A 57,671-nucleotide genomic window follows, 5' to 3' on the forward strand; every position below is an offset into this window, starting at 1 on the left:
TGAATTTGACCGTTTGTTTTTTGAATTCTTCGTTATATCGTTGCCGCTGTTCTCCCATGTGGACACCTCCGTTAGTCTTATTATCCTTCCGTCCGTTAACGGGTGTCCACTTTTTATTCTAGCTCCAAGTATTCCTGCGGCGGGTTCAGAAACATGAAATACATACATAGTTTTCCTGTAACTTAATTTCGTTTGTTCAAATCTCTGAAGATGGATCCTTAAGTTTGCTAAATGTATTTAAGTTTTACATGACTCAATTGTGGTAATTATACTTACATATCATTTATACTTGTAAGTTTATTCTTGATATTTAGCTTTTTAATGTTACTTTTGTTAACGAAAAATATTGTTGTAAATGTATTTATATGTTAGTGTTTATTCATGTTAGAAAATATTACATAGTAAAGAGGGGAGCGTAATGTTTATTAACCGAACGATTAGGAGATTTGGAGTTTCAGTAGGGATTATAAGTATGTTTACATTTGCTCTACCTTCAGTGGGCTTTAGTATGCCGCTGCAACCAACAACCATCGATAAGGTAGAAGGTGATTATTATGTAACGTCTGCGATTGAGAACATTCGCTGGGGATCACTGCCTAATCGAGACAGCTCTCCGATTCTTACTGTACCATCAGGAAGTGCTGTAACATTTGATACGGTATCGCATGAGGGAATGATAGAGGATCAAGGGAGAAATCCAGTGGAGTACTTCGGCAAATTCGGTATCTCACCCGATGGAGTGTTGGATGATGCAAAGGCAATTGCGGCTTCTGCGATTAAGCATGATTATGTAAAAGACGGACCTCATATTATCACTGGGCCAGTAGCGGTTGAGGGAGCAGAGCCAGGAGATGTTCTTAAAGTAGAAGTCCTTTCGTTGCAAACTCGAGTTCCATATGGTGTCATTTCTAACCGCCATGGTAAAGGTGCCCTTCCTAACGAATTTCCAGAAAATACAGGCCCACAAGAGGGAGCTAGCGCAACAAAACCGGAATTATATAATAATGTATCTATATTTACGCCTATTGAAGAAATCAACGGCAATTGGTATGGGGTATTACCAACAAAAGCTGGCAAAAATGTACGTTTCCCAATTAACCCGTTTCTAGGTGTTATGGGGGTTGCACCAAATACCAGTGAAGTTGTGAGTTCTATCCCACCTATTGAAACAGGAGGGAATATGGATATTAATGAGTTGGGTGTTGGTGCAACTATTTATTATCCGATTCAAGTTAAAGGCGGACTATTCTATACTGGTGATCCACACTTTGCTCAAGGAGATGGAGAAGTAGCGTTAACTGCATTGGAAGCCTCCTTAAGGGGGACAGTTCGGTTAACGGTTTTAAAGAAAGGTGACCCATCACTGCCACATCGTGGAGAATTCACGCAACCTTTTGCTGAAACAGAGGATTATTGGATTCCAATTGGATTGGACCCTGATTTGGATGAAGCAATGAAAGAATCAGTACGTGAATCGATTCAATTCTTATCCGATAAGCTTGATATGGATAGAAGTGTAGCTTATGCGTACCTATCGGCCGCAACGGATTACGAAGTATCTCAGGTCGTGGACCGAACGAAAGGCGTTCATGGACTCATTCGAAAGACCGATTTCCTTGAATATGTTGACGTTGCAATGAATGTAGGTGGTACATTAATCAAACCGGTTGTTCATAACGATGAGTTCTACGTGCCGATTCGAACCATTTCGGAGCTATTGGGCGGCACAGTAGAATGGGATCATAAGACGCGTACAACGCAAATCAAATTAGGTACGAAAAATATAAGTGCTCAAATTGGTTCAGATGTGTATTCAATTAACGATAAACTAGTGTTCAATAGTAACGTACCAAAGCTTTTAAATGGCGAAACCGTAGTTCCGGTTGCTGTTATTAATGAAATACTAGGTGCTTATGTCAACTGGACGACGATCGACAAGACGTTAACAGCTAATGTATCGTTAAGTAAAAAGTAATAATAGATTTCATTATTCAACCGTGGTGGACAGATATCCATCACGGTTTTTTCCGTTATCATGAATCAAAAAAAGCTGCCACTTGATGTCTACTTCTGTGTGCTTTTAAATACTTACTGGGTTGTGTTGTTGAATTGATGTTGACTCCGAACATAGAAAAATACATCGCCGGGGCAGATAAGCCACCTGGCGATGTATTCAACATCGATACACTGCTATACGTCTTTGTGCACTTCCGCATCGCCTGTAGCCACCGGATTCTCCTCATAACTGATCCAATCCGACCAACTTCCGGAATACAATTTCACATTCGAGAATCCTGCTTCTTCCAGTGCAATCACGTTCGGGCAAGCCGAGACGCCGGAACCGCAGTACACGATAATCGCACCATCCTTGTCCAGCTTACTGAAACGCTCTTCTAACACCCCAGTATCTGTCCAACGTCCATCCCAATCCAACACATCTTTCCAAAAATAATTCACCGCACCTGGAATATGCCCAGCCTTGGCATCAATCGGTTCCTCCAGACCCGCATAACGGCGAGCATCACGGGAGTCAATTAGCACGGTACTGCCACTTGTCGAAGACTGCTGAACATCCTCAACACTTGCTAGCATGGCTGGCTGCACATTCACCTCAAAGGAAGATGGGATCTGAACCGGTACATCCGTAGTCACCGGGAATTTGGCGTTTTTCCAAGCGGAGAAACCTTCGTCCATGATATACACTTGTTCATGACCGATATAGCGAAGCAGCCACCATAGCCGAGATGCATTCATTCCGCCTTGATCGTCATAAGCAACAATACGACTATTGGAGCCGATGCCAGCTTTGGAGAGACGACTTGCGAGAACAGCCGGATCTGGAAGCGGGTGACGTCCTCCGTGCGCAGACACAGGAGAAGACAGATCTTTTTCCAAATCGAGATAGACAGCTCCTGGAAGATGTCCAGCTTCATAGGCTTGTCTTCCAGCCTCCGGCTGACCGAGCAAGAATCGGCAATCTGCAATAACTACATCCGGTTCATACATTCTGGCGAGCAGCCAGCGCATGGATACAATATTTTTCATCAAAATACACCGCCTTATGAGAGTGGTAGAGTCGTTTATTACTATGATTTACGAAAAAATACGTTATACCGTTGTAGGTTCAATAGGCCCTTTTCCCGCAACAGAGGCTTCTGCTGAAGCAATCTGAGGTTTGGTTTTGCCATATCGAATGAAAATCCATACCCCGAATATAATGACCACCCCGGCAGACATCTGTAATGCACTGAGGGATTCACCGAGCAGCATCCAGGCCAGTAATGAAGAGAATACGGGTTCCCCAAGTACGCCCATGGATACCGTCGTGGCATTCATATATTGAAGCAGCCAGTTGAAGAGATAATGTCCAAAGATCGTTGGCACAATGGCGAGCAGCAGGAAGATTCCCCACTCTGACGCAGCGTAACCTCCGAACGGATGGCCCATGATCAGATTATATACCGCCAGCGTGCAAGCAGCTACGAAGAAAACCCAGAAGTTATACGAAAATGCACTAAGTCCCGCTCGCAAAAATTGACCCAGCAGCATATGAACGGCGACTGCGATTGTGCCAAGTAAAGACAGGACATCACCTTGCAGGGCAGTACCTGCCAACTGGAAATCTCCTGCGCCAATGACGATTGATCCAAGCAGGGCGATGCCCATGCCGATGATCATCATGCGGTTAATTTTGGCTTTGAACAGCCATACCGAACCGGCAAGAATCAGTATTGGCTCCAGCGCGAGAATAACTGTGGAACTGGCAACACTGGTGAGCCGTAGCGAACCCATCCAGAGCAGAAAATGAAGGGCCAGCATCACACCGGATGCAAGCAGCAAGCCCCACTGCCGTAAGCTTAGACGCATCATCTCATGTCTGTATTTCCAGACAAACGGCAGCATTAGCAGGTTGGTGAGAAAAAGACGGTACATGGCAATGACCGCAACATCTGCGGTAGACCAGCGTACAAAGATCGAAGAAAAAGAAATGGCGATAATGCCGACAAAGAATAACAGATAGATGGATCTGCCGGCACGGTTCAAGCTTGTCATGGGTGTAGCTCCTTCTTGAAGTCTGATAGCGTAAATCACTTCATTATACAGGAGAAGACAACCGCAGGAAAGATAAAGAGAATGAAGAGATAAGTAGATTGTAACCGGGCTTGTAACTATTCTGTCATTCTCCCGATCCATTTTTCTATTAATCTTCTATATAGAGACATGAAACGAGATAATATACCAATAATCGGGAAAAAATGAAAGTAAGGAAGTGGCATGACAGTGAGAGTTCAACAAGAGAGAGCGGGAGAGCGTGGCAGTATTCCGCCTAGCACAAGTCGCACGAAAACACATAAACGAAGAAAAATCCGGTATGGAAGGGTAGTCATAGCTCTAATGCTCTTGGTACTGTTCGTTACCGGTATTACATATGTATTCTTTGGCATGACGCATTGGATCAAAAGCGTTGTGGCGCCGCCTCCGATTACTGTAATCGAACAGCCGGCCAAGCTCGGCATGATACAAGTTACTCCGGATGCGAAGGAGGAGCCGGCACGGTTTCAGGGCCAGGTTCGCAAATTGGCATACATAACGTTTGATGATGGGCCAACTGAATATACGGAACAACTGCTGGATATATTGAAGCAACATGAGGCGAAAGCTACCTTTTTTATGATCGGACGTCAGTTGAATCAACATCCGGAAGCGGTGAAACGGCTGTTGAAAGAAGGCAGTTATCCTGGACTTCACAGCATGACGCATAACTATAAAAAGCTGTATAAGAGCGGCAACTCGGCAAACTTTGTGAAAGAGTTCAAGAAAGAGCAGAAGATGGTGCAGGACCTGATTGGTTTTACACCTCATCTGATTCGTGCACCTTATGGCAGCAGTCCACAGATTGGTGAAAAGTTCAGAGGTGACATTGCAGCGGCCGGCTTCAAAATGTGGGACTGGACGACAGATTCACTCGATTGGAATCTTCCCGGTCAGCCGGACAAGATTGTGGCCCGGGTGAGCAAAAGTGTACATCGGGATAAGGAAGTGATTCTGATGCATGAGCGGGAGCAGACGGTTCAGGCTTTACCACGCATTCTGAAGTTACTCGAAGATCGGGGTTACGAGTTCGAAGTATACGATCCGGATGCACACTGGGTAGCCAATTTTAGCGGAGATACCCGCTTGTAATATAACAACAAGATGATGCAAGAGAGGAAGGACTTGGGTGCTAACGAGTAAAAAAGTGGCGCTTGCGGCAGTTAGTGTATTGCTAATTCTGCTGGTGAGTGGTTGTGGAGATCCGCAGGAGCCTGCGGCAAATCAGATAAACCAATTGGTGCTCAGCGGTCAGGAGATTGATCAGAGTTTGAAGACGCTGACCAGTCATGAGCAGGAAGATATGAAGTTATACAAGTCTATTTTAGACAAAGGCAAGAACAAAAACAGTGATCTCGAAGCACTGCTGGATCAGGCAGCAGATCATATTCATGAACGAAGAACGTTGTTGAAACAGGCGGAAGAGGCCATGAAACAGACCAACGAGAAGACGGTGGCCCTGCGCGGTTCATTGAAAGAACTATCATTTGAAAAAGAAGAAACGTTGGCACAGGCTGAAAAGGTGCTGGATCAATATGAAGCAAGAGCACGTGCATTGGAAAATTTTGTTGCTTCGTATCAGTTGAGTCTGAGTGCCGATGAGCAGTTGTATGATCTGATGAGAGAAAGTGCAGAACCTAATCTGGTTAAGATTAAGCGAGCCATTCGGGTACGGAATAGCGAATATGCGAAGCTTGCTGAATTCCGAAAGCAATTTAACCTCCAGACCAAAGCGTTTAACGGAGCCAATGCCAAACTGGTACAGATGGATCAGGCCAGCTGAGCAGAGGATCTGAGCAACGATTCAGATATTTTGCATGATTGAGTTGCCTGTCTCCCGTGTAAGTACTAGTATACAGCCAAGCCAATGGATGAGAAGCAACATGGACAAGCATCATTGCGTATAAGCTAACGGAGGTGTTCATATGCGAAAAGGAAATACAATGAAAGTCAGTGCATCACTCCTGGTTTTAATTATGGGATTCTCGCTTGTGGCATGTGGGAACAGTAATCCTGCTGCACAGCCAACAGTGAATAATACGGAAGAACAGTCACCAGCACCGGAGCAACAACCAAATGAAAGTGCTGCAATTGAAGCAGAAGGTATTCTGACTGGATGGGCTGATCCGCATACCGTTGAGATTCGAGTGAATGAGAAGCCGATGTCATTCCAGGTGAGCGAAGATCTGCAGAAGTCTCTGGATGATATCGATGACGAAGATTCCGTTCGTTTCAAATATGTAGAGAAAACGATTGATGCAACAACGAAACAGTTGGTACTTACAGAGATTGCAAAGATTGAATCTAGTGATGAAAATAACGGTTCCAATGCAGGCGGTACAGTAACGTCCGATCGTCCGAAGACATCAGAGCTGGAAGTGACGGTAGAAGGAATGACCGAGAAACGTCCAGTGACATTGGCACAAGCGAAAGGTTATTCACTTTATGTGTTTGAACCGATGGCTTTTGACGCCGAAGACCATGAATTAACAATGAAGATTGATCCGGATTATGAGGTAGAGATTGAGAAGCTGCCGGCGAATTACAATCTGGATGCGCTGAAGATGGATGCCAAGGAAGAGTTGTCCGAGACCGGAGAAGTGAAGCAGTTAACAGCTGAACAACTCAGCAACGGCCCGATGAAGGATGCAAGATTATACATGATGTCCCAGAATGATAAGAAAACAGAGTACTTTATTGTCAAAGAACTGGACGGAAATGGTTACATTTTCCACATCCAAGCACCTGTTGGTGAGCCTTCGGAAGGTTTCCTGCCCATGGCATATGCATCCCTCAATTCCATTATGAATGAGTAGAAAATTAAATTAAAAAGATTCCCTAAACAGCGTGTTTCCTTGAGAGAGGAGATGCGCTGTTTTATTAACGTTACTACAATATAGATAGATGTACCGTGCCGTGCCACGCCGTGCATAGACCAATAGCCGGAAGGAGCGATGCTGCTGCATAGGTTCCTCCCGGCTTCTTGGCCGTGCTTCTATTCAGTTTGCAGGATCGAACCCATTTGCAGGATCGAACCCATGCCCTGATCCGTTACTCAGGTTAGTATGGTCGATTCCTTGCGCCCTCTGAGTTCCTGATAACGGGCGATTACATTCTGATGAACGGGATGTTCGTCGGGAATTCCCATGCGCTCACGGATGAAGGCGGAGACGCCATCTTCGCGAATCATGTGTTGTAGTTTCATGGCTTCCTCGTCGCGCTTGTCATTAAACAGCATTGCGGCCGCCATAGCAGAAGTTAAATGAGGAATTTCAATTCCGAATTCACTGGCTTGCATCGCTGGGCGAACAAGCCGATCATGAGGTGAAAGCTTGCGAAGGGGGGAACGTCCGACCCGGGTAACCTGATCCGTCAGGTTGGGATTGGCGAAACGTTCCAGTATGGTGTCGATATATTTGTTATGCTTCTGAGCGTTGAATCCGTGCTTCTGGATGAGCATCTGACCGGTCTCTTCCATAACATGGCGCACTTTGGCCCGCAGGGTGGAATTACTCATCACCTGGCGGATCGTCTTGAATCCTTCGAGATAGCCGAAGTATGCAGCGACACAATGGCCTGTATTTACCGTAAACATTTTACGTTCAATGTAAGGTTCAAGCGAATCCACATAGTGGACGCCATCTATTTTCTTAAAACCATCCAGAAGTGCTGGACGATGAACGACCCATTCGTAAAAAGGTTCAACAGTGACCTGCAGCGGGTCTTTGTGGTTTTGAGCCGGAACAATCCGGTCCACAGCTGCGTTGGGGAAAGAAACATAACGTTCGGCTTTTTTGCGAGTTTGTTCATCCAGAAATGGATAGATGCGTTTCTTCAACCTGGTGCTACCACCGATGGCATTTTCGCAAGCGATAATATGCAGTGGAGCCTGATTATTGTTTTTCATGCGAAGTTGAATACCTTTGGCGATCGGTTCGGCGATATCTCCGAGTGCAGATACACCCACCGCGGTTGTGATCACATCGGCTGAAGCGATCTCTTCAGCAACCAGATTCTGCTCATTCACATTGATAGCCGTCACGTTGTTGACAATCGTAGTGTCCTGATCTCTATTGGCAAGTGTAATCGGATATTCCTGTCTCTCTTGAAGCATGGAGATTTTCTTCGGGTTACGTGCGACAAAGCAGACTTCGTAGTCGGAAGCGGACAACATATGACCGATAAAACCGCGGCCTATATTGCCCGCACCAAAATGTACAGCTTTCATGTGTGAACTCCCCCTTTAAGGATTAAATCGCGAAATTCGTGCAGACCTTAGACGGTAGTGACGAGTGGCTTCGAAATCAAATCGTTAAATGTAAGGTCAGTCAAGCAAGACAGCCGTTGGTGAGGCATATCGAATTCCAGTGTTCCTGTGATGGTATTCGATATGACTACGCAGTGCATACCAGCCGCAGCAGCTGCACGCGCGCCGTTAGGTGAATCCTCAATCGCTACGGCTTCGTCTGCAGTTACTCCAAGGGCTTCAAGTGCTTGAGTATAGAGTTCCGGGTCAGGCTTCACATTTGCAACATCATCTGCCGTACGAATGACTTCAAAATAATCTTTCAGTTTCAGTTGTTCCAGATGTTGTTCAACCCACTCCCGTTTGGAGCTGGATGCTACAGCGAGTTTCAGTCCGGCTTGACGTGCTTGTTCAAGATATTCCTGAATACCAGGACGCACCTTTTCTTTGTTCATCAATGCAGCGTGCTGCAACTGAACGGATTCCCTGAACTCTTTCCGATCGATGGGAAGATTCAAATCTGTGATGAGGTACTCATATGGATTAAATGTTTTCAGACTGGTACCGATGCATTGTGAATACATCTCCAGGGTTAAATCTACGCCGTGTTCCTTGTAAGCATCACGAAAAGCAATATACCATGCTGTCTCTGTATCAATAATCGTTCCGTCGAAATCAAACACCAGTGCCTTAATCATAAATTTGTTCCTCCTGTTTCAGAATTAGTTTGGGGATAAAAAGTGAAAATTTTCTGCAAATTCATTCCCTGTATTCATTAACCTGCGGGATATTAGTTGACGCAATACACCGAAAACTAATATTAATTTGGGAAAAAATATGCGTTTGAAGCTAATAAAACCGTAACATAGGACAAACCGAAGGGTCAAGCGCGTCATGATTGTTTACATTGAAAATTTTCACATGTATGATTTGTTTTCAGAAAATGATGAACGTTGCAAACCGTTAACCCTTTTGCATGTAAGCGGTGTACTGAATAAACTGTTTTTACAGCTCAAAAAAATAAAACTTTTTTTATGAAAATTTGCTATTCTGGCCGTTCTACAGCTTTCGACACTTTTATAATAGAAGAAATGGAGCTTAATTTATTGGATTTTATTAGCTTTACGCCAGATCAGGCCCTGTGGGAGAATGGAAGAAAGATTGTAAAAGTATATGGAGTAAGGGAGGAAGACAAACATGCTGCAAAAGGACCGTTTCAATGGCTGCTTCATCGGGCTTGCAGCGGGTGATGCGTTGGGAACTACCGTGGAATTCAGTAGCCCGGGCGCATTTGAACCCGTAACGGATATCGTGGGTGGCGGCGTATTCGGGCTGGAGGCAGGGCAGTGGACAGATGATACATCCATGGCTCTGTGTCTGGCAGAAAGTCTGGTACGTAAGGCAGACTTTGATCCTGCGGATCAGATGCGCAGATACACCAATTGGTACAAGGTCGGGTATATGAGCAGCACAGGCGATTGCTTTGATATCGGCGGGGCCACGCGAAGTGCCTTGGAGAGGTTTGAGATAACTGGAGAAGCTTACAGCGGATCAACCGACCCGATGACGGCGGGCAATGGTTCTATCATGAGGCTTGCACCTGTCGTGATGGCTTACGCTAATCAACCAAACGAGGCGGTCCACTATGCTGGGCTGAGCTCCCGGACAACACATGCTGCAACGGAAAGCGTGGAAGCATGTGAAGTGCTGGCCGCCATAATTGTTGCCGGTCTGCGCGGAGCGGACAAGAGCGTCATGCTGATGCCGGAGACATGCAGACAGTGGAGGGAAGAACCTACTTTTTCGCCTGCTATTGAAGAGGTTGTTATGGGTTCCTATCAGAGCAAAGAACCGCCGGAAATTAAGGGCAGTGGTTATGTGGTTCGTTCACTTGAAGCAGCACTATGGGCGTTTCATAAGTCATCAAGCTTTGAAGAAGGCGCGTTGTTAGCTGTTAATCTGGGTGATGATGCGGACACTACAGGTGCGGTGTATGGGCAGATCGCAGGTGCTTATTATGGATTGAGTGGTATTCCGGCACACTGGCGGGACAAGCTGGCTATGCGTGGAGCGTTCGAACAACTAACCGATGCCTTGTGGTTGAAGGCGACAGAAAATCGTTGATTAAGAGACAGGAGAAGAGAACATCTATGAGCACGACTGGACACACAGTACAACCACAGGTTTCACCGTCAGGTAAACGAGGGGCGTTTCCATTATCCCTGTTATGTCTGACGATAGGAGCTTTTGCGATTGGTATGACTGAATTTATTATTATGGGTCTGCTGCCCAATGTGGCAACAGACCTGAATGTAAGCATTCCGCAGGCTGGGCAACTCATTACGGGATATGCGCTTGGTGTAGCGGTAGGTGCGCCGATATTGACCGTATTTACACACAAGATTCCGCAGAAAAAACTGCTGGTGCTGCTGATGTGCATTTTCATTATCGGGAACGCATTGTCTGTCATTGCTCCTACTTACGGGTTGCTAATCTCAGCACGGATCTTAACGGCATTTGCTCATGGTACGTTCCTTGGTGTAGGTTCAATCATGGCGACGCGGCTTGTTGCGCCCGAGAGAAGGGCAGGAGCGGTATCGGTTGTTCTCGCAGGGCTAACGATTGCCAACATTATTGGCGTTCCGTTTGGTACATTTATCGGGCAACAGCTCGGATGGCGGTCATCTTTCGGGGCGATTACGATCTTGGGCATCGTTTCTTTGATTGGTATCATTCGTTTCATTCCCATCCTCCCGCAAGGAGCACCAGCGAACCTCGGACAGCAATTTCGGAATCTGGTTCGTCCACAAGTGTTGCTGGTTCTGCTTATTGGGGCGTTGGGGTGCGGAAGTTTGTTTACAGTCTTCACCTATATTACGCCGATGCTTGTGGATATCAGCGGCTTTGCAGAGCAAAGTGTGACCTGGATTCTGGTGTTGTTTGGCTTCGGTGTAACCTTGGGCAATTTGGTTGGCGGCCGTCTGGCAGACTGGAAGCTGATGCCTTCGTTAATCGTCAACTTTGGGATCTTAGCTGTTCTGTTAGCTGCACTTACGATTACACTAGAGAATCCTTATCTCGCGGTAATCACCATATTCTTCTGGGGTGTAGCCGCGTTTGGTATTATGCCGGGACTTCAGATTCGGATTATGAATATGACCCGCGAAGCGCCGCTACTGGCGACAACCTCAAGTCATTCGGCATTTAACCTGGGAAATGCCGCTGGTGCCTATATGGGTGGGTATGCAATTACGCATACAGGACTTATCTCAGTGCCTTTGTATGCCGCAGTAATTGCTGCACTGGGTTTGTTGGGTTTGTTCATCAGTCTGTTGATGAAAGACAGACTGGCTTCACCCGAGGGTGCAGAGGTAGTTAATCCAGTATCCGTACACTAAACAGATGTCAAGAAAGCCTCAGCCATCCTGTGTAACCAGGGGCTGAGGCTTTTTGGGCATGATGTTTTAATAGATTTCAAGCTCATTGATTCGCACATAGGTTGGCTGATGCGAAGGACCTTTACTCGCTACGACACGGATCTTGGAGGTACTGACTGCTGAAAATGTGTGTGAACGCGTTAACTCTTGATTGCCTGTAATCTGTACAAGATTCACCCAATTTGAGCCATTCCAGTATTGCAGATCATAATTGGCAAGCGGGTATCCCTGTGTGGTATACAGATCAATTCGCTGGATTGAACTCGATGCCGGCAAATCAATGACGACATATTGGGGAAGTGAGGAATTACGGTTATTGGCCCAGCTATAACTTTCCCCCAAGGCCGTGTTACGATCCCCGTCATTGATTCGGGCTGCTGAATACCCGGGATAGGTGGAAGTTACCGTTATGGCAGCATTTCGTGCCAGGTTCTGTCCGGTTCCCGGATTGGTAGGGGTTTTCACCAGATTCACCAAATTCCAGCGCAACTCGAAGAGTTTGAAGGACTTATTAAATACAGCTCCTTCTCCTTTGACGAGAGCATCAATCTTTAGAGACATGGTACTGGGCACATTATTGCTGCTTGTCCATTTCCCTGTGCCTTCAATGCCGGCAAAAACACTTACCTCAAGTATTTTTTTGCCGACAATTTTCAGACCGACTTCCGCTTTGGCTCCTGCCCAAGCAGTGATCTGTCCTTCAATTTTATGGGTTACCGTAAGATATCTGTTCACACTGCTGTAAGGCTGGATCTTCACGGGAATAAAGACACGTGTTTTCCCTTTGACTCCCGCGGTAACCGTGTATCCCTGATCGACCTGAAATTCAAAGGTGACGTTGCCGTCAATACCAATGACCAGAAAAACGCCGACAGATACGGCTCCGAGATTGCCAGCACCAATGTTGAAGCCCATGATTGGAACTTTGACTTCTTTTTTGAACTTGGCATCACCTTTAATATAGATGTTGGCTTTCTCACCAGCAGTAAATTTCAGATCATATTTTCCCCAAAATCCGTATTTCCCCGTAACTTTGGGTGCAATCAAGGTGAGCTTGCCACCTGCTTCAACGAACACTTTGTTACCGTTTGCATTTTGTTGATTTACAAGTACCTTCTTGAAATCACAGACAAACTCATTGCCGGATTTTTTGCAATTGGCAAAATCACCTGCTCCAGCAGCACGAATCACATCATTCAGATCCGTTGAATTAATATCAGTTAATTCCGTGGAGTTTATTTCATTCAGATCCATATCATTTGTATCATTCATGTCCATGGGTGCGATATCCGTGGAAGCGATATCCATTGTTTCTGCATCCGCAACCATGTCCGTATTTGCATCCAAATCATTTTGAATCGTGTTGTCGATGTTGAACTGTCGCATTTCAGCATCATCAGCTATATCGGTCTCTAACAAGGAAGGGGTTTCCTGAACAAGCCATTCCTTGCTATCCAATACCATCTCAGGATCAGGCATGACGATATTGCGCTCTTCGAACGAGACCTCCTGCTCGGGAATATCATAGTAATCGAACAATTCCTCCACACCCGGAGTGGTGTAATCTACCCGCATACCACCAGAGCTTCTATTGACGCTTGTAACTTTGATAGCCCGGGCAGAGGACTGATCGAGAAAGATCTGACCAGGAGCTAGGTTATTACCGATCTGGGCAGCCTCTTGGGTGCTAAGTTCTATAGAACCTTTCTCTTCCACCGTTTCAAAGACGGCATTTACCACGGGAAGTCTCTTCACCATGGAAGCAGGCATGGGTTGGGTTGGTTTTAACTGATAATCGACTTGCTCGAATTGACCTGAAGAAGAAATGGGGTTGCTAATAGCCAGTCCATCTTCGGAGACGTTAAATGAGATTCGAAAATATGCTTCTGAAACTGGAGCATTCACATTGGTCTTGCCTGCCCAGATCCAGCGTGCACTGGTCTCCTCAGGCATGCCACTAATCTGTTTCCAAGGATCACTGCCATACCGTCCGAAGTCAGTAGCACGTGACCATGACGAATCATCGAATTTGGGTTGCTCCCAACCTTCGATATATCGTTCAGATACTTTCCAGTTGAAATCCGTAACCAGATTCTCATCTCCGTAGCTAAGGTCTGCCAGCAGTCCCGCATAGAGGCCTATATCCTTCGCTTGAACTGCAATCACATTGATGCCAGATTGAATCGGCACAGGGAACGTATAGGCTTTGGCCCAGTCGGTGCCTTTTCCCGTCTGTCTGCCGTTTATAAAAAGTGTGAACTCATCATCTGCGGTTATGGATATTTTTCCTTCATTGTTAGATGCAGCATAGACATTGGATGGCCATAACCCCACAAGTAAAGGCAGCAATAATGTAATAACCAGGAATGAAGCCCATGCTTTTTTGATCGAAAAGCGTACATTGAACATCATCATTTTCCTCCCAGAAAATAAAGTAGTTGCAAAAGATATTGGTAGCCGAAACGTTGAAACTTTTGCGTAAGCATATCTCAGAAGAAAAATATTATGAATCTATTGAAATTGTTCATAGACACCCCCTATGGAAGCTATAATAAGGTAAAATATTCAATTTAACAACAGTATTTTACAATTTTAAATTATGATTCGAAAATAAAGAAGAAAGAAGAAAAACTCTGATGCTCTAAGACCATTGAATTGAATCGCTAGAAATGAAAATATTGTTGCAAAAAATGGATAAATAAGTTTAAATATACTATATAAGTAATTCTATGTCGGGAAAACAGAGTGAAATCTACATGTTTCAGTGTTTTCTGAAGGGAAGGGAGGTGATCTAACCTGTTTATTGTAAGGGCTTTCAATTTTGGGTTGAGAGGAAGCTTACTTCACCGCGTTAGAAAAAGTTGAACTTCAGCATCAAGCGTAATCCAGTGAAACTTCGAGAAACGCATACTTAAGTTTGACAAAATTGAGAGGAGAAATTGAGATGAAAAAACGTATTACAATCCTTTTAAGTCTTTCGATGATCGTTGCCATGATTGCCCCAACAATGGCTTTTGCTACGGATTCCAGCGAGGTTGGTGCTCAGAACACAGCGTATGAATCTATGAATGTATCCGGCAATGACGCAAACAATGCGCTTGCTAATACTCCGGTGGTGCCGGCACCACCGGGTTTTGATGGCTATCGAAACAATATTCCGCACGGAAATACCAATCTGATATCCTATTACTCCACAACGGTGGGCAATACACGGAAAGCGACCGTGTATACACCGCCAGGATATTCTCCGAATAAAAAGTATAACGTCTTGTATCTCCTGCACGGCATCGGCGGGGATGAGCATGAGTGGGTCAATGCAATGAAACCCAAGAACATTTTGGACAACCTGTATTCGGAAGGCAAGCTGTCCCAGATGATCGTTGTCATGCCGAATGGCCGTGCCATGAAGGACGACCGTCCAGTCGGTGACATTTTTGCTCCGGACAAAGTGGCTGCGTTTGAACGGTTTGAGCAAGACCTGCTCAAGGATCTGATTCCTCATATCGAGGCCAATTATCCGGTATACAAAGACAAGAATAGCCGTGCGTTGGCCGGTCTGTCCATGGGTGGTGGGCAATCGCTTAACTTCGGATTGAAAAATCTGAATACCTTCGCTTGGGTAGGGGCCTTCTCGGCTGCACCGAATACGCAATCTGTATCACAGCTGGTTTCCAACCCGGGACAAGTAGCCAGCCAACTCAAATTGTTGTGGATCTCCTGTGGATCAAGTGACGGTCTGTTATGGGTCAGCCAGAACTTCAAAAACGGCTTGAGCAGCATGAATATTCCGCATACCTTTTATCTGGATGTAGGTGGACATGAACCATCTGTCTGGAACAGCGGCCTGTATCAGTTCTCACAACGAATCTTCAAATAATTTAATTTGAATTAGCTTCTTGAAGCAATCGACAGGAGAAACAGGAATTCATATCGATATGTAGCCTCAGTTCTGTTCTGCACAGGGCTGGGGCTTTATGTTGGTTAGTGTGCGAATATGACATGATGAATGAGAGAGAATATGTTAGCATGAAGGAAGCAGATCCACATGGAGCGGGTAGTTAATTACATAGGTAGATACATGAAGGAGAGAAATAGGATGTTCTATTACAAAGGTGCATTCCGGGAAACGGACAATGTAATCTATTTTAAAAGCGATGTTTCATTAGCCCAGAATGATGTTGTCCTATTTGGTGAAAAGAAGTATTTTATCGAAAGTGTGGAAAAAGAATTTCTCCTGCTTCAGCGGGTGGGCTCCATTGTTTCTGTGAGTCTGTGAAATCTTCGCAAGATCATCCCCTTTTTCAAGTGTACGTGCACTTCTGGGCCTCTGCCTACATACAATAGATCGACCCTGTTCCCACATGTGCTCAGGCCAGATCGTTGTAAAACTGCAGGAGGTGTCATCTGTGCCCGGATTGTTTACCGCAATTGCTCTATTCATTAAAGAGTTAACGTTACTCGTCTCGTATGTCAAAAATAATGCGTTCCCCCAGCCACTGGCTGAGGGTGATGAAGCCAAACATTTGCGCCTTATGGCTGAAGGCAATGCTCACTCTCGCAATCTGCTCATTGAACACAATCTGCGCCTCGTCGCGCATATCGTCAAGAAGTTCGACAATACGGGTGAAGATCAGGAAGACCTGATTTCCATCGGAACCATTGGTTTGATCAAAGCCATCGAAAGTTTTCAACAAGGCAAAGGCACGAAGCTTGCCACATTTGCGGCGAGATGTATTGAAAACGAGATACTTATGCATCTGCGTTCCCTGAAGAAAACACGCAAAGATGTATCCCTGCACGACCCTATCGGTACGGATAAAGAAGGCAATGAAATTACATTAATCGATATCCTTGGCACAGAAGCTGATGATGTTGTAGATCGGGTACAGCTCAAGATTGAAAAAAGCAAAATTTATCGCAATCTAGACATCCTGGATGATCGGGAGAAGGAAGTTGTAATCGGTCGATTTGGCCTGGAGGCAGGCGGGGAGGAACGAACTCAACGCGAAATTGCGAAGGAACTGGGCATCTCACGTTCTTATGTATCAAGGATTGAGAAGCGAGCGTTAATGAAGCTGTACCACGAGTTTTATAAGCAAAAGTAGTTGTTGGATAGATAGCGCTTTTCGTTAAAAAGATGGTGCTTTCTGAACCTTCCGCATTTGTAGGGAGATGCATTAAGATCGAAAATTTGATACACTGCGCTCTCTGAAAATGGCACGGACAAAGAGGGCAATGAAATTACACTAATTGATATCCTCAAAACAGATTGGAAAAGAAAAAGGAATAGATTAACAGACCAGAGGGCGCCTTTATCGGGAGCCCTTTTTACTGTGAAGATACTTAAAACTGGATCTAAATAGTATTAATTATTTGGGATTATGACCTAAATAAAGGAATTTCCATTCCCGTTGAAGAATATCTTGTACACAGACCAATTTAATATATAAGGAGTACATCATAATGAAGCAGCTTTTTCAGAAGATTCCAGTGTGGTATTTGTTAATCTGTATCATGGGGATGATTATGATCGTTTATAACATGTTCCAATCGTATTCAAGTGTTCTTAACTATATTGCGCTATCGATGATTAGTGTTGCAAATGCTATTCGAATTTGGAAAAACGAACGTTCATTAGCGATTACCTTTTTAGTTGTTGCCGCTCTATGCTTGGCTTTTATTTTAAAATACTTCTATAGATATGTATTATCAGCATGACATGGCATGAGAATAACAAAGGAATGTACATAGGCTGATGAATAGTATGGATCGGATGCAACTTAAGTTTTAAAAGCCAGGGGCATGAAATAGGAGCATATGAAGAGGCCACCTTTTACAAAGGTGGCCTCTTTGCTGTGCAAAAAAAATATAAATGAGGGATATGTATTCTGAGCAGATTATTATATGATGAGTAATAATATTTTGCATCGTAGAGAGCATTTGCAGAAAGAGAGTGGTGGTTGATCATGCAGCAAGAAACGTTAACAAGGGGATTAAAGAACAGGCATGTACAGTTGATGGCGATCGGAGGTGCGATCGGTACAGGTCTGTTTCTCGGGGCAGGCAAAACGATTCAGCTGACAGGGCCATCCATCTTGCTGGCCTACATCATTACGGGTGTTGTGTTGTTCCTGATCATGCGTGCATTGGGGGAACTGCTGTTAAGCAACTTGCAGTATCATTCCTTTATCGATTTTGTGCGTGATTACCTGGGAAATATGGCGGCATTTATTACAGGCTGGACCTATTGGTTCTGCTGGATATCCATTGCCATGGCTGATATTACGGCCGTTGGTTTGTATACGCAGTTTTGGTTTCCGAATGTACCTCAGTGGATGCCAGGGTTAATTGCGTTAGTCATTTTACTAATCATGAACTTGGCAACGGTCAAGTTGTTTGGTGAGATGGAATTCTGGTTTGCCCTGATTAAAGTCGTGGCCATTCTGGCACTCATTGTTGTTGGTTTATATATGATATTCAAAGGTTTTACCACGGATCAGGGTCCAGCAAGTTTCACCAATCTGTGGAGTCATGGGGGATGGTTCCCGAATGGACTGCATGGGTTCATCATATCGTTCCAGATGGTGGTGTTCGCCTTTGTAGGCATGGAACTGGTGGGACTCACAGCGGGGGAAACGGAGAATCCGGAGAAGGTTATTCCTAGAGCGATTAACCAGATTCCGATCCGGGTACTGCTCTTCTATGTTGGCGCACTGCTGATTATTATGAGCATCTACCCGTGGAACGCCATTGTGCCTACTGAAAGTCCGTTTGTACAAGTGTTTGCCGCTGTGGGTATTGCAGCTGCAGCCGGCATTGTGAATTTCGTGGTACTGACTTCCGCAGCGTCAGCGTGTAACAGTGCCATTTTCAGTACAAGCCGTATGGTGTTCTCCATGGCAAAGGATCACAACGCACCCGAATCGTTTGCACGATTGAATAACAGGAAGGTTCCTTCCAACGCGCTGTTTTTCTCCACGATTGTTATTTTGATCGCGATTCTGCTGAACTATATCATGCCAGAAGGCGTATTTACGCTGATCACGAGCGTGTCGACCGTGTGTTTCATCTTTGTATGGGGCATCATGGTAATCTGTCATCTCAGATACCGCCGTACTCAGCCGGAACTGGCGAGTCGCAGCCGCTTCAAACTGCCACTATATCCGTTTTCGAACTACTTGATCCTGGCGTTTCTGGCATTTGTGTTGGTGGTATTGGCATTGGCCGAAGATACGCGTGTGGCACTGTTTGTCACGCCAGTGTGGTTTATTCTTGTTGCGGGGATCTACCTTCTCAAAAAGAAAAATTTGAGTAATAACAGACAGTAGTCTTACCATCGTTGCCAAATAAAGCCGCCCAATGATATTGGGCGGTTATTCGTATTTATATTCTTGCAGCCTCTTTGCCTTCACGAATACCTGTGTAGATGGCATCACAGATATCGGTAGTATACTGGCCTGACATTCCTTCAAGTGCTGTATTGGTGAATGCTACGACACTAAGTTCTTTTTGTGGATCAACGAACCACGAGTGACCATAGGTTCCACCCATCCGCCACGTACCCGGGGATTCCGGTGTATCAGCTGCAACAGGGTCTTTAAGTACTGTAAAACCAAGGCCAAACCCTCTTCCTGGCCAGTATGGCATCACGAGATCACCGATTTGATTGGTAGACATCTCAGCCGCAACGGCTTCTGTAAGGAGAGGCTGTCCTCCTTGTCGTAATGCTTCAAGTAAAGTAAGAAAATCTCCGGTAGTTCCAACCATACCCGCTCCGCCCGACAAGTAAGCAGAAGTACGATTCGCACGATTGGGTGACAGTCGGAAGCCAGCAGTACCCTCAATAAAAGGAATCTGCTCCAACTCCTGATGAAGGAGACGCGGTTCTTCAGAACCATTAGCATATGCGGCTGTCAATCGTTCCGAATCCACCGCAACAAAGTCAGTGTCGGTCATGTGGAGTGGATGAGTAACCAGCGTTTGGACAGCTTCTCGTAGTGACATCCCAGTTACCTTTTCGATAACGGCACCAAGTACATCAGTCGCAATGGAATATCTCCACATGTTGCCTGGCTCATACAGAAGAGGAGCAGAAGCCAGCCTCTGCAGATTCTCCTCCAGACTCATTTCAGACCAATCCATTCCATCCGATACTCCTGCAAGCTCATAGGTTCCCTGATCTTTTTGGAAGAAACGGTATGTCAAGCCTGCGGTGTGTGTCATCAACTGATGTACTAATATTAAAGCGTCCTGACCATTAGCAAGTTTGGGCCGGAATGCAGGAAGCCAGCGTGTCACCGGATCATGCAGACTCAGCTTTCCTTGTGAGATTAATGCCAGAGCCGCTGTCGAGACAATAGGTTTGGTTACGGAAGCAAGTCGAAATAGAGCGTTTTCCGACATGGTGCGTTTTTGCTCCCTGTCTGCGAAACCAGCAGCCCGGCTGTATACCAGTTCCCCTCTTAAAGCAACTTGTACAACTGTTCCTACGATTCTTTTTTCGCTTAGAGCGCGGTCAATGGCTTCATCCACATAATTATGCAATGTCGTCATGTCTTTTTTTCTCATGCTTATCTTCCTCTCACCAACTGATGTATTTGATTTCTCGTGATAACTGTGTTTTATTATATAAATGATTGATCTTGTATTATATGGTTTGTTAAAGGCATTATAATGAATTGGCGAATATACTTAAGGTAATTTCTGAATATATCTTATGTATTTAAAGGAGTGGATCACATGGACGAAATAGATCAGCATATTCTGTATCACTTGGAGAATCAGGCGAGATTATCCATGACCGAACTCGGCAAACTGGTGGGGTTATCTCAGCCCGCCGTTACTGAACGAGTCAAACGAATGGAAGAAAAGGGAATTATCGAGGAATATCGAACCGTAATCTCCCCATCCAAATTGGGCAAGCAGAGCACAGCCTATGTTCTTTTTCGTACGCGGGATTGTTATCCTTTCCTGGATTTCTGTCGTGCGTCACCTGAAGTTGTGGAATGTTATCGGATAAGCGGAGAGTACAATTACTTGCTGAAAATCCTCACAGATACCATTCAGGGACTCGAGGAGTTTCAGAACAAGTGTGATCCGTACGGTACTTACATGACTTTAATCACCATGTCTTCTCCAATTGCACATAAGAATCTAGTGGAAGGACCAAATCTGTTGGCACAGGCAGAATAAGATTCTGGTCTTTAAAATGAAAAACAGAAGAGGAGTCCACATCAAGTGAACTCCTCTTTCCTCCTGCGTGTAACTCATGCAAAATGCCTTCCTGTTATTTTACTTACTTAGGAAATCCATATTTATAAGCACGCATAGCTACAAGCAACGCAGGAATGAGCAAGATAAACAGTGCCCCAGAAAGGTATCCTGCTCCAAATAGCTCAAGAAGGATGCCCCCGATGATGCCTCCTCCGCCAATCGCCAGATTCCATGCTGTAACCAGCATCGATTGGGCGACATCTGTACTTTTGCCTCCGGCTTGAGCAATGGCAGTTTGTAGTAGCGTGGCCGCCCCACCAAACGTAATTCCCCAGATCATGATGCCAAGGATAATAATCATAGGTTGATGAGTAGCGATTCCCATCACGACAGAGGCCAGAGCGAATGATGCCAAGCTAATGATAACCAATCTCCTTAAAAATCGGTCAATGAGCATGCCGGTTAACCAAATTCCAACAATGGAAGTAAAACCGAAAATGAGCAAAATCAAGTCGACTCTGTTAGCAAATACGGTCTGGGCAAGGTAGGGAGAAATATAGGTATATAGGATGTTATGGGCAAGCATCCAGGCCAGAACAACAAACAGAATAGGCCTAACTCCCGGAATTAAAAACACCTTATGCAGTGGAAGACGTTCACCAGCTGGCTCTCCGGCAAAATCCGGCATTCTCCAGAGAACCCATACGATTAAAGCTACGGTAAGAAGAGATACCATCCCGAAGATGAGGCGCCAGCCGACATAAGAACTGAGAAAACTACCGATTGGGACACCCAGGGCTAATGCTACCGGAGTGCCGACCATAGCCACAGCCATGGCTTTACCTTTTAACGAATCCGGAACCATTCGACGAGCATAACCAGCTGTCATGCCCCATAACACACCCGCAGAGACTCCAGCCATGAAACGAGCAGCAAGTGTCAGGATGTAATCCGAAGATAAGGCGGTAACGGTGTTAAAGACAAGAAAACCACTAATGCATACCAGCAGAAGAGGCCGGCGTCTCCATCCGCGTGTAGCAGCAGTCAAGGGAATGGCAGCAACAAGTGATCCAATGGCATAAAGAGTCACCAATTGTCCGGTGAGGGCTTCTGTGATCCCCAAGTCTTTTGCAATTTGCGGCAGCAGTCCCGCAGGCAGGCTTTCGGTGAGGATGCAAATAAATCCCGCCATGGCTAAAGCAAGTAGCCCAGCCCACGGAAGGCGTTCTGAAGATATGGAAGGCAGCTCCCTTTGTTTTGGGAGGGGTGTGTTAATGGCCATGAATAAAAAACCTCTTTTCTTATCGTTTAATCTTATCCAGAACTATGCATATAAGCTTATCTGAAAAAATCAAACTTTTGCATACAGGATTAAAGGTAAGAAGGAGGTTTTAACATGATTTTTAATTTAATTTGTGAGTTTATCCGTTAATTTAGTATGTTCTAAAGTGGACTGAAAAAAAGAGCAGTGAGAATGTCTTCTCCTGCTCATTGGCTCAAGTCATTACTTCATCGGATTAGCTTTCATTTCCTGTCCCATTTTCTCAATACCGTCCAGAATTTGATATCCATAACCCCAGAACTGGCTGAAATCTGTGACATAGATCTGTTTGTTTTTGATTGCGTTCATACTTTGCAGGGCAGGGTTGGCATACAGATTTTGAATCAGCTTATCGATATCCGGTGAACCGGCATACGCGGACAAGAGCAGGTAGTCCGGGTTCGCTGTGATCAGTTGCTCAACACTTACCTCACCTTGCACACCATCAAACGTATTTTTCAGCCTCAACAGGCCAAGTGCATCAAGCTGATACGTATCATTTTGCATGCTGCTGACCGTAATGGTGTCTTCCGTAGCGGGTACGATATAGGCAAAACGTTGCTCAGGCTGATCGGCTACACTTGCCTTAATGGCTGCAACACGAGTCTTCAGACTTTCCGTGAATGTTGCGGCATTATCTTGAACATCGAAGATCTGCCCAAGTTGTGCAATATCACTATACAGGCTATCGAGTGTGCCTTTGTGATTCGTCGTTTGTAGGAACGTACGGATATTCATGTCATTCAATCCATCGACGGTACCCACGCCCCAGTCTGCATCAGCGAACAGGTCGCCCCGTCCGAGTACCAGATCCGGGCTTGCACCTACAACCAGCTCTTTACCTACATAATCCTTGGACAATACCGGAATTTGGGCGAAATCATCAGCCACATCGGGTGTAACGGAACCATAAAGAGCAGCAACACCGACCATTTTATCGGTCAGACCTAATTTGATGAGCATCTCAGCCGCAGATTGGGTATTCGCAACAACACGTTCAGGTGCTTTATCGAATACTTGCACTTTGGGTTTCCACTCGCCACCCTCACCCGAGATCGTGAAATTTTCAATGGTGAGCGGGTACGTCGTTTTATTTGTATTCTCAGCAGGAGCTGAAGTTTCTGTCGTGTTAGTAGGTGAAGTTGTTTCTTCGGCAGGGGAAGAAGTTGAAGCGTTCGAACAGGCTGCAAGTAGCAGTAACAGGAGACTTAGAGCAGCAAAGCCAATGGTTCTGGATGTGAATTTCATTAAATGATGAACCCCTTTTCTATGTGTTTTAAATTGACAAAGATAATCATTCTCAATTATAATCCGAGAAAACACATTGTAAATAGCTAAATTTAATTTGTTCTACATTTTACGCGAATTGATGGGGGAAGAGATGGCACAGACGGTTCAGGTTCAGACACAGCGTATGGGGAAAAGAGAGTCTCTGATTCATAGTAAATCCGGGTTTGCTTTACTGATTGCAGCTTTAATCATGATCACGCTTATATCCGTAGGTATTGCAGTTTCCATTGGACAGGTACAAATTCCACTGGTGGAGTCATATCGTATTCTTTTATACAAATTAACGGGATTTCAGTGGGGGACAACACCCATTGAGGCAGGTTCCTTTACCGATATTATCTGGCAGATTCGTTTCCCGCGTGTGCTGATGGCGATGTTTATCGGTGCAGGCTTGGCCTTGTGCGGTGCTGTTATGCAGGCTGCTGTGCAGAATCCACTTGCTGATCCTTACATACTGGGTATATCCTCAGGCGCTTCACTTGGAGCAACCTTTGCAATTCTTATTGGATTCGGTGCGATTGGGTGGCTAGGTCAGACGGGGGTGGCTTTCTGGGCCTTTGCCGGTGCGATGGGTGCGTCCTTACTGGTCCTGACTTTGGCAGGGATTCGGGGGAAAATGACGTCGGTCAAGCTGGTGCTTGCCGGAATGGTGATTAACGCGTTATGCAGCGCTTTTTCGAACTTTATTATTTATTTTGCCAACAATGCTGAAGGCATCAAAACGGTGACATTCTGGACCATGGGCAGCCTGGCGGCTTCCGGATGGAACAAGCTTCCACTCGTGGGTATCGTCGTGCTGGTGGCGATTCTATTTTTCCTTTTACAGTCCAGAGTTCTTAATACGATGTTATTGGGGGATGAAGCAGCTGTTACGCTGGGCATTAATCTGAGTGTGTATCGCAGACTGTACATGCTGTTAACCGCTTTGGTGACAGGCGTTATGGTGGCGAGCTGTGGCATGATTGGTTTTGTTGGACTCATTATTCCGCATATTGTCAGAGGTCTCGTGGGTTCCGACCATCGTAAAGTGATGCCTGTATCTGTGCTGTTTGGAGCCATTTTCCTCATCTGGACGGATGTTATTGCACGATCCCTCATATCCAGCGTGGAGTTGCCAATAGGTATTATTACGGCCATGATTGGTGCACCAATGTTTATGTATATGCTGGTCAAAAAAGGCTACGGTTTTGGAGGAAATTAAACATGAAGCTGAACGTAGAAAATGTATCCATCTCTGTGCTGAACACGGACATCATCAAGGATATTTCATTACAGGTGAACGGTAAACAGTTCGTTGGACTGATCGGACCCAATGGTTGTGGCAAGTCAACGCTGCTCAAGAGCATCTATAAAGTGATCAAACCGCAGCAAGGTAAGGTTTTTCTGGACAATACCGATATTCTCAAATCCAGTCCAAAGCTTGTTTCCAGACACATGGGCGTTGTCGGCCAGTTTAATGAATTGAGTTTTGATTTTACAGTACGTGAGATGGTCATGATGGGCCGTACCCCGCACAAAAAAATGCTGGAGACGGATAATGAACGGGATCACGAAATCGTGGAGCAGGCTCTGGAAAAAGTACATCTGACTGGACATGCAGACCGCAATTACGTGTCTCTGTCTGGTGGAGAGAAACAGCGTGTGGTCTTGGCACGTGTCTTGGCACAGCAACCCCAATTCCTGATCCTGGACGAGCCGACGAACCATCTGGACATCAAATACCAGCTACAAATTCTAAATATTGTCCGTGGACTCGGCATTGGTATATTGGCAGCGCTGCATGATCTCGAACTCGCCGCAGAATATTGCGATTATCTCTATGTGGTGAAAAAGGGCCAGATTGTAGTCCATGGCAAACCGGCAGATATTCTGACTCGCGAGATGATTGGTGAGGTATTTGATGTCGATTGTGAAATCTATACAAATCCAGTTACGGGCGGCTTAGGCATTGCTTACCTGAGTACACGTTGATTGGGACTATATCTTCGTTTGGAGACCTGGAGCAATCTTTCGAAATAATCAATTGAAATGAACATAGACCGTACCTGTTGGAGCGATGTTATTGCATGCTCGCAGGGCCGGTCTTTAATTTTTGATGGGGCTAGGAGCGTCTATTGAAGCTTAGGATCAACGGGATGAACATGAGCACCTTTACTGACTTCTTGGAAAATATCTGAGGAGTTATCGCTATGCGTTGAAGAATTGTTGCTGTTGTCTTGTTGTGGGTGTTCTCCCGTTGCTGGACTACTGCCTGTAATTGCATAACTTCGTAGGATCTCTTCCAGATCTCCAATCGTCACGGGACGAGCATGTCGTTTCAGGACATAACCAAGTTGGCCATTGGGTTCCACCGTTGCCGTCTCCAGATCGTCTACACTTGTAATTCCGTGCTGTCGCATATGCATCTCAAGCTGATCCATCGTATAACGCATGCGTTTCAGATTCGGGATAATGACCTTTCCGTCCTCTACCACGATTTTGGAACTGCCACTCATTAACCGTTCAAAAACATTAAATTTCAATTGCAGTTGTTCCACCACAAGTAATGTCAAAATGAAGACCGATGCTGATCCAATCGCTTTGCCAAGCTCATGATTTGCGATGGGCTGTACAATCGTTGTTCCGATGGAGATCATGATGACCGTTGTGGCGACACTCATCTGTGAGATCGACTTGCGTCCTGCAATTCGCAGCAGAATCATGCCGATAAGTACAAGTAAAACAGATTTCCATATCCAGTCCATACGTATATTCCTTTCTATTCCAGTATGCGCTTTGTTTCTTAGACTGTTCTGGAGTTGGAGGAATTATGCAGATGGATAAATCCATAGCTTTCATTCCGCCCACCAGATCGTTTACAATAGGGTATTGATGAAGTGAACAAAGGAGCGGGTTACAGTGGCAAAACAGAAATATTATGTTGTCTGGGAAGGCAAGAAGCCGGGTGTGTATAACACATGGGCAGATTGCAAAGCGCAGACGGATCATTATACTGGAGCAAAATATAAATCCTATGAGTCCAAAACAGCCGCAGAAGAAGCGTATCGTGCTGGCTGGAAAGGGAACTGGGGTTCAAGTGCAGGCGGAGCGTCGAAGACAAAGTCGGCTGGTAGCGGAAGAAGTGCTGGCATGGAAACGTCAGAGGAAGTGGATTACGACAGCGTCTCTGTTGATGTGGGCACACGTGGTAACCCCGGACCTGTAGAATACAAAGGAGTAGACACCCGCACCGGTGAGGTTATTTTCTCCGTCGGACCGATCTCCAAAGGCACGAACAATCTGGGCGAATTTTTGGCCATTGTACATGCCCTTGCACATCTGAAAAAAGAAGGCAGTACCAAAACGGTGTATACCGACTCGGTCAATGCCATGAAATGGCTAAAGCAGAAAAAAGTAGCCACAACGTTGCCAAGAGACAACTCCACGGAAGAGATCTGGCTGATGATTGATCGTGCGGAGCAGTGGCTCCAGACGAATACGTACAGCAATAAAGTGCTAAAATGGCAGACCAAGCAGTGGGGCGAAATCAAGGCAGATTACGGCCGGAAGTAAGTATTTATCCGTATCAATTTCATAATACCTTTCGCTGCTTCAATCAAGGCTAGATATAGATAAATGCGGTTTAATTTGTCTATATCTAGTTACAAAAATCCATTTTTAGTGAGTTATGAAATTGATTTTTCCAAAGGATGCCTCCTTTATTTCTGGTCTATTAGAATCGTTATTTACAATTTCCAGTTTCCGCTCTATAATCATCTGAATATGATTAGTTAAACATATGGAGGAGCCTGTCATCTGCAGGCCCTCTTTATCTTTTTGGTCCACTGATTAGCAAGTCCATTCAATAGAATGGGGTATTTGAGTATATATTGCAGGAGGCAGACATGAGTTCCATTTATAGAAGTGAAGAAGGCAAGAGCAGCATACTTGAAGAGTATGAGATTTATTTGAACGAGTTGGGTGAGGAATTTACTCGGGAGTATGTAGAGACGCGTTTTGGAAAGACACATGTTTTACTGACGGGTCCTCTAGATGGCAAGCCGTTATTTATTCTCCAAGGCGGTAATTGTGTGAATCCGATGACGTTGTCCTGGTTCTCTTCTTTATTTAAAGAATACCGGATTATTGCTCCTGATACGATTGGTCATCCTGGTTATAGTGAGGAAGCAAGTATCTCGACACGGTTTGATAGCTTGGCATTATGGGTATCGGATCTGTTAGATCACTATGATATTGAAAAGAGTGCATTTATCGGTCCATCGTTTGGAGGAGGCATTATCCTCAGACTGGCTACCTATATTCCGGAACGCATCTCGTGTGCCGTATTGGTTGCTCCTGCGGGTCTTGCGGTCAATTCCAAAATTAAAACAGCTCAGGATATCACGCTGCCACTCGTCAAGTATCGTATGACGTCTTCACCATCTTCTTTGCAAAAAATTACGGACAACATGTCATGCAACTGCATGAAAGAAATGGATAAAAACATTATCGGCAAACTTTTTAAATACGTCAGCATAGATCAGGATCTGCCCAAGCTTACGGAGCGGGAAGAACTGGTGAACTACACGTCACCAACCTTGTTATTGGTGGGGGAGAAGGATGTCTTTTTCCCAGCGGATAAGTGTATTGAGCGAGCTCAAAAGATTATTACGAATGTAGAAGCCATCAAGTATGATACAGGACATTTTCCTTCACAGGACGTATTGGTTCAGATGAACGAGGAAATCGGGCGTTTTTTACAGAATAATTATTAATAAAAGCTGTAAATGAAGGATGAGAAATGTTATTCTCCAGTTTAATAAAGTAATTACATCCATCTGTCGATACTCTATATAAGAGAATGCTTTTCTTCTATAGAATAGTGTGGATAGGGATTAGCAGTAGAACGAAGAAGGCTTGATATCATTAATATTTAAATATTTCGCGTAAGGTGTTTCAAATTGCATCATTTGGTTTATATGTATAGTTGGCGATGAATTGCTGACTGGTCGAACCAAGTGATGCATTTACGCGGAAAGTCTTCCGATCGACAAGGTTGAAAAGAGGTCTGTTATGAGAAAAGACAATTGCAAAATGGCATTGCAGCGCAATGTGATTATAAATGATACATATCAGGTAAGACAGGTATTAGCCAGCAGTGAGTTGGCTATTGTATATGCAGGGCGAGATCGTAATACAGGTGCCAAAGTAGCCATTAAGGAATTTTTTCCACAGAGAATGGCTGAACGGCAGGCAGACAAGCGAGGGGTGTTCTGCTCTTCACGAGGATACGGTGGGCAATATCAGGAGTTACTGGCTGCATTTCTGCTCGAAGGTGAACTGTTATCGAAACTGGATCATCCTCATATTGTATCGTATTTGGATCATTTTGAAGCGAATGGTACGGGGTATCTGGTTATGGAATACTGCACGGGAATCACATTGACCGAGTATTTGAATGAACATAATCATGCTCTTGATGCTGCCTTCATAACGGAGACGCTGCTTCCACTGGTGGATACATTGGATTACATACATAAGCAAGGCATTCTTCACCGGGATGTGAAACCTTCCAACATTATGGTTATGGAGGATGGTACACCCAAACTTCTGGACTTTGGCTCAGCTACCCGTTGGCCGATGCAATCTGGAGAGAAACAGGTGATATTTACATCGGCAGGTTATTCTCCGCTAGAGTTTTATTCGGAGAAATCCAGTCAAGGACCGATGTCGGACATCTATAGTTTGGCAGCTCTGCTCCATTATTGGACATGTGGGCAACCCCCTATGGACGTGAAACAGCGGTTGTTCCAGGATGAATTGCCATCTGTTCGCTCACATAATGAGTATGTGAATCCGTGGCTCGCTCGTGTTATTCATTGGGGGTTGACGGTTCGTTCTGAGAAACGCTGTGCTTCCTTAGCTTGGGTCAGAAGCTCGCTGCGAGTTCAAGCCTGGGTATGGAAAGTGCGCAAGCCAGGTACAGTGGAATGGTCTTTAGCCGAGAATGAACATACGCAGGTCTATGAAGTGGAGTCGAAAAAGCAACATGAGATGGCTTGAGTTATAACACCTCTTTTATAAAATGGTATGCTAGATGAGCATATTCGTACGATAAATTAAACCAAGTCGACTTATAAAAGAGGAGATTTGGTTTTTTTGTTATTTATTATGTTATAGGGAATCGGATGTAATTGAATGACGTTATATTTTATAGAGTTCGTCTCGAAGTTAGCCAGACGATAAATCATGCCGTGATTAACAGCTCCACCTATAGATAGAATTTGAAACGAACACCCCAACTCCGATACAATGTTCTCATAGAGTCTAAGAGAATGGATCAAATACGGTGCAGAAATGGAGAAAACCAATATGACTGAATTTATCAACGCTGACGATATTAATGACGTAATTCTGGCTGCGGCAGCAAACGAGTTGGAGCAGATGGTGGACAAAATGTGTGAGCTGATTGGCATGCCTTTGGAACAGACAACAGAACTGGAGCGTCAGGTCATGGCTGCTTTTGGTTTTGGCGCGGTGTATGGCATCACTCATCGGGATCAGCTGGCGGAGCCGCAGGCCCATGCCTTGAGCATTCGGATGCTGATTAAACCGTTTAATTACAGTGAACAGCAGGCGGTTGATTTTGCCGATGATCTGATTCGGGTGGCTTCCGATCGTGAGGTTCATCCGGTGATGAATACGATTATCCAACGTGGGATTGATGGACACCGCCAATTCAATCAGGAAGACGATGAAGGATTGGAACGTAACATTCAGGAGATTTTAACAGCGGTTCAATCGCAAAAATAGACGGTTTTATTAGATGTGGGAGATGATTGCATTGGATCTGATGAAATTAAGCAAGGAACTCTCATACGCTCTGCGACATGCACCATGGGAGTATGAGCTGGAACTGGACGAAGAGGGTTGGGTGGAAATCTCGCAATTACTGGTGGCTTTACATGAAAGTCCGCAGTGGAAGGAAGTCACGCAAGCCGATCTGGAGCAGATGATCCAAACCTCGGAGAAAAAGAGACATGAAATCCGTTCTGGCCGCATTCGGGCATTGTATGGACATTCGACACCTCATAAGATATCGAAAATATCTGCTGAGCCACCGGAAACCCTGTACCATGGGACCCCGGCACGCGCAGTGCATTCTATTATGGAACATGGCTTACAGCCGCGGCAAAGGCAATATGTACATCTGTCCGCAGACATCGATACAGCCAATCAGGTGGGACGAAGACGGGATGATCAGCCTGTCATTTTGAGAATCAATGCTGCTCAAGCTTCCACAGACGGAATCCTCTTTTATCATGGAAACGAAAATATCTGGCTGGCCGATCACATTCCTGCACGTTATATTCTTGAGCAGTGACTGGTGAGCAATGAGTGATGAACTGTTGTGGAAAGCATAAATACCTATCTCGAATTGCAACAGTCGCAATGAATGGATTGAATGTGCAGTCTTCCGTTCAAGTTGTATACCGTTGTATTGATCGTTAGCTACACAAAAAAAGGGACGCATCCAACACTTGTTGGTGTGTCCCTTTCTCATATCCAAAACTTACTTGCCTACAATTGCTTTAATACCTTCGCTAAGTGGCTGAGCCGGACGGCCAAGCAATTTCTCTAAAGTATCACTCTCTACAGCCAATGCGCCTTCACGGATGGCACTTTGCATATCAACAAGCATCGATACGACAAAGTCTGGTAGACCTGCACCTTTCATGATGTCGGCGTAAGCGGCATCGTCCACGTTTTGCACGTTGATTTCCTGCCCAAGCACTTCACCAACAATGGCAGCCAGTTCAGCTTGCGTGCGTAGTTTGCCGGACAATTCATATACGGTATTCTCATGTCCTTCGCCTGCGAGTACAGCTGCTGCAGCATGGGCGTAGTCACTGCGGGTAGCCCAGCCTACTTGGCTGTTGTTGGTGGCATGAACCCAAGGTGCACCTTGCGTAGCTGCTTGCACACTGCCTGCTTCATTTTCCAGGTACCAGTTGTTGCGCAGGAAGGAATACGGAATGCCGGATTCACGAATAGCTTTTTCTGTAGCGCGGTGAACTTCCGCCAGGGAAAGGGTGTTTTTCTCTGCATTCACAACGCTTGTATAAGCGATGAATCCAACACCTGCGCTCTTGGCAGCGTCAATGGCAGCCTGATGTTGGCGAATACGCGTTTCATTGTCACCATCAGTTGAGATGAGCAACAGACGATCTACACCGGCAAAAGCTTTCTCCAACGTCTCTGGTTGATCGAAATCACCGTGACGTACGTCAACGCCTTGAGCGCGGAATGTTTCCGCTTTTTCCGGATTACGTACACTTACTGCCACATCCTTGGCAGAATTGTTTTTTAACAATGCCTCTACAACCAGTGAACCCAATTGACCTGTTGCGCCAGTAACCAAAATTTTCATTTTCTTTTCCTCCTAGGATATGTGTTTTGTTTGCATATGGATGTAATCAAAATTGTTATAACAGGTGTGATTACAACGAAAGGGTTAAAAAAAGCTCATTATGAGCTTTTTTATTCAGAGACATGAATCTGATCCATCATCTGTTGTATGGTTACACGATTCAAGCGCTGTTCCATGGCTGTCTGAGCCTCAATGAGTTCGGCACGCAAGGTGTGTTCAATCATGTTGCCGACTGGACATTTCGGATTCGGATGTTTGTGAAAGTTAAACAATTCCCCATCCTCCACGACCTCAAGCGCTCGATATACATCAAGAAGGGTAATGTCGGCTGGATCTTTCAACAAGGAAGCACCACCCACACCGGGTCTGACGTCAATCAGTCCAGCCTGTTTCAGCTTGGACATAATCCGCCGAATAATCACGGGATTTGTATTCACACTCTGCGCGATCACATCTCCGGTGCATTCATTGGGCATAACAGCGATCAGGGACAGGGTATGAACCGCAATGGAAAAGCGACTGCTGATTTGTCTCATGGGATAATCACCACCGTTGTAACTATAATAGTTACAAAGAGATCGGATGTCAATTCCTTTATATTATATTTTAATGGATAGTTGCTGTTGTTCTGTAATCGTAGATGATCAAACAGATGATAATTGAACTATCAGCTATGTCAAATAAATGAGTTGTGGTTCTTTTGAAGCGTTAAAAAAGAAGTAGGTTTCAAACCTTTTAATGTAATAATAGGGCTAAATTCCTATTATTTTCAAGTTAAATGGAACTATATGGTTTTCTTGTTTGCGTACAGAAGAAGAAAAATGACAAAAGCTTCGACAAACTAGAAAATTATGTATGAATTGACAAATGTAAAAGCGATTATATAATGTGTTTAACTACAAGATTGTACATTTAGTTACAAATGATTCCAAATAACAAACGGCGGGAGTGGGACAGGCATGTGGTTTTTGGTTCTATGGTTGTTAGGTCTAATTTCAGGGGGAGTACACCTATATGTGTTAGGTTTTCCCGGGGAAATGAGCGAGATTAGCAGGGTGTTGCTGCTTCATCAGTTTGTGGTTACGTTTGGATTGGTTGGAGTGATTGGTTATGTTGTCAACATTGCCAGAGCGGATCAGACAGCCAAAATGTTAGGATGGCCTGGTGGACCATTTCAGGTTAAATATGGTTTTTCCCAGGTAGGGCTTGGAGTTATGGGGATTATGGCCATCTGGTTCCAAGGGAACTTTTGGGTTGGTGTATTGGTAACGATGTACATATACGGATTAAGTGGTCTTTGGTCACATACTTATGTCATGATTAAAAATCGCAAGGCAGATGGAGACAGTATCGGGAATCTCATTATGGATGTGGTGTATCAAACGTTTATCACGGTTCTCTCCGTATTGGCTGGTGGAATCTGGGTAATGCACTAAGCTGTAACTGATTTTTGCCTTACACAGCTTGAATCTCAATTAAACGATGAGGTGTGGTCGTGATGGTACAAAAAACCGTTGAACTTTCCGAAACACAAAAGGGAATCTATTTTGATTGTCAGGTGAATGATCCCACTTCGTATAACATCTCAGCTTCAATGCAATTTGATCATCTTCAAATGGAGATATTTCGCCAATCCATCGAATTGCTTATGTATGAGCAAGTGGTGCTGCGTACTCGGATTGAGATTCAAAATGATGTACCCGTGTTATCCGTTCATGAAGATATGGATTATTCACTTGCCTTGTGGGACCTAAGTAGCGAGAATCAGGAGAATCCAAAGGAACAACAGTTAGTAGCACTGGTGGATGAATGCATCGGGACACCTTTTGAGCTGGAGAAAGGTCCTCTGTTCCGTATAATGATTGTTCAGATGGATAAAAGCCGATATATTCTGACCTTATGTATTCATCATTTAATATGTGATGGCTTGTCGCTTGAACTGATGAAAAACAAACTTATTCAGTCATATACGTGTCTTCTTGAAGATCAGCCTGTGGATGTCAATTTGGATGAAGGATTCATCTCTTATGTTGAGGCAGAGAACAAGAAACTGCGCGAAAACAAGTACTCCAAAGAGCGGGAATACTGGTTAAACAAAATGAAGGGAGCGGAACCTCTTTCTCTAAAGCACGACTTTCCAGCAGGTTCTGTACAAGAAGGGATTGGTCATGAACTGCGATTTGATATTTCGGAATCGTTAATGGCTGATATTACACAGATGTCCAAAGATAATGAAGTAACCGTTTTTATGTTCTTTATGGGTGCCTTTGGCATTCTTATGAGTAAATATGTCGGTACAGACGATATCACCTTTGCCTCCCCATATTCTCATCGTCCCGGTATGGACTTGGAAGAAACGATTGGATGTTTTGTCCATATGTTGCCTATGCGATTCCATATTGACCTCGAATCAACTCTAAAACCTCTGCTGCAACAAGTAGCCACTACCTGGATGGATACGTACAGGAACATCGGATATCCCAATAACCTCATTGTCAGAGACAGCATGTTACAGGCTCAACCCGGATCACCATCATTGTTTGATATCTCCTTTGTTTATGATTCCTATGAGGAAGATATGCTCGGAACTCGTATTCTGGATCAAGATAAGGTTACGTTTCCAGGAGATCTAATGGTGGTGTTGAGCCGTTTACCGCAAGGTGCTCAGTTGAAGCTGCAATATAAACCGAGCTTGTTCCGTGAAGATTCAATGGAGCGAATGGGCCAACGATTTCTATATTTGCTGAATCAACTAGTAACCAATTCTGAGCAAAAAATCAGGGAGTTCAGCCTCCTGATGCAGGATGAGAAAGAAAACCTACTGTACCGATTCAATCAAACTTCTTATTTTCCCTACACTCCACAACATATTATGGATATATTTCACGATAAAGTAGCACGTTTCCCGGAGCGGGTAGCTCTAATGGAAGGCAAGCAGCATCAGGCCTATGCGCAGGTCAACGCAAAAGCGAATCAATTGGCTAGGCAGATCGTTGCGATTAAAAAAAGTGATAACGCGGCAGTTGGCGTGCAGATGCCACGTTCCTCGGATATGGTCATTGCCCTATTGGCTGTATTAAAAGCCGGATGTGCTTTTGTGCCTGTAGACCCTTCCTATCCTTTGTCCAGAAAGGCCTATATTTTATCGGATGCAGACATATCCATCGTGCTGGCTATGCAGCCCGAAAAAGATGACGAGACTCTGGATGTCCAGTACATCTACGTTGAGGGCGATCAGGCCTATACGGGGGATGTCTCAAACCTCGAAGAGGCGCTGAATCCGCATAGCCTTGCCTATATCATGTACACGTCCGGATCAACAGGCAAGCCAAAAGGAGTCATGGTTGAAAATCATAGCGTAGTCAATACACTGCTTGATCTGGAGCGTCGTTTTCCAATGCAGGCGCAGGATGTTTACTTGCTGAAAACGGCATATACCTTTGATGTGTCGGCCACGGAACTTTTCGGCTGGTTCATGGGTGAAGGTGCACTAAGTATTCTTGAGCCTGGAGCAGAAAAAGACCCTGCTCGTATTGTGTCTACGGTGGCATCACATAAGGTTACACACATCAACTTTGTTCCAACGTTATTCCGTCTTTTTCTGGAAACGATGGAGCTTCGCTCCGATCTGTCAGCATTGGAAACGCTGAAATGGATGTTTGTTGGCGGAGAGGCAGTCACGCCAGACATCATTGAGAAATTTAACAGGTTAGGCATTGGAGCAAGTCTTGAAAATGTATATGGTCCAACCGAATGCACCATATGGGTTTCTCATTATCCATTAAGCCATTACGAAGGCTTGGGCAATGTACCGATTGGCTACCCGCTCAATGAGTCCAGATGGTATGTCGTCGGAAATCATGATGAGCTTCAGCCGTTAGGTATTCCAGGGGAGCTTTGTCTCAGCGGTGTTGGGCTTGCACGTGGATATCTGAATCTGGAACAGATGACCCGAGAGAAGTTTGTCCCTAATCCTTTCTTTCAAGAAGGACAGGACGCAGAGCATTTCAGGTACATGTACCGCACAGGGGATCTGGTACGTTCACTCCCAAGCGGTACGATCGAATATCTGGGACGCATTGATTTTCAGGTTAAAATTCAGGGAGCCAGACTGGAGACAGGCGAAATTGAGAATACCCTGTCATCCTATCCGGGTGTCATCCAGACCGTGGTAGTCATGAAATCATTTGAAGGTAGGTCCGGCTTGCTGTATGCCTACTATCTGTCAGAGCAGGAGCTGCCTTCTGTCGAATTGAGAGAGCACCTGTCTCGTTTGTTACCGGCATATATGATACCATCCGTTTTTGTACATAAATCCGAATTTCCATTGAATAGCAGTGGGAAGATTGACCGGAAGGCACTTATGGCAGATATCACGCATGCTCACGCTTCCAGTACGTTCTATACCGCCCCGTCTTCTGAGCTTGAGAAGGTTATAGCCGAAGTGTGGGCCGAAGTGCTCGGTGTTGAGAGAGTAGGGCGCGATGACCATTTCTTTGAATTGGGCGGAAATTCATTTTCTGTCATTCAGGCTCACAATAAACTTAAGCATTATACCGATGTGGAGTTCCCTGTTCCTCGTTTTTTCGAATGCCCGACATTGCGTCAATTTGCCGCGCTGGGACCAAAAGATGAGGGAGTTCGGATACCGACTGAAAGGGAACAATTGTTTCAACGAAAAGACGGCATTATGCGTGAGGACATTGCAATTGTGGGCATGGCGGTGAATGTGCCGGGCGCTGAGGATATAAGGGAGTTCTGGAGTAACCTTGTTGAACGGCGGGAAAGCATTCACTTTTATAGTGATGATGAATTGAGGGAGCTTGGCGTGGAGGAAGCGCTGCTGCGTTCACCTCGTTATGTCAAGGCAAAAGGACGTGCCAACGGCATCGATGAGTTTGACGCAGGGTTCTTTGACTATACTCCCGGTGAAGCCAAAATGATGTCTCCCCAATTCAGACTTTTGTATCAGGGAATATGGGAAGCACTGGAGGATGCAGGCTGCAGACCGGATGAAGCGGGTAAGGTGGGTGTGTTCCTTGGTGGGTCCGATGACTTCGAATGGTACCGTCAAGTGCTTTTTAACGATGCTAACTATAGCAGTAAATACGAAGCATTTACGCTCAGCACCAATCATTTTCTCGCTACCCGAATGGCTTATAAGCTGAACTTAAAAGGGCCGGCCTATACCGCTCTGACGGGATGTTCTACTTCATTGGTTACACCTCATCTGGCATGTCAATCTTTGATCGTTGGAGAATGTGATGTGGCCGTGGCTGGTGGGATCACCGTGGAGTTGCCCAATGAAGGGGGTTACATATTTGAGGATGGCATGATGTTCTCCACAGATGGACACTGTCGTCCATTTGATGCGGCAGCCAGTGGAACCGTCTTCTCCAATGGTATGGGAATTGTGGTGCTGAAGCGGGTAACCGATGCACTGCGGGACGGAGATCATATCTACGGGGTCATCAAAGGCTCAGCAATTAACAATGACGGACAAGAGAAACTCAGTTTTCTTGCTCCTAGCGTAAGCGGACAGGCTGAAGTCATTCAGGATGCTTATAAGGTAGCTGGAGTAGACCCCGAAACGGTGAGTTATATCGAAGCACATGGTACGGGAACGTTGCTTGGTGATCCAATTGAAGTAAACTCGTTAACTCGGGCCTTTGCTTCCGACCAAAAGCAATTTTGTTATCTGGGTTCGGTCAAAGGCAATGTGGGACATATGGATACAGCCGCAGGTGTGGTTGGTTTAATCAAGGTAGCGCTCAGTCTTGGACAAGGTTATATCCCTGGAACAGCGAATTATGAGCAGCCTAATCCCAAAATTGATTTCTTAAATACGCCTTTTAAAGTTAATGCACAAGGTGTGGATTGGAAACAGGGCCATGTTGGAGTCATGCGCGCAGGGATCAATTCATTTGGTGTGGGGGGCACGAACGCTCACATGGTATTGGAGGAGGCTCCCGAGATGGAGAAGTGCAGTCCGGATGATGACGTAAATATATTGCTTTTTTCCGCCAAAACAGAGTACTCGCTGAACCGCACCGCTGAACGGATTATGGAACATCTGACTCAGCAGTCGAATCAATCTGTATCGAACGCAGCGTGGACCTTGCAGTCAGGTAGATCTGTTTTTGCGTATCGCAAGGCACTCATTCTGGATAAGACATGGAAAGATAATCCGGACAAGCTGATACAGCAGCTGGGAAAAGCACGGGTATACCATTCGGCTCAAGGCACTCGTCCCGTATACTTTATGTTCCCCGGACAGGGCAGTCAGTATCAGGGAATGGGTGCAGAACTATACAGATCTATAGAGCAAGCAGGCCTAGCTCCAATCTTCAGAAGTTATATTCAGGAAATATTGGACCTTCTGCCTGCGGAAGAACGAGAAGATATGCTGTCCGTTGTATACGGGGATCAGCAGCCTGAGCGAATAAACCAAACAGAGTACAGCCAATTCGCACTGTTCATGACAAGTTATGCGCTGGCCAAGTCGCTGCTGGATCTGGGCATCAAGCCAGATGGCATGATCGGGCACAGCATTGGTGAATTGGCTGCCGCAGCGGTAGCGGGTGTGTTCGAACTCGGAGATGCTGTCAAGTTAGTTCGACTTCGCGGACGTCTGATGCAGCAACAACAACCCGGGATCATGCTTGCCATTATGGCGGATGCACAGCAGGTGAAGTCACAACTGGAAGAAGACGTGTGGCTTGCCCTGGTGAATACTACAGGTTCCAGTGTGATTGGTGGGACAGCTGAAGCCATTTCACGGATGGAAGCCAAGGCTGAAGGACTGGGCTGGAAGTGCATTCGTGTGAAGACTTCCCATGCATTCCATACGCCAATGATGAATCAGGCCGCTGAGGAATTTAGACGTTATTTAGCGGAGCATACACTTCATACGCCACAGATCCCATTACTGTCCAATACCAGTGGAACATGGGCGCTTGGAGATGAGATCACACAACCTGACTATTGGTCCCGTCATATTTTACAGCCGGTGTTGTTTGAATCAAACCTGGCTGAAGTGTTAAAGGATGAACGGGCTGTATTAATTGAAGTAGGTGCAGGACGAACGCTAAGCTCCTTTGCCAGACAGCACAGTCTATCAAGAGATTCCCAGACGGTACTGAATATGCTACGTCACGTAAGGGAGACGGAGCAGGACAGTATCTATGTGAACCGCAGACTTGCGGAGTTATGGTGCGAAGGCATTGAACCGGACTGGAAGGTGCTCAAAGGTCAGACGGTACGACGCAAATGCTCTCTGCCTACTTATGTTTTCAACAAACAATCCTATCCTGTGGGTGTTTCTCTTTCTGGCTCATCAGCGGCAGCAGGAATGGATACCGGGGATGATAGGCAGCATGCAGATCTGGGTAAGGGAAGTGGCTCTACTCTAATAAAAGGGACAGTTTATACTGGTGGTTCAGACCAACTGAAACAGATTGTCCTGGACGCATATCGAACGATTTTTGGCATCGATGATCTAGATGAAGAGGTTAATTTCTTTACGGTTGGAGGAGATTCTCTCAAAGCAGTCAGCTTGTCTGCATGGATCCGATCTCATTTAGGAATTCAGCCTGAGGTAGCAGATGTTTTCAATCATTCAACGCCTATTCAACTGGCGGAGCATCTCTATGTCATGGCGAAACCAAAAGTGGACCAACAGATAATTCAATCTGCACCCACTATGGATGCGTATCCAATCTCTTCTGCACAGATGCGTATGTTCATACAAGCGATGCTTGATCCAGGCAATACGGCCTACAACCTACCGTCTGCAACCATTATTGAAGGTGAATTGGACCGTATAAGAGTTGAGGCTGCTTTGCAGAAGTTGATGCAACATCATGAGGCGCTCAGAACATCGTTTGAGATACGGGGTGGTCAGATCGTTCAGATCATCCAACCTTCGGTTCGCTTAAGTATGGGTTATGCAGAGCAACATGTGGCAGATGACCAAGAGTTGCCTGCGATGATCGAGACATTGATTCGTCCTTTTGATCTGGGGAGTGCTCCGCTTATGCGGGTTGAACTGATTAAGATAGGCGAGCGCAAGCACCTGCTATTCTTTGATATTCACCATATTATCGCGGATGGTACATCTGTCGAAATCATCACTCGTGACTTCAATGATTTATATTTTGGCAAAGAGCAAGCAGTCCGATTGCAGTACAAAGATTACGCGGTATGGCAGCAGCAGCGTCTCGCTTCAAATGAATACAATTCACATCAAACGTACTGGCTGGACCATCTTGGCCCTTCTTTACCTGTGCTGGAGCTTCCACTTGACCACGAGCGTCCATCACAGCGATCCATGCAAGGGGGACGTCTCCATTTCACGTTGAATCGTTCGTTGACACAACACTTGCATGAGCTGGCTTCCTCATTGGAAGCATCCATGTATATGGTAATGCTAAGTGTGTGGAATCTTCTTCTTGCACACCGCTCAGGTCAGCAGGACATTGTGGTAGGAACGCCTGTTGCAGGAAGGATGCAAGAGGAGTGGAAAGAGACGGTAGGCATGTTTGTCAATATGATTGGGATGCGGAATTTTCCAACGTTTGATCGGACGTACACTGATTTTTTACGCGAACTCAAACAACATACACTGGATGCTTTTGCGTATCAGGAATATCCGTTTAATGAGCTTGTGGCACAACTGGGCGTGACACGTGAGTTGAACCGAAATCCGGTATTTGATGTTTGTTTTGATTATCAGAACATGGACTTGCATGGACTTGAACTTCATGGTTTGCAATTCAGTTCTTTTCCGGTGGAGACGGGTACGTCTACTTATGATCTGTTAATGACCTGTCAAGAAAACAGGGAGAAGCAGGTGATTGAAGGATATATCGAATATTCGCTGGATCTGTTTCGCCAGGACACAGTTGAAGGTATGATGCAGGAGTTTATCGGACTCTGCCAAGAGGTTGTACAACAGCCTAATCTGTCTCTGAGCGAACTGTTTGAGAGAAACATTTCTCATGAGCACCCAGTCCATCGTCTTGCTGGTCCACGTCTGGATTACAATCCTGCAGTGGGTCTGCATCGGCTGTTCGAGCTGCAGGCAGAACACACGCCAGACAAGAAAGCTCTCCTTGTATCATCCGGAGCCTCTTTAACCTACAAGGAGCTTAATGAAAAAGCTAATACGCTGGCTTGGAAGCTGATTGATCAAGGTGTGCGCCGGGATGAACCTGTAGGCATATTATCCAGACGAGATGAATCGTTGATCATTATGCTATTGGCGGTGCTGAAAGCTGGGGCGGCTTATGTGCCTCTGGACCCTGCCTTTCCGCCGCAGCGCATCGTGAATATGATCGAAGATAGCCGAATGAACGTATTGCTGTGTACGCCTGATGAAGAAGGCACAGTGACTTTTAGCGGAGAGCGATTTGTGTATGATCCAACTGCTCAGGATGTGCGCTCATCCGTTAACCCGGACGTAAACTTCCTGTCTTCGGACCTGTCCTGTGTGATTTTTACCTCAGGATCGACGGGTCGTCCCAAAGGGGTCATGATTACTCATGAGGCGATGGTCAATTTTGTTGAGGACATCAGGCACCGACATATTTTTGCACATGAGACAGATCGCATCATCAGTGTAACGACCATATCTTTTGATATTTTCGGATTTGAAGTGTGGACACCATTATGCACCGGATATTCGCTGTATCTGGCCAATGAGCAGGAGCAGCTTGACCCGGCTCTTGCTTCACGTCGAATACGTGAACATGGTGTTACGCACATTCTTAGCACGGTCTCACGCATTAAGGCATTTGTCGAAAATCCGGAATTCGCTCAGGCGCTGGGTAATCTGCGGTGTGTTCTTACTGGAGGGGAAAACGTCCCTGTGGGACTCCTCACCGATCTGAAGCGGCTTACGCCCGCTCGAGTCTTTAACATGTATGGACCAACGGAAACTACGATCTGGTCAACGACCAAAGAATTGAATGACACAGCCGCAATTACCATTGGCAAGCCCATTACCAATACAGAGATTTATATTCTGAATGATGAAGGTGAAATACTGCCACCTGGAAGTTATGGAGAGCTGTGCATTGCAGGAAAAGGGTTATCCCGCGGTTATCTGCACAATGCTGCTGAGACCGATGCCCGATTTATTGCAAACCCCAATGTTTTGGGAGGCCGGTTGTACCGAACTGGCGATCTGGCCCGTATACTGCCGGATGGGGATGTTGAGTTAATGGGACGGTTAGATCAGCAGGTGAAGATTCGGGGTTACCGGATTGAACTGAACGAGATTGAGCAGGCAGCGATGAATTATGAACGTGTAAGAGAAGCTGTCGTTAAGGTAGAAGGGGCCGAGCAACATTCATTGCAATTAATCCTTTTCTACAGTCTGAAGCCTGGGATTGGGCCTTCCGTTATGGGAGATGAAGACGTACAGCTTCGGACCTGGTTAAAGCAGCGGCTTCCACAGTACATGATGCCTTCTCGCTTGATTCGTCTGGAAAATCTGCCTGTGCTGCCTAATGGCAAACTGAATCGCAATGCCCTTCGTCTGGCTGATTTTGAAACGGGAGAGAAGGCTAATCCGGCTCTGGTTTATGGCTCATCGATTCAAGGAATCGAGCGGGCAAAAGTTGACCTAGAGCAGATGCTCATTGCAACGTGGAAGGAAATATTGAATCTGGATACGGTTAATATCCATGATCACTTTTTTGACATCGGAGGCAACTCGCTGGGGCTTATTCTGATCAATAATCGGCTGAATGCCTATCTGGATAAAAGCGTTCCGCTGGTGCAATTGTTTGAGCATTCCTCCATTGCAGCACTGGTCAATCATCTGGTGGCTGAGCAGATGCTGCCGACAGTTACACAACAGGTACAAGAGGAGAGCGGACATATCGCTTCGACTGGATATTCTGTTACGGACCCGGAGCCGACAACAGCTCCAAAAGAGTATGTAATGAGCACAGTTGAACACAGCAAAGTGGAACAGAGAAGACCAGATCAGGGCAGACCGGAACAGAGTATCCCGTTTGCTTCAGAACACAGTAGCAGAATTTCTTCTTCCTCGGATATCGCAGTCATTGGTATGGCAGGGCATTTTCCCGGTTCAAGAAATATCGAGGAGTTCTGGGATAACCTAATGGCAGGTAAGGACGGTATCACCCGTCTGAATGAGGAGGATCTAACCGCTGCGGGTGTACGACCGGAAGACTTCAAACATCCTGATTATGTACGGGCCAAAGGTGTACTGGAAGATACTGAGTATTTTGACTCCGGATTTTTCGAATATCCGCATCAGGAATCCAACATGATGGATCCGCAAATACGGCTGCTGCATCAGTGCTCATGGGAGGCACTTGAGCATGCCGGGTGTGATCCTTACAGTTATGAGGGATCTATAGGATTGTTTGCCGGAAGTGGACTGAGCTTACCATGGATGGTGCAATTTCTCGGTCGCTCCGGTAATCTGTTACAGGCTTTTGAAGCCATGACTTTAAATGAAAAGGACTATATTACAACCCGGGTATCTCACAAATTAAATCTGAGAGGGCCGAGTATGGCAGTCCAGACCGCATGTTCAACTTCTTTGGTCGCTATCCACCAAGCTGCTGAATCATTGATTCGGGGAGAGTGTGATGTGGCACTTGCGGGAGGTGTCTCTATCTCCTATCCGCTCAAAGAAGGTTATCACTGGCATGAAGGCATGATTTATTCAAAGGATGGTCATTGCAGACCGTTTGATGAGCAGGCATCTGGTACTGTGTCTGGTAATGGATGCGGAATGGTTGTGCTCAAGTCACTCCGCGACGCGCAGAGAGATGGAGATCATATCTATGCAGTCATTAAAGGTTCAGCGATTAATAATGATGGCATGGACAAAATTGGATATACGGCACCGAGTGTGGCCGGGCAGGTCAAGGTTATTCAATCAGCCCTGCATCGTTCGGGAGTGTCTCCAAAAGAGATCTCCTATCTGGAGGCGCATGGAACAGGAACCAAACTGGGGGACCCGATTGAAATCGAAGCGCTCAGGCAGTCATGGGGAACAGATCGTAGAAATTATTGTGCTCTAGGTTCTGTGAAAGCCAACATTGGGCATCTTGATGCGGCAGCAGGTGTCGCCGGTTTTATTAAAACCGTACTGACGCTTTACCACCGGGTGGTTCCGCCACAGATTCACATGAATCGGACGAATCCGATGTTGGAGCTGGAGCATAGTCCCTTCTATATCAACAAGGAGCCACAGCCATTAGAAGACGCGAAGCGTATCCTGCGAGCAGGTGTCAGTTCGTTTGGGATCGGGGGGACCAATGCTCACGTCATTCTGGAGCAACCGCCCGTCCAAGAGAGCCAAGCCAAGTATGAATCTTTGCTTCTGCTGCCCTTCTCGGCCAAGAGTGAATCTGCGCTGGAACGCACGTACGATTCGGTTCTACAGGCGATCCATGCATTGCCGGAGCAGTTGCCCAATGCTGCGTGGACGCTACAGAAGGGAAGAAGCAGATTCATTCATCGTAAAGCGCTGATCGTTGTAGATGGTTATATTCCGCCAAGCGAGCAGTCTGTAGAGTTTGAGACACAGGCAAGTGTGATGAATGGGAAGCCTAAGGTCATGTTTTATCTCAGCGGAAATGCAAGTTGGGAAGCTCGCAAGATTCGGGAACTATACGCTTCTGTGTATCGCAGTCAGGTCTCAGAGATATTCAAACAGCACTTTGAAGAGATACTGAACCTCTTTGAGTCCAAGGAACAGTATGCCATTCGCCAAGGCATAGGGCGATCGTTAACCGATTCAAGGCTTGAGCGCATGCAGTGCTTTGTTGTGCAATATGCTCTTTATAAAACCGTGATGCAGCTTGGTATCAAGCCAGATGCTGTCTGTGGGCAAGGCGTTGGCGAACTGGTGGGGTTGGTTATTAGTGATGCACTTGATCCAGTACATGCCGTGGGGCTTTTATACAATCTGGAGCATTGGTCACTAGAAGAAGGAGCATTGTCAGATGCTTTGACAGGAAGGATGACAGATGCAACTGTAACAGACCTTGCGTCGAGTATTGCACCACTGTTATCTCCAAATTTCCTGTTTACGCTGCTAAATCGCAAGACGCTTTCTGAATCTGCTGGGCATACGCTGTGGATCGTTTCGAATCAGCTGCAGGATACAGAACAAATAGCCCCGGATTCATTTTCAGAGCCAAACATCATTGCTCTTACTGGAGATCGTCAGAGCTTGCTTGAGGCAGATGTGTATTTAATGAAAGTACTTGCTTTTTGCTGGTGCTCTGGCATGGAATTGGATTGGGAACAGTTAAACGGAACGGGGCGTAGGCAGAAAATCTCGCTGCCGACGTATTCCTTTGACCCCATTGTTCATCAACATGATGTTGCGTTGTATCAGCTTGCAGGTATGTCGCAGGTTGCAGCGGGTTCTATCGCAGCATTAGACCAATCTCCATCTGGGAAAGTCAGGGTTCAACGGACTGATGATGAGATAAGGCATGTATTATCGCAATTGTGGCAGGAGTTGCTTGGTAATGGAGCAGTCGGCCTTGAAGATGATTTCTTTGAGCTTGGAGGTCATTCTTTAAAAGCGATTTCCTTGGCGTCGAGGATTAAAGAAATGTTTGGACTGAATTTGGGGCTGGAAGAGGTTTTTGATCATTCTGTATTTGAACACATGGTTCAATGGATTGCTGAACATCAGGTTACAAGTGACTCTGATTCAGTGAACCCAATCTTGCCTGTTACTAAGAAAGAGAAATATAAGACCACTTCTGCACAGCGAAGAATGTATGTGGTGCATGAGTGGATGAAAGGTGAGAGTACGGCGTACAATCTCGCCAGCTCCTATAGGGTAAGAGGAAAACTTGACCCTACCCAATTCAGAGTAATAATGGATGCACTTGTAGAGAGACATGAAGCATTCCGTACCAGATTTGAAATGATTGACGGTGAGCTTTTCCAGGTTGTCGAGGATCAGGTTCCAAGCGTTGTGGAGTTGCTGGAATTAGAAACAGCAGGGTTAGAGCAGGTCATGGAATGGATCAAGCCTTTTGATCTGACCAGCGCACCATTGGTTCGTGTTAAGTTGATTCGCCTTTCTCAAGAGGAACACATCTTATTCATCGACATGCATCATATTATTTCGGATCAGAGTTCCATTGCGATCCTGATGCAGGATTTTGCACGCATGTACAGAGGAGAAACATTGCAATCTCTTGACATTCAGTATAAGGATTATGCGGAATGGCGTGATGAAGCTGCGTCACATGCACAATCTGTTGAAGACGCCGAGTTTTGGATACGGGAATTCGAGGACATGCCTGCACCGGTTGAATTGCTTACAGACTTCCCAAGACATGGCGCGTCATCCTACAGCGGAGACAGCCGTTCCATTGAACTCGGTGAGTCGTTAAGCACACAGGTCAATGACTTCTGTACTCAACAAGGGCTTACACCTTATATGTTGTTTATGGCAACTTTGAATTTATTAATCTGGAAGTATACAGGTCAAGACGACTTGGTCGTTGGTACAGCGGTTGCGGGGCGTGATAAGCCAGAGCTCGATAACGTTATGGGTATGTTCGTGAACATGCTTGCCATTCGCACCAGCATGGACAGAGAATGGTCCACAGAGACGTATTTGAATGAGATGCGGGGCAAGCTGTTATCCTGTTATGAGCATCAGCATTATCCTTATGAAGCACTGGTGGAACAACTTGGTCTATTCGGTGATTTAAGCCGCAACCCCCTATTTGATGTGGTGCTAAATTACATTAATATGGGGACCGATGATCCTGAAGCCGGGGAACTGATACTTGAACCATGGGTCGAAGGTAAGGTGGATGCCAAATTTGATCTGACTTGGACACTGGTCGAGCATAAGCAATGTTACACGGTTGAACTTGACTATCGCTCAGATTTGTTTAAAGCGGAGTCCATGGAACTGATGCTGGATAAATTCCGGTATATCCTGTCTCAGATCACAACAGGGCATAATGAACGAATTGCTCAGATTAAGCTCACTACACCGGAGGAAGAGGAATGGCTGCTGTACGGAGTCAACGATAATGCCGCCCAGTATCCGCGAGATGCGACCATTTCCCAATTATTCGAGGAACAAGTTCATGTGCATGCACAGAAGACAGCATTGGTCTGGGAAGACGGTGAATGGAGCTATGCGGATCTGTATGAACGTGTTCAGTGGCTGGCGTTCAGGTTGCTTGGACAAGGGGTAAAATCAGGCTCCAGTATTGCTCTTATTCTGGACCGCGGACCGATCCAGATGATCAGTATTCTTGCTACACTCCAAGTGGGTTGCAGTTATGTCCCGATCGACCCGGCTTCGCCGCCATCGAGAATTGAATTTATTTTGCAAGATTGCGATGCGGCTGTGTTATTGACTGAATCGGCGTATGCCTCCACATGGCAATCTGTAGTTCCTTGTATCGTGCCGGCAGATGAACTGGCAGCATTTGATTCAGGAGACATGCAGGAGCCCGTTGAACATATGAACAAGACTGCTCTTGACCCGGCTTATATCATTTATACATCAGGGTCAACAGGAACCCCAAAAGGGACTGTGATGAGTCATCGCAATGTGACCAAAGTTATGAAAAATAGCAATTTTGTCACCGTCGTGCCAGAGGATCGTATCCTGCAAATTTCTAACTATGCGTTTGACGGTTCCATTTTTGATATTTTTGCTTCATTAATAAATGGCGCTACTCTTGTATTAATCTCAAAAGAGACCATTTTGGATATGGCTCGTTTGGCGGATGTCATCCGACAGCAACGGATTTCAGTATTTTATATTCCGACATCCTTGTTTAATATGCTGGTGGATTGGGATGCTGAATGCTTGAAGAATGTGCGTAGAGTGATGTTTGGTGGTGAAGCTGCATCGGTGAGTCATGCCAACAAAGCGCTTGCATGTGTGGGGCCGGGCAAGCTGTTAAATGGATATGGGCCAACGGAAGCAACCTTTTTTGCCTCCTACCACTTATTACAGCAAACAGAGCCTTATACTGGCTCACTGCCTATAGGGTATCCCCTGTCTAACACAGCCTTGTATGTTCTGGATGATAAGCTGAAGCCTGTACCACCCAACGTTCCAGGTGAACTGTATATCAGTGGGGATGCGGTAGGTATTGGATATCTTAACCGTGAGGATCTTACCCGAAAACACTTTCTTGATGATCCCTTCCGCACGGGAGAACGAATGTATCGGACAGGTGACATCGTCAAACGTCTGATTGACGGCAGTCTGATTTTTATTGAACGTTCGGATTTCCAGGTCAAGATTAGAGGTTTTCGCATTGAGTTATCGGAGATAGGCAATTGTATGGAGCGTGTTTCGGGAGTTCGTGATGCCTTTGTCATGACAGTTACAGAATCATCAGGAAGTCTATACATTGCCGCTTTTTATACAACCGATACTGGAGCAGATACTGAGTATATTCGAAGAGAACTTCACCAGCAGCTGCCAGAGTACATGGTACCTGCACGCATTATTCGAATGGATTATCTTCCGATTAATGCCAATGGCAAAGTGGACCGAAGAGCATTGTCCGAGCATTTGGTTGAAGAGCAGCAGAGGTCTCTGGAAGTGAGTTCACCTCGGGCAATAACAGAGCGTGTCATTCTTGCCGCCATGCGACAGATCTTGGGTAATCCGGGCATTGGTGTGGAAGATCACTTCTTTCAAAATGGGGGGCATTCGCTCAAAGCGATTGCATTCACTCAAATTTTGGCAAAAGAAGGAATTGCCATCAATGTGAACGAATTATTCCAATATCCGACAGTTAGAGGACTTGCCAAATTGGTAGATATTAATCCTCCGGCGTCAGTTTGGTCCGAAGATAGCCTGCATATTCAGTCCCCGATAGTCATACCACAGGACATAACACTTCATGAGAAACAACTGGACAGCCTGGTCCTGCATGTCTTAGACAGCTGCAATCAGGTTTCATCTTTTATGGCGGGCATGACCCCTATGGGGCAATTCCCACTATCTCCAATTCAACAAGCACATGCTTCTACGACTTCACGAGCAAGCGGATTTACAACAACGCTGGAAGGCGAATTGAATGAACAAGCTGTAAAACACCTGATTCTTGGGGTTATATCCCGGCATCAGTTGCTGCACAGCATGATATATGAGGAAGAACAATTGTATTGGCATCCATGTGATATATCGTTAGCGGCGGACATGCTGCAACAGCTTATCCCATATCTTGATATTCGTCATTATGCTTCGGCTACGATTGAGCAGTTGGAGTACAAACTGGTTCAGTCTCTGTTACACAAAACGTATACGTTGAAGGAACTACCTTGGCGTCTGTGTATTTTACGTACAGGAGCCAGAGAGCATAAGCTGATTTGGAGTTTTGATCACCTTGCGTTTGATGGTATGAGTGCCCAGATCATCAAGCAGCAACTTGAGTCGAAGGCATTATATAGACCGCAAGGTATAGAGATCGAGAGTGATCTTCTGTACCAAGTACGAAATTATGAGGATTATGTAAGTTTTCTGTCTCAAGGCCCCATAGGGGTATCAGAAGATGAAATGGAGAAACAATTTTCGCTTCAGGCATGGAATAGATGTAACACCATCGTCATGAACAAGTTGAAGGAAACAGAAACATTGTCTCCTTCAGCGATGACTGTCGAGTTGTCCCTTGCAGGGAAGGAGCCTGCAGATGTTTGGTGGACATGCTTTGAAACTTTTTCCAACATCATTGCGACTTATCTGAACATAAGCCAATTGCCAATAGCCCTGGTGCATTACGGAAGGGAGTATGGCGAAGATTCCTACTACGATTATGTGGGAGAATTCCTTGATCTGATTCCAGTGCTGGTAGACAGTGAATTCACACAGGAGGATCTGTTGGAACGTCTGGAATTTACGAAGCAACACAGCATTAACTTTATGGCACTTACACATGATTCTTCCCTCTCGGCAAAATATGATGGCATACAGGAACAATTGGGAACTGCCTACAGGCAAGCAGAACAGGAGCCGCGTCAGATGATTCTGTTTAATTATCAAGGCTTCATCTCCAGCAGCGAAGCGATCCCAATGTCGTCTCAGTCGTCGGATGACCAAGATTGGAATTCGGGACTCGCCCAATTCGAATGGGTTATTCGCTACGACGAAGAGTGTCTGTACGTACATCTGGCCTGTCAGGCTGGTCTGGACATCAAACGTATGAAACAGCTGATTGATGACAAGCTTGGTAGCGATGTGAGAGTGGTAGTTCACAATGAGGCAATGGAGGTGCAACATGTCCAGTAAATCCATACAGCGAGGACCCGAGCTGATTGTGCCAGAACATTATTCAACAGTGGCTGAGATGCTAATCTACATTGCAGATACTCATCCAGAAAAGGGAATGACCTATATCAGCTCTTCAGGTGACGAACAGTTTGAATCATATCCTGAATTACTGATGCAGGCGCGCAAGTACCTGCAGTCTCTTCAGGAGAAAGGCATTCAACAAGGACAGGTTGTTATTTTGGAAATTGACCAGTCACAGGAATTTTACCGTACCTTTTGGGCTTGTATGCTGGGGGGCATTATTGTCGCCCCGGTTAGTCCTCCGGCTGCCTGGGAACCAGGCTCAGCCGGTCTGGAGAAATTCACGAAAGTGTGGGAGGTACTCGGGCGTCCAGTCGTTATCGTCGAGGAAGCCTACATGCCCAAGTATAAACAGCTTGCGGAAAGTCCGGTATTCAAAGGTCTTATGTTGATTAGCGTGAACCAGCTTCAAGCAGGCCAGCAGATGGCTGATCTATGCCCAACCTCTCCTGATGACATTGTGTTCCTGCAATTCTCATCAGGAAGCACGGGAATTCCCAAAGGTGTGCAGTTAACAAATCACAATATTATCGCCAACAGTATTGCATGCAAGACTTTTCTTGGAGCTGAAGAAGGAGATAATGTGTTTACCTGGTTGCCGCATACGCATGATATGGGGATATTTGGACAGCATCTGACACCCGTCCTGAGTGGAGCCAACATCATGGTGATGTCACCTTATACCTTCGTACGGTCGCCTTATCTGTTCTTGCGCAAGATTACGGAGCATCAGGGAAAATGGTTTTGCTGTACCAATTTCGGTTTCGAATGGATGGTTCAGAAGATCCCGGATTCCAAGCTCTCAACGCTTGATCTGTCTTCATTGCGTATGACCTTGAATGGTGCAGAGCCTATATCAACGTCTGTTATCGAGCGATTTGTCAAAAAATTCAGCTCTTGTGGCTATCGTTCCAATATGATGTTTCCTGCGTATGGCATGGCAGAAGCGACAGTAGGTGTATGTACCTCCAGACTGGGGGAAGAGCCGCGAATTGAACGTATTTCGCGTTCGCGGCTGGTGCAGGAAGGACTGGCTGTGCCAGTCCAGCTGCCTAGCAGTGATAGCCATACTTCGGATGTGATCGAATTTGTTCATGAAGGATATCCCATGACAGGGATTCAGATCCGGATTGCGGATGAACAGGGGGAAGTGCTGGATGAACGGGTTGTTGGCGAAATCCAGATCCGTGGGGAATCGGTAACCTCCGGATATTACAGTCTCCCGGAGATCAATCGTGAAATGTATGTGGATGGGTGGCTTCGCACTGGAGACTTGGGTTATATGGCTGACGGCTCCCTAGTTGTAAGCGGACGAATCAAGGACATTGTGTTTATTCGGGGACAGAACCATTATGCGCATGATCTTGAAGAAATTTTGTACCAGAATAGCAGCATTCCGAGAGGGAATCTGACGGTAGTCGGGCACTTTAACAGCCTCAAACAAGTAGAGGAGCTACTTGTATTTGTTAAATACAAATCGGGCACTCCACAGTTTCTGGATGTACGACAGGATCTGATCCAACGTATGAGGGCTGGATTGGGTATTGAGATCACCCATGTTCTCCCAATCAAGGTTATTCCCAAAACGACGAGTGGCAAGGTTCAGCGCTTCATGCTGAGAAACGAATATGAGCGTGGAGTATTTACCAAGGACATCGAGGCCATTGAAGAGCTGATTCGCGAAAACACACAACAGCAAGGACACGAGACGGTTTCCACATCGTCTTTGGAATATACCGTACGTAAAGCCTGGGCCGAAATTCTTCAATTGCCCGCAGGAAAGATTGAGATGGATACTTCTTTTCTTGCACTTGGAGGCAATTCCATTTTCTCCTATCAATTACTTGACAAGCTGTCTGCACATATGGGACGTGAATTAGGACAAGAACTACTTGTTTTTTGCAGTACAGTACGTGAGATGGTGGAATATCTGCAGGAACTTCCAGCAGAAACGAAGGACTCTGAACAAGCTGAAACAACAGATAATCACCTGAATGTACATCGTGCTATTGCTATTACCGGACTGTCTCTACGTCTGCCTGATGCTGACACCCAAGAACAGTTCTGGAGCAATCTGGTTAACGGGTTAGATAGTGTTGACCGGGTTAGTTTAGAGCGTGCAAGACGTTCCAAGCAACCTGGTTGGGATGACTGGATTGGGGAACTGAAGCAACCGGATACGTTTGATCATGAGTTCTTTGAAATCCCGTCTGAACAAGCTGCATTTATGGATCCGCAACATCGGAAGCTGCTGGAAGTTGCTCATGAGGCGCTGGAGGATGCGGGTATGCTCGTGGATCATGAGGATAAGCGTGATGTGGGTGTGTATGTAGGGATTAACCCCAGCACATACTTCGATCTGGTTATTGATTATATGAACCGGAGTCTTGGAAAGGCTGTTCATTCTCACGCTATGGTAGGCAATATGTCCAATATTGCAGCGGCCTCCATTTCACACATGTACAATTTTACAGGGCCGGCACTGTCCATAGATACAGCATGTTCTTCTTTTCTGGTAGCACTGACACAAGCTGTGGCGGCCATTCAGGACAAGCGTATCTCTGGGGCAGTTGTAGGCGGAGCGAACATTTTGGCTACACCGCATGTTCATCAACTATCACGCAATGCTGGAATCTGTTCTTCCACTCAACATACGAAGGTATTTGACCGGGAAGCAGATGGTTCAGTCTTGGGAGAAGGTGCTGTTGTTGTATATCTGGAGCCGCTAACAGAGGCAATTCGCAACAATAAACATGTTTATGGTGTGATTCGCGGGACAGCGGTGAATAACGACGGATATTCCCTGGGCATTATGGCACCCAACCCTCAGGGGCAATATGAGGTACTCCGTGCCGCTTATCGCGACGCCAACCTAAACCCGAGCGAGATTTCTTATATTGAAGCACATGGATCGGGGACAAGGATTGGAGATCCAATTGAGGTGAATGCCTTGCTCCGACTGTTCCGGGAAAATGGATATACAAGCGATAATTCGATTGGATTAGGTTCAGTCAAAACCAATATTGGTCATTTATTTGCAGCCTCCAGTGGAGCCAGTCTTGCCAAGGTTCTTCTCAGTATGCAGCATGGGGAACTGGCACCAAGTCTGCACATGGATAATCCGAATCCGGCCCTCCGACTGGAGCAATCGCCGTTCCATATCGTTAGCGAGCATAAAACGTGGGATGTACCTGAAGGAAAAACACGGAAGGCAGGCATCAGTTCATTTGGCCTGGGAGGTACGAATGCCCACATTGTGCTGGAGGAATGGAAAGCCCCTGTCCGTGCAGATGCCCCCGCACGTGGCCAGTTGTTAACGTTCTCTGCGAAATCAGAACAGGCTTTAAAAAAGCTGATTGATAACACGGAGCAATATGTGAAGAAACATGCGGACCTGGCACTAGAGGATCTTTGTTTTACCCGGAACAGATATAGAAAACATTATCGGTATCGTGCAGCAGTAGCTGTCAGCTCAACCGGAGAGTGGAACATCGAAGAGATGGAATTTGGCTTCAAGCCTAGAAACCGAGCTGCTCGTGTCAATATTGTGGTTGGGGGGCATGAGATTCGCGGAGAAGATGAAGCTCAAGCTCGTAAGGTACTCAGGCCAGACGATTCTAATGAAGATACGGTATCAACCTTGAACTACTGGGTGACCTTGCTTGAGACACTTGTACGTCTGGTCCCTTCCATTCAAGAGATTCGAGGAATAGCTGCAGGAGAGGAACTTGTATCCAGTTTACATCTGGATGGCGAGGAACATCACAGCGCTCATGCAAGCCAATCCTTTCCAGTGAACAACAGAGTGACGTTAGACAGTCTGCAAGACACACCTGGCAAGATGCCAAACGCCGACATTGTAATTATGATTGCTGCAGATCAGACAGAGCAGCAGCTTGAATACAGTGGCAAGGAGAGCTTCATCCGCCTGTCTGCCGAGCCGACACTTACCATGGAGGATCAGCTTGCTTTATTGCTGGGACAGCTTTATGTACGTGGTGCTGCGCTGGATTGGGAACAGTTACATCCGAATGGCTCTGGCCAGATCGTACATCTGCCAGCACACCCATTCGAGCCGTATGTACATTGGATAGATGTGAATCAGGGAACGGAGGTCATGATATGACAAAAGAAGAAATTGAGCTTTTTCTTAAAAGCGAGATTGCTGCAGCGTTGAATCAGGAGCCAGAGGACATCGATGAAGAGATGAATTTTTTGAAAATTGGTGTCTCATCTGTGCAGGCGCTCAAGATCATTAACCGTGCGCGTAAGCATCTTCAAGTTGACATCAGTCCGGTTGCGTTGTTTGAATACAAAACAATTGCCGAGTTCGCCGCTTATCTCAATGAATCTCTTCTTCAAGAGGGGGTTGCCGAATGATTGAAGCAGATATAGAGCAAGAGATCATTCATGAAGCTGAATTGTTTGCTGCCCGTGAAATTCGTCCTTATGCTCAACAGATTCAAGAACAGCAAGCCATTCCCAGAACATTGATCCGTGCCATGGCTGAAAAAGGTTACTTGGCTGCCTCGATCCCGGCTGAATATGGCGGCATGGGTCTCGGTCCTAAGGCGTACGGGCTGTTGACTGAAGTATTTGGCAAGGCTCTTCCAGCCGTTCGCAGCTTGTTAACGGTACATACTTCACTTGTAAGTGAAACGTTGGTACGTTTCGGAACGCCTGAGCAAAAATCGTCCTGGCTGCCCAAGTTGGTGAAGGGAGAATGGATTGCTGCCTTTGGTCTGACTGAACCGGAAGTTGGTTCGGATGCCAAAAGTGTAAAGACCGAGTGGAGAGAAGAATCGGACTGTTTTGTTTTAAATGGAAAAAAGAAGTGGATCACGTTTGGACATCTGGCAGATGTATTTATCATTATTGCCTCGAATCAGGGACGAAGCACTGCTTTTTGGGTCGAACGCCAGTTTGAGGGTGTACAGACCCAACCTATTGAAGGTGTCATGGTTGCGGGAGAGACAGGTATAGCTGAGATTGATCTCCATGAGGTGCGTGTACCAAAGAATCACATTATTGGACGTCTGAATGAAGGTTTTGAGTACATCGTAACCGGGGCGCTGGACCAGGGCAGATATAGCATTGCCTGGGCAGGGTTGGCGATTGCGCAGGAAGCGCTGGATGCCATGGTGACTTACTCAAGGAAGCGGAAGCAATTTGATCAGAAGCTGAGTCATTTTCAGCTGATTCGCGGCATGATTGGAGATGCGGTGACAAAAGTCCATGCAGCACGAGCATTATGTTTACGGGCAGCCGAGCTGAGAGAAGCCAAGGACCCGCAGGCCGCCATGGAGACAACGATCGCCAAATATTTTACGTCCAAAGTTGCTGTTGAAGTTGCAAGTGATGCGCTACAGGTTCATGGTGCGAACGGAATTAGTAACCAATATCCTGTTGCCAGGCTGTATAAGGAAGCCAAAATTCTGGAGATTATTGAAGGTTCTTCTCAGATGCAGCAGGAGATGATCTCGCATTACGGATTAAAAGCCTATTACAAGCGTGGCGGTAGCGTATGACGTTCTGTGCGCTATTTCCCGGCCAGGGCAGCCAGTATATCGGAATGTGCAGCGAGTTGTTGGACAGTGAACCGGAGGCGAATCAGATCTTTGCGGAAGCGAGCGAGGTGATCGGATTTGATTTGAAGGCACTGGTTATGGAAGGGACCCTGGATCAATTGACGGTCTCTGAATATGCTCAGCCTGCTGTACTGACGGCAAGCTACGTTTTATTTGACTCATTTGTTCGCCGAACAGGAATGACTCCAGATTATGCAGTAGGTCACAGTTTGGGGGAGATTTCGGCTTTAGTAGCGGCGGGAGCACTGCGATTTGCTGATGGGATCCGTTTTACAGCTCAGCGTGGTGCGTTGATGCATCGCTCCATTCAGGAGCAAAAAGGAAGAGCGGGTATTGTTGTTGATGTAAACCAAGAAGCGCTTGAAGAATTAGTCAAGAATATTCGTCAGAACGAGTATGTGACGATCTCCGGTTATAATTCACCGGGACAGTTTGTCGTCGCAGGTACTGCGAAGGGTCTTCAACTGCTGGATGATCAGGTGGATGGCTACGGTGGGGAATTCATTCCTTTTCGCATGATGCCAATGAAGGCAGATGCACCTTATCATAGCGAGTTGATGCAGTTCATTCAGCCTGAGCTTGAAGAGATGCTTGCAGGGATTTCCTTCTCTGCACCGGTGTTTCCCATATGCTCTACAGTACATGGGGAGTTCATTCGCGGAGCCGAGGACATTCCTAAGCTGCTGAGCAGCCAGCTTTTGCAACCCATTCGTTGGAATCAGGCATTGGCACGCATTCAAAATCTGGGAACGACGGTATGGATCGATATCGGTCCAGGCCAGAGCGTAAGAAATATGCTGGCTGAGAATAAGACCTTGTCTGCAGCCTATTCACTGGATGATCCGCAAGATCGGTCCAGGTTACTGGATCGATATGAAGCAGTAAACCAGACAAGTGGGGGAGGCGATAAGGGATGATCACGGAGATGATGCAGTACAATCAGCGGGTGAAACAATGGCTGCCTGGAGGTGTGCACTATAATTTTCACCTTCCTTGGGAAGAGACGCCGCTCCATTTCAAGCATGCTTCCCGAAGCAGAGTGACGGACATGAACGGCAACGAGTATTTGGATCTATATGCCCGCTTTGGTGCCCTCATCGTTGGCCACGGCAACGAGGAGTATAACGAGTGTCTGAAGGATACCATTGACCGTGTTCTTTCCGTAAGTCATTGCGATCTGGATGCAGAGGCTCTGGAACTGATCCATCAATATGTACCTTCAGCAGAGATGATTCGTTTTGGGTTATCAGGCACGGAGATTGTCCAGAATGCACTTCGTCTTGCCCGGGCGTGGACAGGTAAAAATCGCTTTGTACGTTTTGAAGGCCATTATCATGGCAATGCGGACAATATTATGGGTGGCAAGACTGCACGTACAGGTCTGCCTGTACCTTCAGATTATCCTGGTGACATGAAAGGAACAAAGGGGAGGGCAAGGGATGCCATGGAATCTCAATCCTACCTCCTGCCATGGAATGACGCCCCCCGTCTGGAGGAACTATTTCGCCAGCATGGAGACGACATTGCAGCAGTAATCATGGAGCCGGTTTGTGTAAATGGAGGCGGAGTCATGCCTGCTCCGGGTTATCTGCAAAAAGTCAGACAGTTATGTGATCAGTACCAGGTCGTGCTCATTTTTGATGAGATTATAACAGGATTCCGTATGGGACTCGGTGGTGCCCAACAGTTATTCGGTGTAACGCCCGATCTGACTACACTTGG

Annotated in this window: 37 protein-coding genes (1 of these 37 running past the window's edge); 26 read left to right on the forward strand and 11 right to left on the reverse strand. The window is 46.0% G+C overall.

All coding sequences use genetic code 11. The annotated features are described in order from the left end of the window. Positions 1-418 precede the first annotated feature (418 nt). Positions 419-1,975: an acetamidase/formamidase family protein gene (locus tag CXK86_RS28490; RefSeq protein ID WP_101314964.1), complete on the forward strand. Its 1,557-nt coding sequence runs from the start codon at positions 419-421 to the stop codon at positions 1,973-1,975. 215 nt (positions 1,976-2,190) lie between these two features. Here the strand turns inward: CXK86_RS28490 and CXK86_RS28495 are convergent, their stop codons facing one another. Beyond that, positions 2,191-3,045, reverse strand: coding sequence for a sulfurtransferase (locus tag CXK86_RS28495; protein WP_101314965.1), 855 nt, complete (start codon positions 3,043-3,045; stop codon positions 2,191-2,193). A 63-nt stretch (positions 3,046-3,108) separates the two neighbouring features. Beyond that, complete coding sequence (locus tag CXK86_RS28500) at positions 3,109-4,053, reverse strand: DMT family transporter (RefSeq protein WP_036668496.1); 945 nt, start codon at positions 4,051-4,053, stop codon at positions 3,109-3,111. A gap of 228 nt (positions 4,054-4,281) precedes the next feature. Between CXK86_RS28500 and CXK86_RS28505 the strand changes: the two genes are divergently transcribed. From CXK86_RS28505 to CXK86_RS28515, 3 genes are all read left to right on the forward strand, one after another. Then, positions 4,282-5,184 (forward strand): polysaccharide deacetylase family protein, encoded by a 903-nt coding sequence (locus tag CXK86_RS28505; RefSeq protein WP_244898194.1) that lies wholly within the window; start codon positions 4,282-4,284, stop codon positions 5,182-5,184. A 37-nt stretch (positions 5,185-5,221) separates the two neighbouring features. After that, positions 5,222-5,875 carry a YkyA family protein gene (locus CXK86_RS28510; RefSeq protein ID WP_076328158.1) on the forward strand — a complete coding sequence of 218 codons (654 nt, stop codon included), beginning with the start codon at positions 5,222-5,224 and terminating at the stop codon, positions 5,873-5,875. Between the two features lie 142 nt (positions 5,876-6,017). Then, positions 6,018-6,908: a hypothetical protein gene (locus CXK86_RS28515; RefSeq protein WP_101314966.1), complete on the forward strand. Its 891-nt coding sequence runs from the start codon at positions 6,018-6,020 to the stop codon at positions 6,906-6,908. Between the two features lie 239 nt (positions 6,909-7,147). On the opposite strand, the gene CXK86_RS28520 is transcribed toward CXK86_RS28515, so the two are convergent. Next, entirely contained in the window at positions 7,148-8,320 is a 1,173-nt protein-coding gene (locus CXK86_RS28520; protein ID WP_101314967.1) for a mannitol-1-phosphate 5-dehydrogenase, read from the reverse strand. 47 nt (positions 8,321-8,367) lie between these two features. Then, positions 8,368-9,036, reverse strand: coding sequence for an HAD family hydrolase (locus tag CXK86_RS28525; protein WP_101314968.1), 669 nt, complete (start codon positions 9,034-9,036; stop codon positions 8,368-8,370). Between the two features lie 499 nt (positions 9,037-9,535). On the opposite strand from CXK86_RS28525, the gene CXK86_RS28530 reads away from it, so the two are divergent. Both CXK86_RS28530 and CXK86_RS28535 read left to right on the forward strand, forming a co-directional pair. Then, positions 9,536-10,462, forward strand: coding sequence for an ADP-ribosylglycohydrolase family protein (locus tag CXK86_RS28530; RefSeq protein ID WP_076254361.1), 927 nt, complete (start codon positions 9,536-9,538; stop codon positions 10,460-10,462). Between the two features lie 26 nt (positions 10,463-10,488). Beyond that, a complete protein-coding gene (locus CXK86_RS28535) occupies positions 10,489-11,736 on the forward strand; it encodes an MFS transporter (protein WP_076254363.1) in 1,248 nt (415 codons plus the stop codon). Between the two features lie 66 nt (positions 11,737-11,802). Here CXK86_RS28535 and CXK86_RS28540 read toward each other — a convergent pair whose 3' ends face one another. Next, the gene (locus CXK86_RS28540; RefSeq protein WP_179087960.1) at positions 11,803-14,184 is read right to left on the reverse strand and encodes a galactose-binding domain-containing protein; all 2,382 of its coding nucleotides are present in this window, start codon (positions 14,182-14,184) and stop codon (positions 11,803-11,805) included. A gap of 655 nt (positions 14,185-14,839) precedes the next feature. Between CXK86_RS28540 and CXK86_RS28545 the strand changes: the two genes are divergently transcribed. The 5 genes from CXK86_RS28545 to CXK86_RS28565 all read left to right on the forward strand — a co-directional run bounded on the left by CXK86_RS28545 (position 14,840) and on the right by CXK86_RS28565 (position 19,103). Further along, a complete protein-coding gene (locus CXK86_RS28545; protein WP_370511457.1) occupies positions 14,840-15,652 on the forward strand; it encodes an alpha/beta hydrolase in 813 nt (270 codons plus the stop codon). A gap of 219 nt (positions 15,653-15,871) precedes the next feature. Then, on the forward strand, positions 15,872-16,051 hold the full coding sequence (locus CXK86_RS28550; RefSeq protein ID WP_036615241.1) for a hypothetical protein: 180 nt from the start codon (positions 15,872-15,874) through the stop codon (positions 16,049-16,051). Positions 16,052-16,181: 130 nt separating this feature from the next. After that, the gene (gene sigK, locus CXK86_RS28555) at positions 16,182-16,880 is read left to right on the forward strand and encodes an RNA polymerase sporulation sigma factor SigK (RefSeq protein ID WP_017687130.1); all 699 of its coding nucleotides are present in this window, start codon (positions 16,182-16,184) and stop codon (positions 16,878-16,880) included. Between the two features lie 358 nt (positions 16,881-17,238). After that, positions 17,239-17,493: a hypothetical protein gene (locus CXK86_RS28560; RefSeq protein ID WP_076254367.1), complete on the forward strand. Its 255-nt coding sequence runs from the start codon at positions 17,239-17,241 to the stop codon at positions 17,491-17,493. A gap of 248 nt (positions 17,494-17,741) precedes the next feature. Further along, positions 17,742-19,103: an amino acid permease gene (locus CXK86_RS28565; protein WP_076254429.1), complete on the forward strand. Its 1,362-nt coding sequence runs from the start codon at positions 17,742-17,744 to the stop codon at positions 19,101-19,103. A gap of 55 nt (positions 19,104-19,158) precedes the next feature. Here the strand turns inward: CXK86_RS28565 and CXK86_RS28570 are convergent, their stop codons facing one another. Continuing rightward, on the reverse strand, positions 19,159-20,343 hold the full coding sequence (locus CXK86_RS28570) for a serine hydrolase domain-containing protein (protein WP_076254369.1): 1,185 nt from the start codon (positions 20,341-20,343) through the stop codon (positions 19,159-19,161). A 171-nt stretch (positions 20,344-20,514) separates the two neighbouring features. On the opposite strand from CXK86_RS28570, the gene CXK86_RS28575 reads away from it, so the two are divergent. Then, on the forward strand, positions 20,515-20,967 hold the full coding sequence (locus tag CXK86_RS28575) for an Lrp/AsnC family transcriptional regulator (RefSeq protein WP_017687134.1): 453 nt from the start codon (positions 20,515-20,517) through the stop codon (positions 20,965-20,967). A 103-nt stretch (positions 20,968-21,070) separates the two neighbouring features. Here the strand turns inward: CXK86_RS28575 and CXK86_RS28580 are convergent, their stop codons facing one another. After that, positions 21,071-22,270 carry an MFS transporter gene (locus tag CXK86_RS28580; protein WP_076254371.1) on the reverse strand — a complete coding sequence of 400 codons (1,200 nt, stop codon included), beginning with the start codon at positions 22,268-22,270 and terminating at the stop codon, positions 21,071-21,073. Positions 22,271-22,492: 222 nt separating this feature from the next. Next, a complete protein-coding gene (locus tag CXK86_RS28585; RefSeq protein ID WP_076254373.1) occupies positions 22,493-23,557 on the reverse strand; it encodes an ABC transporter substrate-binding protein in 1,065 nt (354 codons plus the stop codon). A gap of 166 nt (positions 23,558-23,723) precedes the next feature. Here CXK86_RS28585 and CXK86_RS28590 point away from each other — a divergent pair, with 166 nt between their 5' ends. Together CXK86_RS28590 and CXK86_RS28595 are read left to right on the forward strand one after the other, a co-directional pair. Next, positions 23,724-24,800: a FecCD family ABC transporter permease gene (locus CXK86_RS28590; protein ID WP_218640811.1), complete on the forward strand. Its 1,077-nt coding sequence runs from the start codon at positions 23,724-23,726 to the stop codon at positions 24,798-24,800. A gap of 2 nt (positions 24,801-24,802) precedes the next feature. After that, positions 24,803-25,570: an ABC transporter ATP-binding protein gene (locus CXK86_RS28595; protein WP_047843839.1), complete on the forward strand. Its 768-nt coding sequence runs from the start codon at positions 24,803-24,805 to the stop codon at positions 25,568-25,570. A gap of 140 nt (positions 25,571-25,710) precedes the next feature. On the opposite strand, the gene CXK86_RS28600 is transcribed toward CXK86_RS28595, so the two are convergent. After that, positions 25,711-26,343 carry a DUF421 domain-containing protein gene (locus CXK86_RS28600; protein ID WP_076254377.1) on the reverse strand — a complete coding sequence of 211 codons (633 nt, stop codon included), beginning with the start codon at positions 26,341-26,343 and terminating at the stop codon, positions 25,711-25,713. A gap of 154 nt (positions 26,344-26,497) precedes the next feature. On the opposite strand from CXK86_RS28600, the gene rnhA reads away from it, so the two are divergent. The 5 genes from rnhA (at position 26,498) to CXK86_RS28625 (ending at position 30,962) form a co-directional block, all read left to right on the forward strand. Beyond that, on the forward strand, positions 26,498-27,151 hold the full coding sequence (rnhA, locus tag CXK86_RS28605) for a ribonuclease H (RefSeq protein ID WP_036615228.1): 654 nt from the start codon (positions 26,498-26,500) through the stop codon (positions 27,149-27,151). Positions 27,152-27,483: 332 nt separating this feature from the next. Beyond that, entirely contained in the window at positions 27,484-28,353 is an 870-nt protein-coding gene (locus CXK86_RS28610; RefSeq protein ID WP_036615225.1) for an alpha/beta fold hydrolase, read from the forward strand. Between the two features lie 298 nt (positions 28,354-28,651). Then, positions 28,652-29,641: a serine/threonine protein kinase gene (locus CXK86_RS28615; RefSeq protein WP_076254379.1), complete on the forward strand. Its 990-nt coding sequence runs from the start codon at positions 28,652-28,654 to the stop codon at positions 29,639-29,641. A gap of 309 nt (positions 29,642-29,950) precedes the next feature. Next, positions 29,951-30,391, forward strand: coding sequence for an Imm48 family immunity protein (gene imm48, locus CXK86_RS28620; RefSeq protein WP_076254380.1), 441 nt, complete (start codon positions 29,951-29,953; stop codon positions 30,389-30,391). Positions 30,392-30,422: 31 nt separating this feature from the next. Then, positions 30,423-30,962, forward strand: a complete 540-nt coding sequence (locus CXK86_RS28625) for an RNA 2'-phosphotransferase (protein WP_076254431.1) — start codon at positions 30,423-30,425, stop codon at positions 30,960-30,962. Between the two features lie 189 nt (positions 30,963-31,151). Here CXK86_RS28625 and CXK86_RS28630 read toward each other — a convergent pair whose 3' ends face one another. Continuing rightward, complete coding sequence (locus CXK86_RS28630; RefSeq protein WP_076254382.1) at positions 31,152-32,009, reverse strand: SDR family oxidoreductase; 858 nt, start codon at positions 32,007-32,009, stop codon at positions 31,152-31,154. A gap of 110 nt (positions 32,010-32,119) precedes the next feature. Further along, positions 32,120-32,545, reverse strand: coding sequence for an Rrf2 family transcriptional regulator (locus tag CXK86_RS28635; RefSeq protein ID WP_036668516.1), 426 nt, complete (start codon positions 32,543-32,545; stop codon positions 32,120-32,122). A 423-nt stretch (positions 32,546-32,968) separates the two neighbouring features. Between CXK86_RS28635 and CXK86_RS28640 the strand changes: the two genes are divergently transcribed. The 7 genes from CXK86_RS28640 to CXK86_RS28670 form a co-directional block, all read left to right on the forward strand. Further along, on the forward strand, positions 32,969-33,445 hold the full coding sequence (locus tag CXK86_RS28640) for a DUF6790 family protein (protein ID WP_026080959.1): 477 nt from the start codon (positions 32,969-32,971) through the stop codon (positions 33,443-33,445). Between the two features lie 62 nt (positions 33,446-33,507). Continuing rightward, entirely contained in the window at positions 33,508-50,298 is a 16,791-nt protein-coding gene (locus tag CXK86_RS28645) for a hybrid non-ribosomal peptide synthetase/type I polyketide synthase (protein ID WP_101314969.1), read from the forward strand. Beyond that, the gene (locus tag CXK86_RS28650; RefSeq protein ID WP_076254385.1) at positions 50,288-54,487 is read left to right on the forward strand and encodes a beta-ketoacyl synthase N-terminal-like domain-containing protein; all 4,200 of its coding nucleotides are present in this window, start codon (positions 50,288-50,290) and stop codon (positions 54,485-54,487) included. The genes CXK86_RS28645 and CXK86_RS28650 overlap by 11 nt, the downstream gene beginning before the upstream one ends. After that, positions 54,484-54,741, forward strand: a complete 258-nt coding sequence (locus CXK86_RS28655; protein WP_036668520.1) for an acyl carrier protein — start codon at positions 54,484-54,486, stop codon at positions 54,739-54,741. The genes CXK86_RS28650 and CXK86_RS28655 overlap by 4 nt, the downstream gene beginning before the upstream one ends. Further along, complete coding sequence (locus tag CXK86_RS28660) at positions 54,738-55,889, forward strand: acyl-CoA dehydrogenase family protein (protein WP_036668521.1); 1,152 nt, start codon at positions 54,738-54,740, stop codon at positions 55,887-55,889. The genes CXK86_RS28655 and CXK86_RS28660 overlap by 4 nt, the downstream gene beginning before the upstream one ends. Then, a complete protein-coding gene (locus tag CXK86_RS28665) occupies positions 55,886-56,866 on the forward strand; it encodes an ACP S-malonyltransferase (RefSeq protein ID WP_076254387.1) in 981 nt (326 codons plus the stop codon). The genes CXK86_RS28660 and CXK86_RS28665 overlap by 4 nt, the downstream gene beginning before the upstream one ends. Beyond that, positions 56,863-57,671, forward strand: the 5' portion of a protein-coding gene (locus tag CXK86_RS28670) for an aspartate aminotransferase family protein (RefSeq protein WP_076254388.1). 511 nt of this gene lie beyond the right edge of the window; only the first 809 of its 1,320 coding nucleotides appear in the window; the start codon lies at positions 56,863-56,865; the stop codon falls past the right edge of the window. The genes CXK86_RS28665 and CXK86_RS28670 overlap by 4 nt, the downstream gene beginning before the upstream one ends.

This window comes from Paenibacillus sp. BGI2013 (assembly GCF_002843485.1).
Taxonomy (GTDB): Bacteria; Bacillota; Bacilli; order Paenibacillales; family Paenibacillaceae; genus Paenibacillus; species Paenibacillus amylolyticus.

Bases quoted from the DNA above. Each gene is read 5' to 3' on its own strand.
- CXK86_RS28540 (WP_179087960.1), bottom strand. From the start codon at position 14,184: ATGTTCAATGTACGCTTTTCGATCAAAAAAGCATGGGCTTCATTCCTG.
- CXK86_RS28665 (WP_076254387.1), top strand. From the start codon at position 55,886: ATGACGTTCTGTGCGCTATTTCCCGGCCAGGGCAGCCAGTATATCGGA.
- CXK86_RS28530 (WP_076254361.1), top strand. From the start codon at position 9,536: ATGCTGCAAAAGGACCGTTTCAATGGCTGCTTCATCGGGCTTGCAGCG.
- CXK86_RS28570 (WP_076254369.1), bottom strand. From the start codon at position 20,343: ATGAGAAAAAAAGACATGACGACATTGCATAATTATGTGGATGAAGCC.
- CXK86_RS28635 (WP_036668516.1), bottom strand. From the start codon at position 32,545: ATGAGACAAATCAGCAGTCGCTTTTCCATTGCGGTTCATACCCTGTCC.
- CXK86_RS28515 (WP_101314966.1), top strand. From the start codon at position 6,018: ATGCGAAAAGGAAATACAATGAAAGTCAGTGCATCACTCCTGGTTTTA.
- CXK86_RS28575 (WP_017687134.1), top strand. From the start codon at position 20,515: ATGGACGAAATAGATCAGCATATTCTGTATCACTTGGAGAATCAGGCG.
- CXK86_RS28585 (WP_076254373.1), bottom strand. From the start codon at position 23,557: ATGAAATTCACATCCAGAACCATTGGCTTTGCTGCTCTAAGTCTCCTG.
- CXK86_RS28590 (WP_218640811.1), top strand. From the start codon at position 23,724: ATGGGGAAAAGAGAGTCTCTGATTCATAGTAAATCCGGGTTTGCTTTA.
- CXK86_RS28500 (WP_036668496.1), bottom strand. From the start codon at position 4,053: ATGACAAGCTTGAACCGTGCCGGCAGATCCATCTATCTGTTATTCTTT.
- CXK86_RS28490 (WP_101314964.1), top strand. From the start codon at position 419: ATGTTTATTAACCGAACGATTAGGAGATTTGGAGTTTCAGTAGGGATT.
- CXK86_RS28550 (WP_036615241.1), top strand. From the start codon at position 15,872: ATGTTCTATTACAAAGGTGCATTCCGGGAAACGGACAATGTAATCTAT.
- CXK86_RS28650 (WP_076254385.1), top strand. From the start codon at position 50,288: ATGTCCAGTAAATCCATACAGCGAGGACCCGAGCTGATTGTGCCAGAA.
- CXK86_RS28580 (WP_076254371.1), bottom strand. From the start codon at position 22,270: ATGGCCATTAACACACCCCTCCCAAAACAAAGGGAGCTGCCTTCCATA.
- CXK86_RS28565 (WP_076254429.1), top strand. From the start codon at position 17,742: ATGCAGCAAGAAACGTTAACAAGGGGATTAAAGAACAGGCATGTACAG.
- CXK86_RS28600 (WP_076254377.1), bottom strand. From the start codon at position 26,343: ATGGACTGGATATGGAAATCTGTTTTACTTGTACTTATCGGCATGATT.
- CXK86_RS28560 (WP_076254367.1), top strand. From the start codon at position 17,239: ATGAAGCAGCTTTTTCAGAAGATTCCAGTGTGGTATTTGTTAATCTGT.
- CXK86_RS28610 (WP_036615225.1), top strand. From the start codon at position 27,484: ATGAGTTCCATTTATAGAAGTGAAGAAGGCAAGAGCAGCATACTTGAA.
- CXK86_RS28630 (WP_076254382.1), bottom strand. From the start codon at position 32,009: ATGAAAATTTTGGTTACTGGCGCAACAGGTCAATTGGGTTCACTGGTT.
- CXK86_RS28660 (WP_036668521.1), top strand. From the start codon at position 54,738: ATGATTGAAGCAGATATAGAGCAAGAGATCATTCATGAAGCTGAATTG.
- CXK86_RS28495 (WP_101314965.1), bottom strand. From the start codon at position 3,045: ATGAAAAATATTGTATCCATGCGCTGGCTGCTCGCCAGAATGTATGAA.
- CXK86_RS28545 (WP_370511457.1), top strand. From the start codon at position 14,840: ATGAATGTATCCGGCAATGACGCAAACAATGCGCTTGCTAATACTCCG.
- CXK86_RS28525 (WP_101314968.1), bottom strand. From the start codon at position 9,036: ATGATTAAGGCACTGGTGTTTGATTTCGACGGAACGATTATTGATACA.
- CXK86_RS28655 (WP_036668520.1), top strand. From the start codon at position 54,484: ATGACAAAAGAAGAAATTGAGCTTTTTCTTAAAAGCGAGATTGCTGCA.
- CXK86_RS28520 (WP_101314967.1), bottom strand. From the start codon at position 8,320: ATGAAAGCTGTACATTTTGGTGCGGGCAATATAGGCCGCGGTTTTATC.
- CXK86_RS28640 (WP_026080959.1), top strand. From the start codon at position 32,969: ATGTGGTTTTTGGTTCTATGGTTGTTAGGTCTAATTTCAGGGGGAGTA.
- CXK86_RS28615 (WP_076254379.1), top strand. From the start codon at position 28,652: ATGAGAAAAGACAATTGCAAAATGGCATTGCAGCGCAATGTGATTATA.
- CXK86_RS28645 (WP_101314969.1), top strand. From the start codon at position 33,508: ATGGTACAAAAAACCGTTGAACTTTCCGAAACACAAAAGGGAATCTAT.
- CXK86_RS28535 (WP_076254363.1), top strand. From the start codon at position 10,489: ATGAGCACGACTGGACACACAGTACAACCACAGGTTTCACCGTCAGGT.
- CXK86_RS28595 (WP_047843839.1), top strand. From the start codon at position 24,803: ATGAAGCTGAACGTAGAAAATGTATCCATCTCTGTGCTGAACACGGAC.
- imm48 (WP_076254380.1), top strand. From the start codon at position 29,951: ATGACTGAATTTATCAACGCTGACGATATTAATGACGTAATTCTGGCT.